The organism is Prosthecobacter algae, assembly GCF_039542385.1.
Lineage (GTDB): Bacteria > Verrucomicrobiota > Verrucomicrobiia > Verrucomicrobiales > Verrucomicrobiaceae > Prosthecobacter > Prosthecobacter algae.
Genome location: NZ_BAABIA010000014.1, coordinates 1 through 57,671 on the forward strand (window position 1 = coordinate 1; position 57,671 = coordinate 57,671).

Consider the following 57,671-nt stretch of genomic DNA (forward strand, 5'->3'; position numbering starts at 1 on the left):
CCCACGCCCTGGCGGGCGCAGCTACACCCCGTAGCTGCCCGCGCCAGCGGGTGGGCCTCGCCGCAGCCGCAAAGCGTCTTGCCACCCCCGTAGCTGCCCGCGCCAGCGGGTGGCCCTCGCCGCAGCCGCGAAGCGTCCTGGACTGCGCCAGTCCTCTGGCGCTTTCGAAAGCTCACCCGCCCTCGCCCACCCCCTTACCACACATCTTGTTAATCCTGAAATCTTGTGAATCCTGTCCAAAAAGGCCCCCATTCCACCCCCGATCCCCCGTCCGCCCCAAACACCCCCAAACCACGGGACTTGGCAAGTCCCGCTCCTTGGGCTGGCCATCGCGACTCCAGAGCTTGTCGAAAGCTCACTCGCCTTCGCAGCCCCCAATCCCCACGCCCTGGCGGGCGCAGCTACACCTCCCTCCAGCCTAACCAAAAACACTCTCACGCCCCTCACACAAACAGCCGCGCGGGCTGGTACTCACGCACCGCCTCATACGCGTGGCCCAGCTCCAGCAGCCGCACCTCCGACCACGCGGGGCCGATGAAGGACAGGCCCACGGGCAGCCCCTCCGCCAGCCCCATGGGCACCGTCAGGTGCGGGTAGCCCGCCACGGCGGCCTGGGTGCTGAAGACGCGCACATTCGCATCCCCCAGTTCCAGGTCGATGCGCCCCGCCGGATCATTTGTCGGGCAGATCAGCGCATCCACCCCATGCTGCTTCAGCGCGGCGTCCAGCCCCTCTGGCCCGGCCAGCCGGGTGGCCAGCGCCCGCAGCTCCTCCGCCTTGGCCAAGTGCTCCGGCGTGTGGCGCGTTTCCGCCTCGATGAAGAACTCCTGGTTAAAATGCGCCATCTCCTGGTCGCGATACTCTTCGTTATACGCGATCAGCTCCGCCAGCGACTTCACCCGCCCGCCTCGGTCGGCGAGGTAGGCATTCAGGTCCTGGCGGAACTCCGTCAGCATGGCCACCCACGCAGCGGAGGAGGCCTCCCGATGCAGCGGGATTTCCACGTCCCGCACCAGCACCGCCCCGGCCTCCTCCAGCCGCCGCAGCGTGTGGTCAAAAAGCTGCCGCACCTCCCGGTGGCGACCGCTCAGCGAGGTCAGCACGCCCAGCCGCCGCCCCTTCAGCCCGTCCGGCCCCAGGGTAAAGCTGTAGTCCTTCGCCACCTGCGCCTGCGCCGTGGCCGCATCCCGCGCATCCGCCCCGGCCAGCACATTCAGCAGCAGCGCCGCATCCCGCACCGTCTGCGTCATCGGCCCCGCCGTATCCTGCCAATGGGTGACCGGGATGATGCCCGCGCGGCTGATGAGTCCCAGCGTGGGCTTCAGCCCCACGATGCCGCAGGCCGAGGCCGGGCTGACGATGGACCCATTCGTCTCCGTGCCCACCGCCGCCGCGCACAGCCCCGCCGCCACCGCTACGGCGGAGCCACTGCTGGATCCACTGGCCGTGTGCGCTAGGTCGTGCGGATTCAGCGTCAGCCCGCCACGCGCGCTCCAGCCGCTGGTGGAGCTGGGCGAGCGGATATTCGCCCACTCGCTGAGATTCGTTTTGCCTAAAAGGACCGCCCCGGCCTCGCGCAGCCGTTTCACCACCGTCGCATCCTGGGCCGGTTTTGGCGCGCCCAGCAGCGCCAGCGAGCCCGCCGTCGTTTCCATCGCATCGGCGGTTTCGATGTTGTCCTTGATCAGGATGGGGATGCCCCGCAGCGGCCCGGGCCCGCTAGGGCGGCGCACGTCCGGGTTCACCTCCAGGATGGATCGCAGCTCCGGCCCCGCACGGTCCAGCGCCTGGATCCGGCCCAGATAATAGTCCAGCACCCGATCCTCGCTCACCCGCCCCTCGCGCAGCCGGGTGGCCAGCTCCGCCATCGTCACGCCCTCCGTCGGCAGGATGTCCTCCTCGCGGCGGCAACCGGCCAGGACAGTGAGGGCAGAGCCGATGAATAAACGTCTTTTCATGATGGGGGATGGCCAGCTTGGCAAAAAAGCCCCCTGGGGGTCAAGCCCCGCCTTTGGGTCCGCTCAAAGCCCGCCGCTCACTTCAGCAAACCGATCTTGCAGCCCTGCGCCTCCGGCTGCGGCGTGGCCACCGGCCTGCCGGAAAGCACCGCCTCCAGGGCATCCCGCAGGTCCTTCGTGCTGGCAGCGCGCTGGCGCTTCGTGGGGGCCAGGTAGAGGTCATTGATGCGGCCTTTATACAGCACCGCGCCCGCCGGGGACAGCAGCACGGCCTCAGGCGTCACCGCCGCGCCCACCTGCCGGGCAAGCTTCTGCTCCTTGTCCACCAGCACCGTCGCCTTCACCGCCGACATATCCGCATGCTGCAGCGCCACCTCCACGGTGATCTCCGCATCCGAATGCACCAGCGCCACCGCCACGCGGTCCGCATACTCCGCCGCGATCGCATTGATCTCCGGCATGAAAGGCCGCGTGGTGGAGCAAAACGGCGACACAAAAAACACCAGCACCGCCTTCTTTTCCCTCGCCGCCAGCGGCGCGTGCATCTTCCCATCCGTCCCCTGCAACTCCAGCACCGGCTCAGCGGCAGGGAGACTGGAGGCAAAGGCGAGGCACAGCAAAAGGGGCAGGAGTTTCATAGGCAGAGAGGGTCAAGACGGGGCAAACCAGTCAAATGTGTCAAGGGAGGTCAAGCTGTCAAAAAAACCAGCCTCCACTTATTCCCCGCCCCCTCCTGTTAATCCTGTCCATCTTGTCAATCCTGTAAAAAACAGCCCCCTCCACACCCTCCCGCCCCCACCTCCATCTCGTCCCCCATATCCCTCCCCCTTCCTGTTAATCCTTCCCGCGACTGCGGGACTGTAATCCTGTCCAAAAACTCCCCCTTCCCCTCCTGCGGCCCCGTTTCCCCTTGTCCCCGCCCTTCCCCCCTTCCAAACCCGCCAGTTGACGCCCCCCCTCTCCTGCACTATGCACCTTTTATCCGGCGCGCTTCCTGCTGCGGCGGGTATTTGCAAATCCCACTCTCATACAACAATGGTCAAAATCGGCATCAATGGTTTCGGGCGCATCGGCCGCCTCGTGTTTCGCGCAATCTGTGATCAGGGCCTCCTGGGCAAGGAGATCGAAGTCGTCGCCGTCAACGACCTCGTGCCTGCAGACAACCTCGCCTACCTCGTGAAGTACGACTCCACACAGGGCAAGGCCAAGGAAGAAGTTTCCTCCAAAAAGAGCAGCCCCGAGCTGGCTGAAGACGACATCCTCGTGGTCGATGGCCATGAGATCAAGTGCCTCGCCGTGCGTGCAGGTCCTTCCGCCCTGCCTTGGAAAGAACTCGGCGTGGACATCGTCATCGAATCCACCGGCCTCTTCACCGAGCGCAGCAAAGCCCAGGGTCACATCGACGCCGGCGCCAAAAAAGTCATCATCTCTGCCCCAGGCAAGGAAGAAGACATCACCATCGTCATGGGCGTGAACCATGAGAAGTATGATGCCTCCAAGCACCACGTCATCTCCAATGCTTCCTGCACCACCAACTGCTTGGCCCCGGTCGTGCACGTGCTGCTGAAAGAAGGTTTCGGCGTCGCCGAAGGCCTGATGACCACCATCCACAGCTACACCGCCACCCAGAAGACCGTCGACGGCCCCAGCGCCAAGGATTGGAAAGGTGGCCGTTCCGCCGCCATCAACATCATCCCAAGCAGCACGGGCGCAGCCAAGGCCGTCGGCCTGGCCATCCCAGAAGTGAAGGGCAAGCTGACCGGCATGTCCTTCCGCGTGCCGACCCCAACCGTCTCCGTCGTGGACCTCACCGTTAAGACCGAGAAGGAAACCAGCTACGCCGAGATCTCCGCCGCCATGAAGAAGGCCAGCGAGACCTACCTCAAGGGCATCCTGGGCTGGACCAAGGACGAAGTGGTGAGCACCGACTTCATCCACGACCAGAGCAGCTCCGTCTTTGACGCCGGTTCCGGCATCGAGCTGAACAGCAAGTTCTTCAAGCTCGTGAGCTGGTACGACAATGAGTGGGGTTACTCCAACCGAGTCGTCGACCTCGTGAAATACATCGTGAGCAAAGGCCTGTAATCGCCAAGAAAACAGCACCCCTTTTCAAACCCTTCCACGGGCCGGCTCGCAAGAGTCCGGCCCGTTTTTTTTGGCGAGAGGACCATGGGCATTCAAACTCTGGATCGCCCTACCCCTCAGCTCCCGCCAGCCCTGCTGGTGTGTAGCCTTTAGGCGACTCCCTGACCTGCCGCACCCTCTCCAGATCGCCTAAAGGCTAAACACCAGCAGACCACTCAAACCACCCCACTCCTCGTAACCCCCTCAAAAATCCTGTTAATCCTGCCATCTTGTTAATCCTGTAAAAAACAGCATCCCCGCCACCCAGCGCCCCCACCACCATCTCGTCCCCCATATCCCTCCCCCTCCTGTCAATTCTGCAAATCCTGCAATCCTGTCCAAAAAACACCCCTTCCCCCCTCCCGTCCCTCCCCGTCCCTCCCCGTCCATCAACCATCCACTCTCATCCATCACCCCCTCATCCCATGAACTCCTCCCCACGCCCTAACAAACACCGCGACCAAAACGAACTCCGCAGCTTCCGCCTCGTCTGCCAGCCCCTCCTGCTGCCGCCTCCCATATCATAGTTTGTTAGTCCGCCCCCGTCGCGCGTCCGGTCAATCGCGCACCGACCATGTCCCAGTACCTCTCCCAGCTTCGCAGTCTCCCCCGGCCTTTTTGGATCCTTGCCGGGGCCACGTTTGTCAACCGGTTCGGCCTCTTCGTCTGGCCCTTCCTCACCATCTTCATCACGCGCAATGGCAATACGGCCACGCAGGCGGGCCTCGCCGTCGCCAGCTACTCCGCCGGGGCCATGGGGGCCGCCGCCCTCGGGGGCTGGCTGGCCGATAGGCTGGGGCGCAATGTCACCCTCGCCCTCTCCGCCTACGGCAGCGCCGCCTGCATGCTGGCCATGTCCCAGGCCACGGACTGGCGCGTGCTCGCCGTCATCGCCTTTGCCACCGGGCTCATGGGCGAGGCCGGGCACCCTGCGGGCAATGCCCTCATCCAGGACCTCGTCCCGCCGCACCAGCGCGTGCTCGCCTTCGCCGTGAACCGCTTTGCCGTGAACCTAGGCTGGTCCTTCGGCCCCGCCGTCGCCGGACTGCTGGCGGAGGGATCCTTCTTCTGGCTCTTCGTCGTGGATGCCAGCACCTCCGCCCTCTTCGGCCTCATCGCCTGGACCTGCCTGCCGCGTGGCAACCGCACCCACGCCCACCTCGCCGGCTGGGGCCCCGCGCTCGCCTCCATCCGGAAAAACCGGCCCTTCCTCGCCCTCTTCGCCGCCTGCCTCTGCGTCGCCTGGATCTTCCGCCAGACCTCCACCAGCTTCCCCCTGCACTTTGAGCGCAGCGGCCTGCCCATGTCCTGGTGCGGTCTCGTGCTGGCCATGAATGGCGTCATGATCTGCGTGCTGGAGATCCCCCTCGCCGCCGCCACCCGGCCCTGGCCCGTGCGCATGATGCTCGCGCTCGGCTACCTCCTCATGGCCGGCAGCTTCCTCATCCTCACCATCGGCGGCAGCCTGGCCATCTTCATCTTCACCATGGTCGTCTTCACCGTCGGGGAAATGTTCGCCTTCTCCCGCCAGCAGGCCTATGCCGCCAGCCTGGCCCCGGATGACATGCGCGGCCGTTACTCCGGCTTCCTCAGCTTCGCCTGGTCCATCGGCGGCATCATCACCTCCGTCGCTTCCCTGCACCTGTATGAGACCGCCCCCGCCCTGCTCTGGTCCGTCACCGCCGCCCTCGGCCTCCTCGCCTCCCTCCTCATTTTAAGGGTGGGGCGGTGAGGGGGATCAGAGACACCCGGCCTCAAAAAGTAGCCCGCTCATAGTAGCCCGCTCAGTCCCTGAGCGGTAAGCAGCCGCGAAGCCCCCAAGCCCTCCTTTCCAGCCTCACCACTCCGATGGAACCCCATGCATCCATCTTCATTCACGCGGCAGTCCATCACCCTTCGCAACGGCTGTCCGCACAGGGACTGTGCGGGCTACTTTTTCACCCCCGCTCATAGTAGCCCGCTCAGTCCCTGAGCGGTAAGCAGCCGCGAAGCCCCCAAGCCCTCCTTTCCAGCCTCACCACTCCGATGGAACCCCATGCATCCATCTTCATTCACGCGGCAGTCCATCACCCTTCGCAACGGCTGTCCGCACAGGGACTGTGCGGGCTACTTTTTCACCCCCGCTCATAGTAGCCCGCTCAGTCCCTGAGCGGTAAGCAGCCGCGAAGCCCCCAAGCCCTCCTTTCCAGCCTCACCACTCCGATGGAACCCCGTGCATCCATCTTCATTCACGCGGCAGTCCATCACCCTTCGCAACGGCTGTCCGCACAGGGACTGTGCGGGCTACTTTTTCACCCCCGCTCATGGTAGCCCGCTCAGTCCCTGAGCGGTAAGCAGCCGCGAAGCCCCCAAGCCCTCCTTTCCAGCCTCACCGCTCCGATGGAACCCTGTGCATCCATCTTCATTCACGCGGCAGTCCATCACCCTTCCCATTCATTCCACCCTTCCCGTGCCGACAGAGCTTGAGAATGAATCTGCACTCTGCAGGCTCCAACACCGCCCCCCCAAAGACTTGGCTATTCGCACAATGAAAGCGGGTTAGGGACTCGCTAAATGAGGTTGGGGCGCTGACTGAATTGGCGATTGATGGGGGCTTTGAGGTTGCTTTCTGCACAGGGACTGTGCAGGCTACTTTGCGGCCCCTCAAGTTTATTGCCATTTGTGGCAGCTTGGCTAAGTCGCACCTGTCTCATGGCCTTTCAGTTCTTCAATCCGGCTTCCAGACTTTCCGTTTCACATGGAAACCTTCCTCATTGGGGCCAGGAAGGTGCAACTTATTTCATCACCTGGCGAATGGCAGATTCCGTCCCATCCACCATTTGGAAACGCTGGTGTGTGGAACGCGATGACTGGTTGGTCCGGCATAACATCGACATCCAATCTTCAACATGGCGAACTCAGATAGAAGATCTGCCGGAGACCAGTCGTAGAGACTTCAAACGCTTCACCCGCAGCATCGAAAAGGAGCTAGATGCAGGCCATGGTAGCTGTCTTTTACGCCAGCAAGAAATGGCGAAGATTGTAGCTGAAGCCCTGCATTTTTTCGATACTTCCCGTTATATTCTGGGAGATTTTGTCATTATGCCTAACCATGTGCATGTCCTTGTAGGTGGCATGGGCAGAGATACCATGCTGAAGCAGGTCGAATCATGGAAAAGATGGACCGCCGCGCAGATCAACAAAAGCCTGGGGAGAACAGGAAGGTTTTGGCAGGTCGAAAGCTTTGACCATCTGGTTCGGAGTGAACTCTCATTTCAAAAATTGCGGCAGTACATTGCGGCTAATCCTGGGTCAGCCAGGTTAAAGCCGGGTGAGTATCTGCTATGGCAAAGAGAGCCTGCGTCACCCAATGAGGCCCAAAAGTAGCCCGCTCAGTCCCTGTGCGGATAGCAATCTCGCAGCCCCAAGTTACCCCCATTTTCAAGACCTTCACGCTCTATTGCAGGCAGCAGCCGAGTGTAGTGACGCATCCATCTTCACTCACGCGACTGTCTGTGACGATTCGGCACGGCTACCCGCACAGAGACTGTGCGGGCTACTCCGGCATCCCCCCTTTCCGTCCCATCCAGGTGCATTCCGGTCACATTCCCGTGTGCATCCGTTGCTAGGCACCTACCATAGGCCACGTACACCTTCCCTCACATGACCCTGGGCCTTTTCATCCCCTGCTACATCGACCAGCTTTACCCTCAGGTCGGCCAGGCCACGTACACGCTGCTCACCCGTCTCGGTCATCAGGTGGAGGTGCCGGAAAAACCCGCCTGCTGCGGCCAGCCCATGTCAAACTCCGGCTTCGCCAAAGCCGGCGCGGGCTGCCTCACCGACTTCGCCCGCGAATACGCCCGCTTTGACCACATCGTCTCTCCTTCCGGCAGTTGCGTGCTGCATTTGAAGGAGAGCCTGGAGGCCCAGCACTCCCCCATGGCCCACCGCGTTTATGAGCTGTGCGAGTTCCTCCACGACATCGCCAAGGTGGATTCCCTGCCCGCCCGCTTTCCCCATCGTGTGGGCCTGCACCAGAGCTGCCATGGCCTGCGCGGCCTGGGCCTCGGCAGCCCCAGCGAGTGCAGGGTCCCCGCCTTTTCCAAACCCGCCCGCCTGCTGCAAATGGTCGCCGGTTTGGAACTCGTCCCGCTGGACCGCTGCGATGAATGCTGCGGCTTTGGCGGCACCTTCTCCGTCTTTGAAAGCGACGTCTCCGTGAGCATGGGCCGCGACCGCATCCAAGATCACATCAGCCACGGGGCCGAGTTCATCACCAGTGCCGATATGTCCTGCCTCATGCACCTCGGCGGCCTCCTCTCCCGCCAAGCCCCGCAGGTGAAGGTGCGGCACATTGCCGAGATCCTCGCTGGGACAGCAGAGTCAGAAGCTGAGCCATCGCTGAACGATGGTTGAGCGATGGTTTGCAATGGTTTGCCATGGTTTGCCCTAGCTCAAAATCTCCTCCCTAACCACCGCTCAACCACCGCTCAACAACTGCCCAGCCACCGCTTAACCATGGCTCAACCTCTCACTCACTCCGCCGCCGCTCACGAGTTCCAGCGCGATCCCGCCCGCGCCGCGTGGCATGACCAGACGCTCTGGATGGTCCGCACCAAGCGCGACCGCATGGCCGCCCGCGTACCCGAGTGGGAGCAGCTCCGCGAGGCCGCCTCGCAGATCAAAGAGCACACGCTATCCAAGCTGGCCGACTACCTGGAGCAGTTCGCAGATAACGCCGCCGCCAATGGCATCCACGTCCACTGGGCCGCCGATGGCGACGAGCACAACCGCATCGTCCACGGCATCCTGCAGCGGCACGGCGCACGCAAGCTGGTGAAAAGCAAGTCCATGCTCACCGAGGAATGCCACCTCAACCCCCACCTGGAAAAGCAAGGCATCGAAGTCATCGATACCGACCTCGGCGAGCGCATCGTCCAGCTTCAGGAGATGCCGCCCAGCCACATCGTCATGCCCGCCATCCACCTGAAGCGGGCTGAGGTGGGCGAGGTCTTTCACGAGCACCTCGGCACCCCCGCCGGGCTGGATGACCCGCAGCAGCTTACCGAGGCCGCACGCCAGCATTTGCGCAATCATTTCCTCACCGCCGATGCCGCCCTCACCGGGGTCAATTTCGCCGTGGCCGAGACCGGCGGCTTCGTCGTCTGCACCAATGAAGGCAATGCCGACATGGGGGCCCACCTCGCCCCCGTCCACATCGCCTGCATGGGCATTGAAAAGATCATCCCCCGGCAGGCCCACCTCGGAGTCTTCCTGCGCCTGCTCGCCCGCAGCGCCACCGGCCAGCCCAGCACCGTCTTCAGCTCCCATTTTTTAAAACCGCGCCCCGGCCAGGAGATGCACATCATCATTGTGGACAATGGCCGCAGCCGCCAGCTCGCCCGTAGCGACTACCGCAAATCCCTCGCCTGCATCCGCTGCGCCGCCTGTTTTAATACCTGCCCCGTTTACCGTCGCAGCGGCGGCTACAGCTACAGCTACTTCATCTCCGGCCCCATCGGCAGCATCCTCGCGCCCAATGTGGACAAAGCCGCCCACGCCAGCATGCCCTTCGCCTCCACCCTTTGCGGTTCCTGCACCGCCGTGTGCCCCGTGAAGATCGACATCCACGCCCAGCTCCTGAAATGGCGGCAGGACATCACCGCCGCAGGCCATGCCCCCTGGTGGAAAAAAGCCGCCATGCACACCACCGCCTTCGTCGTCCGCCGCCCCGCCCTCTTCCGCCTCGGCGGCTGGTTCATGCGCCGCACCACTCCGCTGCTGAATCTCCTCCGCCTCGATCCCTGGACCCAATCCCGCGACCTCCCCCCCGCCCCCACCCAGACCTTCCGCCAATGGCATAACCAACAGTCCAACAAAAAGTAGAGCACGCATGGAAAGTGCTCAGTGCGAGGTCAAAGGTCAAAGCGTCAAGAATCTCACTCCATCAACCATCACCCATCCATCCTCAAATCATGAGCCACGGTTCCCGGAGGGAACCTGGAACGTAGCCGGTGGTGAAGGTGGCGCAGCCACCGGGAACCACCGGACCCCCGACCCAACCAATAATGCAACACCACCCAAGCGTCCCGCAGGGACGCCGGAAACCTCCGTCCGCCCCACCACTCCCCTTCCATCAACCATCAACCCTCACCCCCCATGAGCCGCGCCACCATCCTCGCCGCCGTCCGTCAAGCCCAGGGCAGCCCCACGCCCTCGCCCGAGGCCCCCGTGGCCGCCCTCCGTGCCTTGCCGAATGAGGCCTCCCTGACGGACTTCATCGCCACGCTGGACCTCATCGGCGCGCGTGTCATCCGCGGCCACAGCTTCACCGAGGCCGCCACTTGGCTGCGCGAAAACGTCCCCGCCACCGCCGCCCTCGCCTCCCACGTCCCGCAGCTCCCCGGCACCGTGGATCTCACCGCCGTCACCGATCCCCACGCGCTCGATGGCATCCACACCGCCATCCTCCACGCCCGCTTTGGCGTCTGTGAAAACGGCGCCGTCTGGCTGGATGAAACCGAGCTCGGCCCCCACCGCGTCCTCCCCTTCATTGCCGAGCACCTCTTCATCGTCCTCCACGCCGCCGATCTCGTCCCCACCCTGCACCACGCCTACGAGCGCATCGCCACCATCGGCAGCGGCTTCGGCCTCTTCCTCGCTGGTCCATCCAAGACCGCCGACATCGAACAATGCCTCGTCATCGGTGCCCACGGCGCACGCGGCGCCACCATCTTCATCCTCGATTAAACCGCCCACACCGCATCCGCGAAGCGTCCTGGACTGCGCCAGTCCCCTGGCGCTTTCGAAAAGCTCACCCGCCCCCATCCCTCCAGCCATCACCTTCCCCTCAGCTCCCGCCAGCTCTGCTGGTGTCTAGCCTTTAGGCGACTCAATGACCTGCCGAACCCTCTCCAGATCGCCTCAAGCCTAAACACCAACAGACCCCAACAAACCAGCCCCGCCACTCGTAAAACCTTCCCAAAAAATCCTGTTAATCCTGCCATCCTGTTAATCCTGTAAAAAAGCCCCCTTCCACCACTCCGTCCCCACCTCCATCTCGTCCCCCCAAATCCTCTCCTCTTCCTGTCAATCCTGCAAATCCGGCAATCCTGTCTAAAAAAAGCTCCCCCACTTTGCCGCCCGCACCCTTGCCACACTTCCTGTTAATCCTGTAAAAAGCCCCCTTCCACCACTCCGTCCCGTCCGCTCTCACCACCCCCGTGCCCGCCTCGCCCCCATCCCTCATCGAGACCACCTGCGACGGCCCCAAGACCGCCCGCTGGGTGCTGGAGGCCGCCGATTGCCGCGCCCTCGCCACCCACCGCATCGCCCGGCTCGGCATGGATGAAGCCGTGCCACCCTATGAGCGCGTGCGCCTTTCCCCCAGCGGCAGCTTCCTCATGGTCTGCCTCAGCGGCAGCGGCCGTGTCCTCCTGGATGGTCGCTGGCACCGTGTCGGCCCCGGCACCGCCTGCATGGCCCCGCCGCGCGTGCCCAATGCCTTTCACGCCCTGCCGGGCAAGCCCTGGCACTTCCTCTGGGTACGCTATGACGAGCCACCCTTTGTCACACCTTTGGTTAGCGCCGCTTCCCCCGTGAAGGTCAAGGTGGATGCCGCCCAGCTCCACCGCATCTGGGCCGGCCTGCGTGGCGAGTGGGAAAGCACCCGCGATGTGAAGGCCCTGCATCACTGGACCGAGCTCCTCCAGCACCACGCCCGCCGCCTCGCCGAACCCTGGCGTCGCGATGAACGCCTGCGCCGTCTCTGGCAGGACGTAGAAACCCGCCTAGCCGAGGACTGGACGCTCGCCTCCCTGGCCCACGCCGCCCACGTCAGTGAAGAGCACTTCCGCCGCCTCTGCTGGAAGGAACTGGGCCGCAGCCCCATGGCCCACCTCACCTCCCTCCGCATCCAGGCCGCCCAGGAGATGCTCAGCAACACCCAGGACAAGCAAGAGGTCATCGCCCAGCAGATCGGCTACCGCAGCCCCATCGCCTTCTCCCGCGCCTTCCGCCGCTGGGCCGGCTGCCTCCCCTCCGACTACCGCGCTCGGGTCTGATCTCAAACATCACTCACTCTCTTCCAGCGCCTTCGCCTCCTCATCACCACGGCCCTCATCGCCAGGACGGCGAGGGTCCACCTTCAGCGCGATGAGGCCAAACGTCACCGCCCAGGCCCCGCCCAGCGTCCAGCCCGCCAGCACATCCGTGGGCCAGTGCACGCCCAGATACACCCGGCTGCAACCCACCAGCAGCGCAATGATCACCGATAGCGACACAATGTACAGCCGCACCTTCCGGCTGGGCTGCGTGCGCGCCAGCATCACGCCCAGCGTCAGATACACCACCGCCGCCATCATCGCATGGCCACTGGGAAAGCTGGCGCTCGTCACCAGCACCCCATGCGGCACCAGGTCCGGGCGCGGGCGGCCAAACAAACTTTTCAACCACGCCGAGGCCTGCATCCCGCCCGTGATGGCCACCAGCGTCAGCAGCGACAACCGCACCCGGCCATACAGCAGCATCAGCCCCATAGAGACCACCGTCAGCCCCGTCAGGATCGTGAATCCCCCCAGCGCCGTCAGGTCCCGCCCCATCTCCTCCATCCACGGCGGCCCCAGCGGATCCGCCGGATTCCCCGCCTCCCGCATCGCCAGCAGGATCTTCTCATCGTAGCTGTGCGACTCCTTTTGCTGCACCTCCTCCGCGATCTCGATAAAGCCCAGCAGCCCGCAGGCAATGATCAGCAGCGCCGCCGGGATCAGCGGCTCCTTGCGCCACTGGCGCACCTGATTCAGAAAAAGTTCAAACGAACGCGCAATCATAAAGAGACTCCCTCACACCTACTTCGCATCCGGCCAAAATCCCCGTGAATTTAGACCCTCCCGTCACCCATTTTTCGGCCCTCCCCCGCCCTCCGGATGCCTCACCAGACAGAGCTTTGGCAAAAAGAGGGGCGCTGCCTGCGTCCCGCACGCGGGATGACCTGGACGAAGGCTCTCGCACCTTCGAGCTTCCTCAACGCCCCCAAGGAGCGGGACTTGCCAAGTCCCGGCCGCTGAACCCTCGCCCTCCTACTCCCCACGCCCTGGCGGGCCCAGCTACCCCCGTAGCTGCCTGCGTCCCGCACGCGGGATGACCGGTTCCGAAGCGTCCTGGACTGCGCCAGTCCTCTGGCGCTTTCGAAAAGCTCACCCGCCCCCGTTCGCCATGGAGCGCGGGCGTCTCGCCTGCCGTTTCACGCGTCCTCGCGGGAAACCGTTCTCACACTCCGCAGACCCAATTCCAGGCACCTAGCAGCAGCCACCCCGGTCCACGGTCTTCGGCGGGACGCCGAACACTGCAGGCGAGACGCCCGCGCTCCACAAAAAGCTGCGCCCCCTCACACTCATCCATCATCCATCATCCATCATCCATCACCCATCAACCATCAACCATCCCCCCCACCCCCTGTGCATTTCGGTCACCTCCTTGTGGACGCCCTCGTAGGAATCTGGTGAAATGCCCGCGTTATATCGTTCCCACCACCATGCGCCGCTTTGCCCTCCTCTGCCTGCTGCTCACCACAGCCCTGCCCCTCTGGGCACAGCCCGTCTCCCTCTTCGATGGCAAATCGCTCACCGGCTGGGATTTCGACCCCGCCGTCTGGCGCATCGAGGACCGCCTCATGACCGGCGGTTCCCTCACTGAAAAGGTCACGCAGAACTACTTCATCTGCACCAACAAGAGCTACCAGAACTTCGATCTCAAACTGAAGATCAAAGTCAGCGGCGATCCCGCCACCGGCATGCTGAATAGCGGCATTCAAATCCGCAGCCTGCGCGTCCCCGGCGGCCATCACATGAGCGGTTACCAGGTGGACTGTGGCAAGGGCTGGTTCGGCAAAATCTACGACGAATTCCGCCGCAACAAAGTCATCGCCGAGCCCCTTGATGCCGCCGCTTTGGACAAGGCCGTGGACGTCTATGGCTGGAACGAATACCGCATCCTCGCCGAAGGCCCGCGCATCCAGGTCTGGATCAATGGCGTCGCCGCGATCGACTACACCGAGACCGACAAAAACGTCGCGCTCGATGGCCGGCTCGGCCCCCAGGTGCACAGCGGCGGTGCCTGCCTCGTGCAGGTGAAGGACATCACGATTGAAGAACTCCCCGCCACCCCTGGTGCGCCCACCTGGCAGTCCCTTGGTGGCGTCGAGGCCGCACGCAAACTCGTCGCCCCACCTGCCAAAACCAAAGCTGAGGCTCCCGTCAAAGGCAAACGCGACATCAGCTACAACAACGTCCAGGCCACTGCCAAAACCGCTGCCGAACAGCAAAAGCTCTTCCATCTGCCCGAAGGTTACGACATCGAACTCGTCGTCCAGGAAAGCGATGGCATCGGCAAATTCGTCAGTGTGTATTTTGATCAGCGCGGCCGTTTGTGGACTCAGACCGCCTTTGAGTATCCCGTGGATGCCAATGAAAACCCCGCCGCTGCCGAGGCCATCTACAACAGCCCCGGCAAGGACAAGGTCCTCATCTATTCCCGCGAGGCCCTCAATGCCCCGCTGCCTCCCGGCGGCCTAACCAATCCTGTGGTCTATACCGAAGGCCTCGCCATCCCACTTGGCATCCTACCCTGGGGCAATGGCGACACCTGCTACATCCAGCACGGGCATGATCTGAAGCTCTTCAAAGACACCGATGGCGACAGCCGGGCCGATACCCACGAAGTCCTCCTCACCGGCTTCGGCGTGCAGGACAGCCACCTCTTCCCCCATCAGTTCACCCGCGCCCCCGGCGGCTGGATCTGGATGGCCCAGGGCCTCTTTAACAACAGCCAGGTGCACAAGCCCGGCAGCAAAGACCTCGTCGATTATCCGAAGTGCGGCATGGCCCGCATGCGGCCCGATGGCAGCGACTTTGAAGTCACCAGCGTTGGGCCTAACAACATTTGGGGACTCGTCATCACCGGCGAGGGCGAGACCTTCATCCAGGAGGCCAACGACTATGGCTACCCCATCATGCCTTTCCACGAATACGCCTACTACCCCGGCGGCATGGAGGCCCTGAAAAAAAGCTACCAGCCCGATTTCCCCCCGCAGGCGGATTTCCGCATGGGCGGCACCGGCCTCAGCGGCCTCGCCCTCATTGAAAACGGCCCCCTCGTGGATGCCCAGGCCGCCCACACGATGGCCGTCGCCAACCCCATCACCTCCAAGGTCCAAACCCTCGCCATGCACCGCGACGGCGCCTACTGGAAGCTCGATCAAAAGCCCGACCTCATCACCTGCGACGACCCCTTCTTCCGCCCCGTGGCCCTCACCAACGGCCCCGACGGCTGCATCTACATCGTGGACTGGTATAACAAAATCATCTCCCACAACGAAGTCCCCCGCGCCCACCCCGACCGTGACAAAACCCGAGGCCGCATCTGGCGCGTGAAGCCGAAGAAAACCAACTCTCCCGAGTCCGCCCCCATCCCCGACTTCACCCAGCTCAGCACCGAAGACCTCATCGCCCTCCTCGGCACCAAGCCCACCGCCAAAGCCCACCTTGCGTGGCAGACGCTGGCAGATCGGCTCCCCGGCACAGACGATCATTTCCGCCTAACTGAATTTGCTGCAAAACCCAAACATCGGTCTTCATCCTCATTGCCCATCCTTTGGGCGGTCAGTGATACGCTCGGGAAAGAGCCGCCCGTGCGGGGCGACCTCGTTGCCATCATGACTGCCGCACGCTCCAAAGACGCCAAAGTTCGCCGGGAAGGACTCCGCCTTCTCCAGAGCGTCCTCACTCATTTTGCCGCCCGCCAGGACCCCACTGAATCTTATCTGATCCACGAGATGCTGACGCTCTTGCAAGGACTCAAAGCGGAAGATGGAACGGTCTGGCCCGCAGTGTCCGAAGCCCCTGAATTTGAGATCCGCACAGCCGCCATCCAGTGTGTGGCGCAGGCCCTCCAAGGAAGCCCGAAAGAAGAGGTCCAGCACCTCGCCATCAAAATCCTCCTCTCCTTTGCCAAGCCCTCCCTCACCAGCGGCCCCACCATCCAGTCCTCGCGCGGTGCCAAACAAATCCCCGTCCGTGAAGCCTACGACCGCGAGTTCGAACGCTTCCTCGTTCGCATGTTCTTGGAGCGGCATCCGGAGGCCGTCGCCAAGTTCCTCGATTCCGAATCCGCCGCTGCACTCCCCGTCGAGGCCCGCGTCCTCGCCGCCCTGGCCCTGGATCCCAAAACCAGCGCCACCCGCGTCGCCAAACTCCTGCCCCAGCTCGACCGCGCCCCGAATGACGAAGAGCTCCTCCGCCTCGCCCAGTTCCCCGAAGAACCCGGCGTGGGCGCAGCCCTGAAGGCCCTGCTCTCCCTGCCCACATCGGGGGCCGTCGTCGCGGAAAAACTCCTGGCCAAACGCACCTTGCTGGATGCAGCCCGCGTCGCCCCCATCCTCCAAGAGACCGCCCTGAGCATGCTGAAGAGCGACGACTTGCCCACCCGCAAACAGGCCCTTGTGCTGTGCAGCGGCTTTCAAATTCCCGCCGAGGAAAACGTCATCGAGCCCCTCTACCAGCGGCAGCAGCAGGTCTTTGAAGGCCAGCCCGTCCCCCAGGATGAAAGTGGCGAACTCGCCCTCCGCCTCGCCGCCTTGGCCGCCATCCGTTCGCCCGAGACCCAGCTCTTCTACGTCCTCGCCGAATCCGATCCCGACGCCACCCTTCGCGATGCCGCGCTGGATGCCCTCATCGCCGCCAGCACCAATTCCGTGCAGAGCGCCTGCGAACGCCTCTTCAAGCTCTACCCCAAGCTCACCCCGGCCCAGCGCAAGCGCACGCTCAACGCCCTCTCCGGCCAGGCCGAAGGCGGAGCCAAAAGCCTGCTCACGGCCATCCTCGACAAAACCATCCCCCAGGCCGATCTCGACGGCCCCGTGCTCGAACGCCTCGCCACCGTCCTGGGCGAAGATCCCGCCCTCGCCCAGCTACAGCAGCAGCTCGGCGGTGTCTTTGGCGAGGTGCTTTTGCTCGATGGCCAGGACAGCGCCTGGGTGGATTCCAAGCTCACTCTTGAAGGCCCCTTCACCGTCGAGACCTGGGTCCGCCTAACCGAAGGTATCGGAAATCAGGACAGCATCCTCGGCTCGCCCAAACAGATCGACCTCAACTTCTTCGGCTCCAAATTCCGTGTCTGGCTCGGCGATGGCATCGGCGATGTCGTCGCCGCGCAGAAACCCATGACGCCCGATCTCTGGACCCACGTGGCCGTCACCCGCGATGCCGGCGGCGTCTTCCGCCTCTATCAAAACGGCGAGCTGGAAGCCACCAGCAGCAAAAAATCCACCGCCCCCTTTAAAGACTGCCGCATCGGCTGGAGCGGCCCCAACCAGGGCACCCACGGCGCGCTCAGCGAATTCCGCGTGTGGAAACAGGCCCGTACCGAGGCCCAGATCCGCGCCCACTTCGATCGCATCCTGCCCCCCACCACCGAAGGCCTGCACTTCACCGCCGCTCGCGATCTGAAGCCCGCCACGCCCAAGCTCTACGGCAAAGGCGCACGCATCGCCAAGACCCTCGACACCCCGCCGCTGCTCACCCAGGCCCAGGCCCAGAAGCTGGATGCCCAGTTCACCCGCTACACCGCCCTCGCCGCCCAGGGCCAGGCACCGCAGGGCCAGCCCCTCGCCGCCCTCTGCCTCGCCTGCCACCAGATCGGCAGCACCGGCGGCCAGATCGGCCCCAACCTCAGCGGAGCCGGGGCCATGGGCCTCGAGGCCGTGCTGCGCAACATCCTCACCCCCAATGCCGCCATGGAGCCCGGCTACCGCATCTTCCGCCTGGAGATGATGAATGGCGACCTCCTGGATGCCTTCTACGTCAGCGAAGACGCCCAGGCCTACGTCGTCCGCCAGCCCGGCATGACCGACCGCCGCGTGCCCAAAAAAGACGTCCGCACCACCCGCTACATCCGCCGCAGCCTCATGCCCGAAGGTCTCCTCGATGCCCTCAACGACCAACAAGCCGCCGACCTCCTCGCCTACCTCATGACCCTCAAAGGGTAAGCGATCAGCTCACCCGCCGCCGAGCTTTCACAACGCCACTCAAGGAGCGGGACTTGCCAAGTCCCGCCATCTCACGCCCCAACTCCATCCTTGCTCAGCCTTCGCTATTTCCCTCAGCCTATCAGACCGCCTGACTCTTGTTTTGATCCATCCTCCATCCCAAGTTAAATCGACAGAACTTCAAAAACTCCGCAAGTGCCAGCATCTCCTGATTCGACATTTGAATAAGCTAGCCGGAAGTAACGCGGCGAACAAAAGCTTAACCAATGAAGATATTATTTAGGATCATGCTATCATTTATATCGTTCTGCCTATGTGTCGATCCTGTTTTATCGCATTACTCAGAACAGGATTAAATAATGTGTGCATAGAAGGCTTTACTCCTAGATTTATATTCTTGGGCACACGGATCTCTGCTAGCTCTTCTTTGGAAAATGCTAAAGAATTAGGTTTTGAGTCCATTCCCTCAGCACCAAACGAATTCTTTGTACCCTTGGCAGCTCCAGCCGCAGCGGCTGCACCGACTTCACAGAACAGAGCAAAAAATTGCGCTGGTCTACTATTCACTTGTGAAGCGGCTGCGCCCATAGTCCTAAAGCCATACTCAATCGATTTGGCAATACCCTGATTGTCTTGATTGGTTGAAGGCGGCATAATAAAATAGATTGAATTAATCGAATCAAGTTACTCCAAACTTAGACCGCCTCAGCCACACGGTCACGCAGATGGTGCGCATGATTGATGAAGGTATTGAGAAGCTTGCTGAGAGTCTCCCCATCGCTGGCCTGAAATGGCCGCCATTCGAAATGGAAAACGGCGATGGCGCTGTCCGGGATGAGCGCCAGCCAGCCTCCCAGAGTATCAGCCCCATAGGCATTGATCTCCAGCAGCTTCCGCATCTGTTCAGGGCTGGGGGGACCCTCAGATTCCGCAATCATCGCCGTGAGCAGCAAACTGTTGCTGTTGTCATGCAGGGTCAAGGTCATGGGCATTCCCTCCGTACTTTCCATCACGCAGAGCCCCTGGTCGTTCACCTCCAGGGCCTGACCCGAAAGCCCATTCACTTCGCTGATCAGACGGCGCATCACCTCCAGCGGCTCAGCCGGAGTTTTTTCACCCGTCGAAGCCCCCTTGGCAGAGGAGCGCATGAGATCGCGAACAGAGCGCGGTGAGGAGGCTGCTTTACTCATAATGGCAGATGCCATTTAAAATATTCTTACTAGAAATCAAATAGATTATACCTTCATAAACAAGCATAAAACATCCATAAAAAATGAGCTGACTTAAGCTTAATGCTCGTACGGCCCCACGCATCATGGCAGGGAGTTTGCCTCGTCGCGGATTTGACTTGTCTGCCAGCCGCCTGATAGCTGTGAAAAATCTCATGCAGCCCACCCCCGCTGAACCCACCGCCAAACCTGCCGCGCCTCCCGATCTGGAAATCAAGGACGCCCAGCTCATTTTCAACCAGGTGTGGAAGCAGCTCGAGGATGACTACGGCCGCGAAAACCTGCGCTTCCCAAAGGAGCTCATCCTCCTCGGCGGGGCCCCCGGTGCGGGCAAAGGCACCAACACCAACTTCATCCGCAAGCTGCGCGGCATCACCGCCGAGCCCATCGTCGTCAGCGCCCTTCTCGACAGCCCTGAATCCCAAAAGCTGAAGTCCCAGGGTGGCATGGTGGGCGACCGTGAAGTCGTCGGCATCCTCTTCCGCAAACTCCTCGAACCCGAGCAGCAAAACGGGGCTATCCTCGATGGCTTCCCCCGCACCAAAGTGCAGGTGGAGTGCCTGAAGCTCCTCTTTGATGAAATGATGCGCCTGCGCCGGGACTTCTCCGCCACGCCCGATGCCTTCCATTTCAAACAGCCCATCTTCCACATCATGGTGCTCTTTGTGGATGAGGCCGAAAGCATCGCCCGCCAGCTCAAACGCGGCCAGGAAGTCCTCGCCCACAATGAGGAAGTCCGCCGCTCCGGCCTGGGCGAACTCTGGGAAGAACGCGCCACCGACTTCGATCCCACCCTCGCCCGCAATCGCTACAAGGTCTTCAAAGAGAAGACGTACGATGCGCTCGTCTCCCTGAAGGAAATCTTCCACTACCACTTCATCAATGCCCAGGCCTCGCTGGACCTCGTGCAGGAAAACATCGTGCGCGAGCTGGAGTATCAAAGCTCCCTGGAGCTGGATCCCCGCACCTTCGACCTCCTGCGCAAGCTGCCGCTGGCCAGCGAAATCATCCGCCATGCCCGGCAAGACCTCGTCCGCCGCCTGGACAGCTACAAGGTGGAAAAGGCCGACCTCATGCAGGCCGTCGTGGATTTCATCGAGGGCAAAATGATGCCCATCATCGTCCGCCACGCCATCTCTGGCCGCGCCGATATCAACTCGGAAAACACCCTTTTCCACGACCCCGAAGCCCTGGCCATCCTCATCGACATCTTCTCCGAGCGCGGCTTCCACGCCACTGCCGATCTCCACCTCATCGAGATCCCCGAACGCTTCGACCTGCAGACCGGCGAGATCCACTGCCGGAAGAAAAAAGTCTTCCGCTTCAACATCCGCTTCAAAGGCTCCGAGATCCGCCGCGGCTAACCACCTTTGCAATAACCCACCGCCTGCCCCTGGCAGCGCGCATAGAAAAGTAGCCCGCACAGTCCCTGTGCGGACACCAGCGCCGACGGCTCACAGACAAGCGAGCGAGCAAAGATCCATTCGCAGAACTCCCATAGCCCTGCCCCGACGGGAGAATCTGGAAAGATGGCGGCCCGGGGCTTCGAGGTTGCTATCCGCACAGGGACTGTGCGGGCTACCTATCGGCCAAACCTCATCGGCAGATGCACCAAGCATCGAAAATCCGTTGTGTGATTCACCCAGCCTACATTCAGCAGCCGTCCCGATTTTCAGCCGCCTAACAAAAAGCATTCTCATTCACCAAACTGCTCTTAGTCTTGCGACTTCACACAAAGTAGCCCGTATAGAAAAGTAGCCCGCACAGTCCCTGTGCGGAAAGCAGCGCCGAAAGCTCACCGACAATCGAGCGTGCAAAGATCCATTCGCCGAACTCCCATAGCCCTGCCCCGACGGTAGAATCTCGAAAGAGGGCGGCCCGGGGCTTCGAGGCTGCTATCCGCACAGGGACTGTGCGGGCTACTTATCGGCCAAACCTCATCGGCAGATGCACCAAGCATCGAAAATCCGTTGTGTGATTCACCCAGCCTACATTCAGCAGCCCTCCCGCTTTTCAGCCGCCTAACAAAAAGCATTCTCATTCACCAAACTGCTCTTGGTCTTGCGACTTCACACAAAGTAGCCCGTATAGAAAAGTAGCCCGCACAGTCCCTGTGCGGACAGCAGCGTCGAAAGCTCACAGACAATCGAGCGAGCAAAGATCCATTCGCCGCCTCCCATAGCCCTGCCCCGACGGTAGAATCTCGAAAGAGGGCGGCCCGGGGCTTCGAGGCTGCTATCCGCACCGGGGACTGTGCGGGCTACTTGTCGGCCAATCCTCATCGGCGGATGCGCCAAAGTACTCCAGAGCTTTAGCTCGCCAAGCCCCCGCCTCAGATCCGACTCCTGATTCCGTCAATCCCCGCATCCCACTAAGGCCCCGCCACCGGCAGCAGCATCACCGCCCCGCCCTGCCCCATGCCATTGATGGGCTTGGTCGGGGCACTCAGGAAGTAGCCGAAGGTGCCCTGGTAATCTCCAGCTTTTTGCAGAGTCGTGGCCTTGTAGGCGGGCAGCTTGCCATCTGTATGCAGGAAGCTGCCGCTGATCTCACCCGTGGCAGGCACCAGCTTCATGGAAAAATTCTTGGTCTTCAGCGGCAGCGGAGTGACGACGTTTTTCGGGCTGATGTTGACCGGGAACATCAGCGGGGCAGCCAGCAGCCCATCCATGAAGGTGAGCGTGGCATTGCCGATGCTGTTGGTTAGATCAATGGGACCCAGCTCCGGGATGACGCTGGTATTTTCACTCGCGGCGGGCACGCTGTACCGGGCCCCCACCATGTCCAGATTGATGCCGCCGGGCCAGCCGTCCGGGTACCACTGCATTTTGTTAGGCAGTTGCGCAGGGCGGTTCCACAGATAGTTCACCCCAAAGGTGTCATAACCAGGATTGCTCACCGGCACGAGGGTCACCGGGCCCGCGAGATGGCCTTTGTTGGCATAGAGGGAGACAAAGAGCGGGGCCTGATGGTAGGCCGAAAGGGCCGCGCTGGCGATGAAGGGCGTGTTGTCCGCCAGGGTCCCGGCAAACTTCACGCTGCCGCTGGAACTAAGGATCATCGAGCCGATGCCCGTTCCCGGCGGATAGTCCGCCGCCGTCAGCGCGCCCTGCGGCACGGCGGGAAAGGTGAGATTGAACCGCTGGCTGGCACCGCTGACGAGGGCGGTGGGGACTTTGCTCTTCGCGCTGTAGTGAGCGCGGTCGGCCACGAAGTTGGATACGGCCAGGGTGGCGGCCCCCTGCTTTTGCGTCAGCACGCCGGTCATGCGTGCCGGATTGCGGCTGGCCAATCCAAACGTCAGTTCCAAGTCCGCCTTGCCCTTGCGCAGGATTTTCAGCGTGTCGCTACTTGCAGCACCCGTGCCAAAGCGAACGGCTCCGCCATGGGTCATGAGGGCCTTGAAGGGCAGGCTTGCGCCATCCACTTTCAGCGTGCCACTCATCGCCCCAGTGCTGCTGAGTGTGAGGGTGAATAGGCCGGTATTGGCATTGCCCGGCAGCGTGCCTGCCGGGGCGGGAGACACAGTCGAGGGCAGGATCAACCCACTGTACGTGCCCGTGATTTCAGGCGTGAAAAAGTTCTTGGTGAACTGGGCCGTCACCGTCAGGCCCGGCTGCATGATGAAGGTGTAGGAAGGGAGATGCGAATTGAATTCCGACCATCCCGTGCCGGCCTTATTCACGGACCAATGAGAAAATGCATAACCAGGAAGTGCCTTGGCCGTGAGCTTGATCGGCAGGCCCACGTAATAGGTATTCGCCACGGCCTTGTCCACGGAGGCAGGCAGGGCCACAGCTCCCCTAACCAAATTTGTGTTCGTCTCGGCATCGAAAGTAGCCGGGATATTCACCGTCAGCACACTGGTGACGCGGTAGGTGAAGCTGCGCTTCGTCAGGGCGGATACCTTCCCTCTTTCATCCACCGACCTAACCACAAGTTGGTTCACACCAGGAATGGCAGTCACGCCCAGGGAGAAGGTAGGGTTGATGCCCGGCACGGTGGGCAGCAGGGCCGCATCCACAAATGCCCCCCCATTGATCTGCACCTGCACGGCCTGGATGCCCTTGTCATCCTTGGCGCTGCCGGTCACCGCGATCTGCGGCCCCTGCGCGGCGGTGAAAATGGCGTTGGCTTTCGGCGTTGTCAGCACCAGCGAGGGCACACTGGCATCCACCGTGTCCAGGATGCGCACCGTCGTGCTACTCTGCGCCCCCAGGGCACCGCCGCCGGTGACATTGGAAAGTGTGAGAAGGAAATTTTCATGCGGCTCCTTCAAGGAAGGATCGGGGAAAATGGGAATCTGGATGTTGGCCACGGCCTGGCCGGGGGCAAAAGTAAGAGTGTCACTGACAGGGATGAAATCAGCGGAGGAGGCCAAGCCTGGATCGGTGCCTAGCAGGGTGGTCAGATAGTCCACGGTGAGAGTGCCGATGCTGCCGCCCGTGCGATAGACGGGGATGGAGGCGAGGCCGGCGTCTTCACTCACCCGCACCACCGGCCCAGCAAAGGCGAGAGTCCCCGGTGCATCCGCCGCACCCGCTTCCACCGCGCCGATGTCCACCCTGGCCCCTTGCAGGCGCGGCTGGCCACGCTGGTCCACATTGAGGGGGAAGAGAGGTGCCGTGGTGGCACCGTTTTCAGGATCGCGTGCCGGGCTACCGGGCAGCGGCGGCAGGGTCTGCGTGGCACCACCGTAGTCGCCCAGGGGGGCCAGCATGGGGTCCAGCGGCTCAGCCGTGGTGCCGGTGAGATCTGTGTCCTGCCAAGTGACTCCGCCACCGTCTGCTTGGCCGATCAAATTGTTACCCAGGCTGGTGAGCGTGCCGCTACCAATCACGGTGACTTCCGGGGAGGTGCCTGCGGGGCTGTTTCCCGCGATGATGCAGCCATCCAGCGTGATGGACGAGGCTGCACCAGAAAAGCCCAGCGCCGTCACGGCTCCACCACTGGCTGTGGTGGTATTTCCCGCGAGGGTGCATCGGTTCAGCCGCATCTGGCTGCTGCTGCCAGCCGCATCAGCCAAAGAGACCACCGCACCGTCGGATGCCATGGAGTTTTGGTGGATGGTGCATTGATTCAGCGTGGTGGTAGCTGTGCCTTGGCTGCCGCAAAGGGCAAACACCGCTCCACCACCGCCGCTGACTTGGTTCGCCTGGAAGGTGCAAGACTCCAGCGTGACCTCAGACCGCCCCCCATTCGCCCAATGATGAACGGCCCCGCCGGCATTGGCTTGGTTGCCGGTGAAGAGGCTGCGCCTCACTGTGCTCTGGCAGGAACCGCCGCCCTGCGCATAATGGCTGATGGCACCGCCGCGGCCAGGGCATAAGTTTGTTAGAAACACGCTGTCCTCCACGGTGAGTCGTGGATTCATTGACGGGCCAAAGGACAGGAGGACGATGGCGCCTCCATTGTCAGCTTGGTTGCCTGAAAAAACACAGCGGTTGATTGCGAGCGAACCATCATTCACGGCCACGGCTCCGCCATCAAAGTTCGTGATGTTTGACGTCAGTCTGCAGTCGCTAAGGGAGAGGCTGCCATCGCTGGCGATGGCTGCTCCATTAGCCCCGCTCACATTAGCCCCGGTCAAATTCAGATGGGAGAGCCCCAGGGACCGTTGTGACGGCAGATAAAAGATGGGTCTGCCGACCTGCGGGGTCAGCGTCACCGGCGCAGCCAGGCCGCTGGCGCTGATAATGACGGAACGCAGCGGCACCAGCACCCCACTGGCACCCAGCGTCAGCCCGGAAAGGTTCGGGTCAAAGCCGATGATGGCTCCTTCCGGCGCATCGCGCAGGGCCTCGCGCAGGGAGACATCATTCGCGCCTGCGGGTACATCGAGTTCATCCTCCGCCACATCCACGCGCACGATCACGGACTCTGCTGCGCCGATGTCCGGCAGGGCGCTGCCATTGAAGTCGCCATCCACACTTCGTGTTAGGCCACGCTGGTCGGTGATGGAAGTCATTCCCACCGCGCGGTCCAGCGCCGGGCTGCCAGGCATGGGTGGGCAGGTGGGCGTGCGACCACCATAGAGGCCCACGGAAGCGACGAGGGCATTCAGCGGACTGGCGGCGCTGCCCACGTAGTCGCCATTCGTGTTCGGCAATCCTGCGGGAACAGGCGTACCAGTGGCGGGTTCCACGCCGATGACATTGGCTCCCGTGCGGGTGAAGGTGCTGTTTTCCACCACCAAGTCCGGGCTGGCGGGCGCGCGGTTGCCTGCGATGATGCAGTTGTCCACCGTCGCGCCGTCGCGACAATTTTCCACGACCACACCGCCGCCGCGCAAGGACGCTGCTTCGTTGCCAGTGAAAGTGGATTGGCTGATTTTTATCTGGACGCCGGCGTCATACAGGCCGCCGCCGCGCGACCCGGCGCGATTGCCGGAGAAGGTACATTGGATGACCTGCTGCTGGAGAAAGCCGCTCTCATAGCACACCGCACCACCGCGGAAGGTGGCGGTGTTGTCCGTGAAGGTGCAACCCTGCATGACGACGTTGCCGCCTGCGGTGCCCATGGACACCGCACCGCCGTTGCCAGTGACACTGTTGCCAGTGAACCAGCAGTTTTCCAGGCTGAGACGGGCACCATTGAGAATGGCCCCGCCATTGCCAGTGACCTTGCCGCCTTTCAGAGTAAGTCCACGCAGGCGAACCTCGGCCGCGCCGTTGGCGAACTGGAATATCCGGCTGGCACCTGCGGCATCGAGGGTGAAACCAGCGGCGAGATGACCAGCATCCAGGTATAGGGAGTTGCCGTTATTGCCCATCTGCCCCAGGGAGGGGTTCAAGGTCAGCGTCTGGCCATTGAGGGCGTCACCGATGCGGATGATGGAGCCGCTGGCCGCATCCCGCAGGGCCTCACGCAGGGAGACATTGGCCCCGGCAGGAGTGTCCAGTTCATCCGCAGCGGTCGTGACCAGAACCGCGGGGGCTTCCACAGCCCCCATGTCCGGCTGTGCGCCGCCGGTGAAGTTGCCATCCACCACACGCGGCTGGCGGTTGCGGTCCAGGATGACCGTGGTGGCCCCAGCGGCATCCAGCACCGGGCTGCCTGGCAGAGGAAAGAAGGTGTTGGTCGCCAGATTGACCTGCGGCGACAAAGGGCTGGCAGCGGTGCCTGTGAGGTCGGAGCCGGCCCAGGTGACACCGCCCGCATCACCGATGCCGATGAGGTTGGTGCCATTGCTCGTAAAGGTGCCGGAGGCGCGCTGCACATCGGGTCCGGTGGGGGCGGTATTGCCCGCGACGATGGTGGAAGTGAGCGTGGTGATCGCCGCACCCATGCCCTGATTGTTATACAAACCGCCGCCGCTGCTGGCTGCGGTGTTGTTCATCACCGTGCAGTGCAGGGCGGCGAGGGTGGCGGGGCCGTTGCCACTGGAGTTAGCAAGCGCACCGCCATGCCGGAGGGAGGCATTGCTAAAGATGAGGCAGTTTTCCAGTTCCACCGTGGCCGCGCCACCACCAGCGGTGCTGTTGTAGATGGCTCCACCTTGGGTACTGGCTTGGTTACCACTCAATGTGCAGCGTTTCAGCGTCAGCCGACTCGGGGTGGCGGCCATGCCGTTGGCGATGGCACCGCCCTGGCTGGCTCCATTCAGGCTGAGCGTGCAGTCCGCCAGTGATAGCGTGCCCTGGTTCAGGATAGCCCCGCCCTTGCCATTCTCCACCGCGCCCAAACCAGCGCTGAAGCCGATGGCAATGCCATCGCTGTTTAACGCGGGTGCCCCCTGAAAGTCCACCCGTGAAAGGTGGAAGCAGACACCCGGCAGGACATGGATGGCACGGCTTTCTGGGTGGCCCACCTGAATGCGCAAAGCGCTGCTGCCAGCCAGGATCAGTGATTTGTCCACCATCAGCTCACCGCTGCTAAGGAACTGACGCGAGCCTACGAAGTCTGTCGAAGTCAGCACGGCCCCCACAGGAGCATCCCGCACCGCCTCGCGCAGAGTGACCTGGGCACCGGAGGGAGTGTCAAGCTGGTCCCCAGGGGCGTTTATGCTCACGACGAAGGACTCCGCCGCGCCGCTGTCTGCCACGGCGTTGTTATCCAAGTTGCCATCCGCCGGGCAAACAAACCCGCGCTGGTCCGTGGTGGCGGTGGAGGCGCTGGCGCGGTCGATGGCCGGACTGTTGGGCAGAGGCGGCATGGTGTCCGTGAGACCACCATAGCGGCCCAGTTCGGCGAGGTTGAGCTGGCTGGCGGTGACATTGCGGATGTCCGTGGGCTGATTGTAGTTCGCAAAAAAACCATCCAGGCCCAGCACGTTGCCGCCGCCGCTGCTGGGGGTGATTTGCCCTAGGTCTGGCGAAGAACCGGAGAGTCGTAAATCCTGCCCGAGATTTCCAGCCAGGATGGTCGAGTTTAAAGTTAGACTGTCACCTGCCTGAATGAAGATAGCGATGCCGCCGTTGCTGTTGTTGGAGGTATTTCCAGAGAGGGTGCAGTGCGTGAGGGTCAGCTTGGTGCCATTGCGGGCAGATAACGCACCGCCATTACCGCCGTTGGCATGGTTCCGAGTCAGCGTGCAATGATCAAGGATCATCGGGGAGCCAAAAGCAGAAATAGCGCCGCCATCACTCGAAGATGTGTTGTCATAAAACGTGCAGCGGGTCATCTGAACGAGGTAAACATTGGCATCTACAGCCCCGCCCTCCGCCACCGCCGAGTTATGATGAAAAGTGCAGTCTATGAGACTGAGGGGGGCGAGGCATTGGATGGCCCCACCATAGCCGGAGTTGGTCGTCCCGACCCCACCGCCGCCCACGAAGGTGAGGTTTCTGATCGTGGTTTTGGTTAGCGCATCGATCTCGAAGTGCCGATTGGCACCTGAGCCTGCATCCAGGGTGAGCCCGGCTGGCAGAGTGGATGCATCCAGCGTGATTGCTTTGTTCAATTCCATCTGCGCTTTGACCGAATCAAAGACCAGTGTCTGGCCGGAGAGAGCCGGGGCAAAGGTGATGATGGTGCCCGCAGGTGCCTCCCGGATGGCTTCACGCAGGGACAGGCTGGCTCCGGGCGGGGTGTCCAGTTCATCCGCAAGCGTATTGACCACCAGTGTGGGCGCATCCCCCGCTTCCACCGCGCCGATGTCGGCCACAAAAACAAAGTCGCCATTGCCATCCCGAGGCCGCGAAAGGCCGCGCTGATCCAGCGCGGAGATGATGCCTGTGGCTCGATCCAAGACAGGGCTTCCCACCAATGGCAGGCGGGTCTGCGTGGGGCCGCCATTATCCGCCAGAGGCCCGAGCAACGCATCCAAGGGGGCAGCCGCCGTGCCCACGTAGTCGCCATTGACATTGGGCAGACCTGCCGGGAAGTCTGCGCTGGCACCGGCATGGTTGCCGATGAGGTTGGCCCCCGTGCGTGTCAGCGTCGCCCCCTGGAAGTCCAGGTCCGCTCCAGGACTCAGGCTGCCATTGCCCGCGACCATCGTATTGTGCAGGCTGAGGCTGCTGCCATTGATCAGGTACAGACCGCCGCCGGAGCCCTCCGGGCTAAGGTTTCCGGCCACCGTGCAATGCGTGAGCGAGACACTCCCCCCGAAGACGGAGAGGCCACCGCCGGTGGCCGGACCTGTATTTCCATGCAGGGTGGATTGGCTCAGTGTCGTCATCCCAGCATCCATCCGGATCGCACCGCCATGGGCACCGGCGAGGTTGCCAGCCATGGTGGAATCCGTGATCGCCAGGGTGCCTGCCGTCATCTGGATGGCCCCGCCAGAACCTGCGGCATTATTTTCTGATAGCATGCACTGGTGCAGGGTCAGGGCGCTGTTGGTGGAGATGGCACCGCCGCTCCCCAGTGACTTCAGCCCCGTGAGGGAACAGCGCGTGAGGTGCAGCGCCCCTTCATTGAAAATACCGCCTCCATTCAGAGGCACGTTAGCCGCCCCACCTGTGAAGTGGACCTGAAACAAACTCGCCGTGACACCTGGGGCAACGGTGAGCAGCCGATGACTGCCGGAGCCCAGCGTGATGCCAAAACCCGCAGTCAGGCTGGACGCATCCACCACCAGCGAGCGGGTGAAGGAAAGGGCGCCCAGGATGGGGTCCAGCGTCACACCCGCCAGGCCTGGGGCAAAGGTGATGATGGCCCCGCTGGGCGCATCCCGCAGGGCCTCACGCAGGGAGACATCGCCCACACCCGCTGGCACCTCCAGTTCATCCTCCGCCACATCCACATGAAAGACGACAGTCTCCACCGCGCCGATGTCTGCCAACTCGCTGCCATTGCCATCCCCATCCCGCAGCCGAGGCTGCCCCCGCTGATCCGTGAGGAAGGCAGGCGTGGGCGCAGCATCCAGAGCGGGGCTGCCCAGCAGTGGTGGGCAGGTCTGCGTGACGCCGCCGTAGTGGCCCAGCGGGGCCAGCCGTGCATCCAGGATTGCATCAAGGTTGCCCGTCAGATCTGTGCCTAACCAATTCACGAAGCTGTTCGTGGTGGTGCCGATGAGGTTCGTTCCCAGGCTGGTCATCGTGCCTGAAATCCGCCGCACATCCCGGGTCGTAGGAGCCGTATTTCCAGCAATGATGCAAGAGACGAGGGAGGTGGTGGAGACGCCCGGTGCTGTTTGTTCCTGTGCAAGCCCGCCGCCTTGAAAAGCGGCCGTGTTTCGGGTGAGGGTGCAATGGGTCAGCATCAAACTCGCAGTCCCGGTCGCGGTGGCCACGTTGTGCACCCCGCCTCCGTGCAATTGGGCGGAATTGTGAGCGAGAGTGCACTGCTTCACCGTCATGTTCGCCGTGCCGTTGCTGGCGACGTTGTAAACGCCACCCGCATTGCCCGTGGCGGTGTTGTTGGTGACCGTGCAGTCCTCCATGGAAGCCGTGGCCGTGCTGCCATTGATCACCACATTGGCCACCCCGCCGCCATGCCCGCCGACCACGGTGTTCCCAGAGATCACACAGCGCTGCAGGATCAGCGACGAGGGCTGGGTGGAGTAACCAGAGGCGAGCGCCCCACCGATCACCCCGCTATTGCCGGTGAATTGGCAGTCCATGACCGTCAGTGCACCCGCATTCAGCACCGCGCCGCCGCGCCCGGTATTCGCCGTGCCCACACCCCCACCACCCGTGAAGGTGAGGTTTTTAAAAGTCACCCCTTGGCCCGCCGGAATGTAAAAGAGACGGCTGCTGCCATTGCCCTGAAGGATCACACCACCCGTCAGGGCCGAGGCATCCAGCGTGATGTTTTTGTTCAGGATGATCTCACTGGCAGGCATCTGCAAGACCTGCCCGGCCAGGCTGGGATGGAACACCACAAAGGAGCCCGGGACGGCAGCGGCAAAGGTCTCCGCCAAGGAGCCTGCGCCGGAACTCGCCGTGCTGGTGACGGTGAAGGTGCCCGTCATCGACTGAGTCAAGACAGGCGAAACACTGCTGTTGTAGCGGCTGCTGCCGCCGTAGCTAGCGGTGATGTAATGGGCACCCTCCGCCAGAGCGCTGCTGCTGTAGGTGGCCACGCCGCTGCCATTGATTGCGACGGTGCTGAGGGTGGTGCTGCCGTCTTGAAAAACGACTGATCCCGTGGGTGTGCCCCCGCCTGATAGAGCGGCCACGGTGGCAGTGAAAGTGACCGATGCACCCGGCAGCGCCGGATTGAGGCTGGAGGCCAGAGTGACGCTGGTATTCCCTTTGCTGACCACCTGCGCCAGCACGGGCGATACCTTGCCATGCAGCGTGGCACTGCCACCGTAGGTCGCGGTGATGTTATGGCTGCCCTCACTCAGGACGCTGCTGCCGTAGGTGGCCACGCCGCTGCCATTGAGCGCCACGGTATCCAGCGTGGTGCTGCCATCTTTAAACACCACCGACCCTGTGGCCGTGCTCCCGCCTGAGACAGGGGTGACGGAGGCCGTGAAGTTGACCGGGTCCCCCGGCAGCACCGGATTCGCGCTGCTGCTCAGGACGAGATTGGTCTGGATCGCGACTTTTTTGAGGGCCACCGCATACAGGTGAAGCGTGCGGTTAAAGGCATTGTCCACCTGGATCACAAAAGGCCGGTCCCCGGTGGTGGCAGTGAAGGTGCAGTCAATCCGCAGGCCCTTGTTACCGCCTAACATATTTTGATTCACGCTCAGTTCATCCGCCCCGGAGATGAACTTGACCCGCCGCTCCTCCACCCCGTCGCCATCCCAGCCGACCGTGTAAAAGGACATGACATAGGTGTGCCCGGTGTTGAGGCTCTGACTGCGCACCGTGACTGTCTCCGTGGGCACACCGCCATAGACAAAACGGGTGGCCAAACGTGCGCTGGCCGTGCCCCCCAGGGCAGTCAGTTCATTCGAGTCTGAAAAACCGATGACGTCCGTGAAACCGCTCAAGGCCAGTTGATTCGCCACGGATGCTCCAGGGGTCGTGAGCACGGGCACGGCGACGCCATTGACGGTCGCATCCCCCACATCACCAAACCGATAGGCCCACAGCGTCTCCCCATTGACGATGCCCGTGCTGGCATCGCCCGTCCAAGCCTGCGTGGTCCAGCTATCCGCCCGGACCGCAGAAGCCGAAATCAAAACAACCAACGCGAGGGAGAAAGAAGCGAAGACGGCTTTCATACTGGGTCAAAGTTTGCGATGCGCAGCGCCTTTGTCCGACAAGCCGGAGATAGACTTTGTAGGATGCTTCCTAAGTCCCCGTTGTCGAGTGCTAAAGCAAACACCTCCCCCGCCCCGTCTCGCACGTTGCCGTCTTGACCTGCTTGACCTGCTTGACCTGCTTGACCTGCTTGACCTGCTTGACCGCCCTGACCGCCTTGACCTCCCTCCCCCTCAATCGGGCAAGTCCAGTTCCGGCAACTTCAACCGCACCTCGCCAGATAGCACTTCATCACTCTCCGCCCCACGCAGCGCAGGCATCTGGAAGGTACCATAGCCGATCACCCGTGAGCCGTCCGTTGCCGGTGGCTGGCGCAGCATTCCGGTGAAGGGCACCTTGCGGGTTTCCCCATCATCCACCAGGTCAAAGCTGCCCGTGAAAGCACCCGTGGCCGCATTCAGCGTCACCTTCCAGCGTGTGCGATTGGCAGGCACCGTCACCGGGGCCACCACGCCCACGGTCCCATTCGCTGCCAGCCGCAGCGTCAGAGGAAGATCCGCGTTTGACTCACTGCCTGTGGCACTGTGCAGCACCTCGAATTCAGGGTTGTCCAGATTCAGTCCCAGGCGCTCAGCCAGCGTAATCGCCGTTGGTTTTTTCACCGGCGGCAGCCAGGGGTCCAGCACCACCCGCAGCGCCGTGGGGCCAAAGCCCGCGCGATAGCCAGCATCTTCGCCAGCCGACTTCACCCACGTCAGGTTCTGCGCATCCGTGTACTCCACCACCCGGCGCAGCGCGATGTTTCCATGAGGCTTCAGCTTCAGCAATCCGGCCACGTAGCTGCCCGTGCGCCCGGCCTTGTAGGGCCGCACAAACAGGCGGTGCCCCGTGTTCGCCGTGCCATCCGCAGGCAGCGCCGCGGTGAACTTGGCACCATCGGCCAGCACCGTCACCAGCTTCAGTCCGCCCTTCGCATCCACCGTCGCCACAGCATGGCCCACGCCCGCAGGCTCGCCCGGCAGCACTTCATCGGCCTGGGGCAGAGTCAGCGTGTAGGCCCCGGCATGAGCGGCCTTTTGCCCTGGCTTCGGCACCCACAGTTTTTCCACATTCGCAGAGGCCCCCAGTGGCCCGCCAAAGAGCTCCACCTCCGCCGTGCCCGGTCCCTCAATCGGCAGGGCAAAGGCGATGTCGTAGTAGTTCACCCCCTGGATTTTCAGGAAGCTGGCCTCCAGCATCTCGGTCTCCTCATTCACCGTCAGGCTGCCCTTCAGCAGCACCGCCGCAGCCTCACCCGCCAGGTGCAGCTTGCCCGTGAAAGTTTGATTCGTCGCCGCCACGGTGAGTTCCAGCTTGCCCACAGGCAGGGCCGGACTTCCCCCGGTCAAAAGCGTCTCATAACTTCCGGCAAAGGAGTGGTAAACCAGTGTCCCAGGCCGGATCGTCAGCGCATAGTTCAGCGACTCTGCCCCGATCACCGTCAGGCTGTAGCGGCCGCTGGGGCTGTTGCTCTTGTGGGTGCTGATGTACCGCGAAGGCTGCTTCGACAAGGCGGTGAAACGCGTGTCCGCTCCCCGCAAACCGGAAAGCTGATAACTCCGCCCGCTGGTCGCCATGCCATAGACCTCCATCTGATTATCCACCATGAGGATCAGCGGCGCTTTGGCGATGACCAGCTTGCCGCTCTTTTTCACCGCCGTCGCGCCAGTGCCGATCACGGCCTCCACCGCATACGTCCCGGCATTCACCGGTGGCTCAGTGCCCAGCGTCTCACCGATCTTGTAGGTGATCACAGGCACACCCGTGCCGCCCACCGTGCCGATGGCCTTGGGCGTTCCGTCATAGGTTTGCAGCAGGTTGATCAGCGTCAGCGCCGCAGGGTCGGCCACCACTGTCAGCGTCCGCACCACAGGCACCGCTGCCCGCACACTGGCATTGCCCGCCTGCGTGGCGCGCACCTTCACCACCCCGGTGCCGGTGAAGCTCAGTTGGCCGCCCGCCAGGGTCGCCGGGCCAGAGTCCACCGCCAGGGTGACAGGCAGGTCAGAACTCGCCGCTGCCAGCAGTTCCAGCACCTCGCTTTGATACGCTTTCGTCGGCAGCGTAAAGGCGATCTTTTGAGCCACCGGAACGACCGCATCTTCCGTGACTCGGAACCGGCGGATCACTGGCGTGGCCGCATTCCAGTTCGCATCCCCGGCCTGCGTGGCCTGGATCTCCACCAGCCCAGGCTGCCCGCTCAGCGTCAGCACATTCCCGCTCACGCTCGCCGGGCCGGACAGCACCGTAAAGCTCACGGGCAGGTTGGAGGCCGTCCAGGTGGACAAAACCACCGGCCCACTGTCTTTCGGACGATCTAGCATTTGCCCCCAGAGGATCGGCTGCTCACCCTTGGCCACCGTCAGGTTATAAATCACGGGTTCTGCCGGCGCATACTCCGCCGATCCCGGCTGCGAAACCTGGATGACGATCTCCCCCGCAGCCGTCACCGTGATCTGGTCGCCGGAAACAGTGGCTGGTCCGCTGAGGATCTCATAGCTGGCAGGCAGGCCGGAGCTGAAATCCGCATGGATGGTGCCCACCCGCGGCTGCCCATTCCACTTGCCGTCATACCCATTCCCAAAGGTGAAGCGTCTCCAAACTTGAGAATAGTTAGGCACATAAGCCTGAATGCCCGCCACCGTCCGGTTCACCCCACCGTTTAAAATCGCAAAAGTGCGCAGGCCCACTTGGCCCGGCACAATGAAGCTGCCCCCCACATAGACGCGACCAAAGGCATCCACTTCCAGGGTGCGAAAAGTCCCATTCTGCAGCAGCGGCACCGTCCCCCGCAGCAGCAGCCCGTCTGCACCCGCATACACATACACAGGGTCCACATCTTCGGCCTGCGGCACCTCGGCAAGGTCATGGACAAACTTGGACGTCACGCCCGGCGTGATCTGCTTTCCCGTCTCCCCATCAAAGATTCCCTGCTGCCCCACGATCACATGCCCATCGCGGGTGATGTGCAGCGCTTGGATCGTATTGATCGTCCCGCCATCATAGGTGTGCCGGAAGGTCTTGATCCTTTGCCCCGTCGGCTGCACCAGCACCAGCCGGGTGGCCTTCTCTCCGGCACCGCGCTCCCAGTTGGTCATCGTCCCGCCGATGTAGAGCTTGCCGTCGCTGCGCAGTTTCATCACCTCGACCGGGCCATCCGCACGCGAGACAAAGCTGCTGTCGCGGGAGCCATCAGACTCCAGCCGGGCCGCATAGCGCACCGCCGCCACATTCACCCCGCCGATCTGGGTGAAGCTGCCGCCGATGAAGACCGAGCCATCCCCCACCGGGGCCAGGGTAGTGACGGTGTTGTTAGGCCCGGCCACCGTATCGAAGGACTCATCGAAGGTGAAGTCCGATAAAAATCGGCACACCCGCAGGCGCGGAAAATAAACATCCGACCCTTCCGGGGTCACCCGGGTAAAGCTGCCAGCCAGAAAGATGAACCCCATATCATCCACCGCGATGGCGGACACCCCATTATCCAGTAGCGGCCGGAAATCTGGATCCACCGTCCCATCTGCCAGGATACGGCAAATGTATTTTTGTCCTGTGGTCTCACCATTCACCGTCACAGAGGTAAAATCTCCCCCGACCAAGTAGGTCCCATCGGCCAGCAGTTCGATGTCATTCACTGCCCCGTTAAAACTCGGCTGTGGCACCAGCGCGAGATTCGCGGGGATGTTTCGCACCGTCACCAGCGCCGTGCTGCTGGTGACCTCACCATGGATATTGGTCACCTTCACATAATACTCGCCCGCGTGGATGGTACCCATCGGGTAGATGCGCAGCGTCGCCGAATTGGCCCCGCTGATCCTGTCGTCATCCGTCAGCGGTTCACCCCGGTGATACCATTCGTAGAGCAGGCCAATCGGCTCACTCGCCGCCACCTGCAGGCTGAAGTCAGCCCCCACATCCACCGTCTGGCTCACTGGCTCCATCGTGAGGTCCGGGGAGCCGATGAGATAAAGCGACGCGGGCTTGCTGGTGAGGCTGCCCCCAGGGCTGCTGGCCACCAGGGTGTAGTCCCCGGCATCCTCCGCCGCCATGTTACGGACTGTCAGCACAGGGGTCGTGCAGCCGCTCAGCCACGGCCCATCTTCCAGCGCCACACCGTCCTTATGCCAGCGCAGCGTGTAGCCATTGTTGGCCGTCACCGCAGCTTGCAGTTTCACATCTGCCGCCGGCATGACATCCTGGCTCTGTGGCTGAAAGGTAAAGGCCAACGAAGACGCCATCCCTTGCAGAACAGCCAGCGACTGCAACGCCGCTTCATTGAGATGGGTGAATGAACCCGTCACCCACAGCCGCCCACGGGCATCTTGCTTCAGGTCAGTTACCTCATTGTTAAAACCAATGCCGGATGCAAAGGTGCTGTCTGGAAGGCCCGAAGGCTTCGTGCGATACAACACTCCCGCTCCAGCGATCACCAGCTTGCCATCCGGCTGCACCCAGAGGGCCATGCCGTTGTAGGTGTCCAGGCCTGTCTCTCGATAAAAAGAGCGCGTGTACCCAGGCTCAAAGCCACCCGCCTTTCCCCACCGGCGAAGAAGGTAATTAAAATTAGACGGCTGCATCGCCGTATCGATGCTGAAGAGACGGTCTTCGGCATCGATCGCCAGGCCGGATGATTCACCCGCCAGCGGCGTGTAGCTGTTGTCCTTCACTCCCGACCGCAGATACCGCACGCTGTTAGTAAACTGCGAGCCATTGCTGAGGCCGAACTTTCCGACCACCACCACCCGGCCATTTTGCTGGCGCACCATCCCGCGCACACTGAGGTCCTGCTGCCCCTCAAAAGTCGCATCCCTGGCCCCACTGGGCAGCAAGCGGCCGAGTCCACTGTCAGTCACTCCTCGGACGTAGCTGTTACCCGCCGCATCAGAACTGATGGCCGTACTTGCGTCTGAGGACAAATTCGCCGGGCCCACAAAGCCCGTATCCAAAGTCAGGTCGGCATTCAACTGCGCGATGCCCGCCTTTGGCACTCCCCCCAATCGGCTAAAAATCCCCTGCACCAGGATCTTGCCATCGGCCTTGAGATGAAGGTTGTAAACAAGCCCATTGAAGGCTCCGGCAGGCAAGGCAGTCACCCGCCCATCCACCTGTATCACCACCAAATTTTGTCCCGTGACCTGTGTGCCACCTGTGCCTGAGGCATGGTTAGACGCCAGCAACACCCGCCCATCCGGCAGCGGCAGAACGGCCTGGGTAGGGCCAGTCACCGTCACTCCCGCATTCGCATCCAGCGCAGAGTCGTTCTGGTTCACCGTCACCACGGCTGGCACCGTGCTGGCGGCACCCGCTTCATCCGTCACGGTGAGCTGGTAGCTGCCACTGTCCGCCCCATTCGCGTGGGCGATCACCAGGCTGGCCGTCGTCGCGCCGGAGTAGCGGCCCCCATTGATGATCTCCACGCCATCACGTTCCCAGACGTAGGCCGCCCCAGGCTCCGCCGTCACATTCGCCGTCAGCGCCACCGTGCTGCCAAAGACCGGCGTGGACGATGCAGGACTGGCGACAATCACCGCCGCCGAAGACATCAAAGGACCTCCCCACAGGGAACACAGCAGCACCGACGCACACAACCAACGCGAAACAGGGGGGAAAGCAGGCATGAAAAGAAGCCTCCTAATTACCACCCCCAGACTAAAAGATCCAATGAAAAAATCGCATCCCTCCCCCCACCAATCCCCCATGCCCCACCAAGCAACTACCCGTGCATTTCGCCCCAAAATCCCCACACCCCCTTGACCACCCCTTGACCACCCCTTGACCTCCCCCCCCACACCCCCTTGACCACCCCTTGACCACCCCTTGACCTCCCCAACCACCCTTTGCCCTCGACGCCGCTCGATTCAGCGATACGGAAAGAGTGTCCATGTCCCCCTCCCGACTCGATTTCCAGCTCGAAGCCCAGGCCACCGGCTCCCGTGCCCGTGCCGCCACCTTTCGCACCCTGCACAGCACGGTGCGCACGCCCCTGTTCATGCCCGTGGGCACCCAGGCCACCGTGAAGGCCCAGCTTCCCGAAACGCTGCACGAGTCCGGCTCGCAAATCTTGCTGGCCAATACCTACCACCTCCTCCTGCGGCCAGGGCCCGAGGTGTTTAAAAAGATGGGAGGCATCCACCAGTTCATGCAGTGGCCCGGCTCAGTCCTCACCGATTCCGGCGGCTACCAGATCTTCTCCCTGCCCCACTCCCGCTCCATGACGGAAGCCGGGGCCGTTTTCCAAAGCTACGTGGACGGCCAGCGCATCCTCCTCAGCCCAGAGCTCAGCATCCAGACACAGATGGCCATCGGCAGCGACATCATGATGGTGCTGGACCAGTGCATCCCCTCCACCGCCGATGAAAAAGCCGCGCGCAAAGCCCTGCAAGTCACCCAGCGCTGGGCCGCCCGCAGCCTCGCCGCCCGCGAAGATTCCCCCCAGTCCATGTTTGCCATCGTCCAGGGCGCACTCTACCCGCACCTGCGCCGCGAAAGCGCCGAGGGCCTGATGCAGATGCCCTTCGACGGCTTCGCCATCGGCGGCCTGGCCGTGGGCGAGGAAAAGGCCGAACGCGAAGACACCTGCGAGCTCACCGCCTGCCTGCTGCCTGCCGACCGCCCCCGCTACCTCATGGGCGTGGGCACCCCGCTGGATGTGCTGGAGGCCGTGCATCGCGGCGTGGACATGTTTGACTGCATCATCCCCACCCAGGTGGCCAAACGCGGCTCCGTCTTCACCTCCCGTGGCGTCATCCAGCTCCGCCGCACCGTGTACAAATTTTCCGACGACCGCCTGGACCCCGACTGCACCTGCCCCGTCTGCGCCAAATACACCCGCGCCTACCTGCATCACCTCACCAAAACGCAGGAGCCCCTGGGCTGGCAGCTCATGGGCCAGCATAACATTCACTTCTACCACCAGCTCATGCGCGAGATCCGCCAGAGCATCCTGGAAGACCGCTTCCTCCAGCTCTACCACGAAAAGCGCCAGATCCTCCAGGTTGAGGACATCGACCACCCCGTCACCACCGTCAAACCACCCGTCATCAGCCCAGACCACGCCCAGCGTGTGGGCGACTACGAACTCAGCGTCACCCCGGGCGAGCCCGCCCGCATCTTCCACATCACCACCGGCCAGACTATCTCCACCGATGCTGCCGCGCCGCTATGGAATGAAGAAGTGCCCCTGGCCCAGCACCTGCGCCTGCCCGCCGATGTGCCTGCGGAGGAGGCCACCCCGCTCATCCTCTGGGACATCGGCCTCGGTGCCGGGGCCGCCGCCATCGCCGCCATCCTCACCTACGAAGCCGAGGCTGAAAAAGGCCCCCTGCGCCCCCTCCACATCGTCAGCCTAACCAACGATCTGTCCGCCCTGCGCCTCGCCCTCAGTCATAAGCGCCACTTCCCCTACCTCCGCCACGGCGCGGCAGACACCCTGCTGCATCGCGGCACCTGGACCTCCCGTTACAAACCCGGCCTCACCTGGACCCTCCTCCAAGGCCCCCTCGACGAAACGCTCCCCAACGCCCCCACCCCGCCCGAACTCACCCTCCACCAGCCCCTCCCCGGCATGGAGCTCCCGCAAGGTGTGCCCGAGAGGTGAACTTCCTTCCTCTGATAAGTTAAACGAATACTCGCTACCTAATCCAACAATCGTCAATGATGTTGCTGCAGATGAAAAATTTAGCCCTCGATCAACTTTGCGCGGGATTATTAATATTCGCAGCGGGTATCTATTTCGGAAGTGTGGTTTTTTCTGCGATAAAACATGGCGAAATTGAAGTAAAGGCCCGCCCTTACAAGAAAAGTGAAAACCCATTGATATTCGCAGTATATACTGCGCTTGCCTTTCTGTGTTGTTCAATTTGTATTGTCGCACTGGCAGTCAAAGCAATCATGATATTAGTGTGAAGCAGAAGCATTATTCAAAAAGCAGCAGCATGCCCGAATAGTCCAAAGGCAATGCCTGCCCCCTGCATGGCCGCACGCACAGCACCCCACACCAATCGCCCGCCGCCCCTCCCCGACATGGAGCTTCCCCAGCCCCCCCAAGGAGCGGGACTTGCCAAGTCCCGGCCTTTGAACCTGCGCATGCCCTCAAGCCTCGCCTCCAGAAGAGTGGCAAAAGGGGTCAGGTGAAAGATGAAGCCATCGAACTCGGCATCAGCAAATCCTGATCCAACACCTTGTTAGACCTAGCTCCACCCCAGCACGGCGTATGTCTTGAAGACCCGCCATACACAACACTTACAGTGTAGGCTCATAAAGTTCGAGGTGCAACCATCGAACTCCGCTAAGGTAAATGCGTGAACCTTTGGAGATATCAAATATCACCTCCCTCTCACCCCTAAAAACAGAATTTTCCCCAAACTGAAGTGCTAACTCATCAATTTGTAGAGCAACGTTAGAATATCCAATATGGATATCTAAGCACTCAGGCATTTTCCAATATTTTGTATATTCACATAGTTCACCCTTTTCGCCTCGCATGCACAATGCACATTGATCAATGAAAAACGCTCCCTCTTTCTCAACACCGTCCAATCCAATGATATGAACACCCAAGTCTTGCATTTAATGTGTAACCTTTCCTCCTTGTAAAATTTTCCAATGTGAACCACCTGACAACTGCACGTCCCATTCAAAAATTTCCCCCGACACAGATGCCAGGCATAGGGTGTTTTACAAACATCTACCTCGTCGTTAAAAATCAACCATGAAAACCTCTCCATCCCCTCATTCTGAAGCGCCTGATGTGGCGGCTGGCAAATTTCTGCGGTAAGCATGCGCCTGCCTTGCTTGAATCTGTGGTGGCCAGACGGGTGGGCATGGACAAGGCTTATGATGGGGATGCGTTGCGCGAGCTCATGGAAAGTCAGGGAATGAAAACCTGCATCTCGCCACGTACCCACCGGGTGGAGAACTTCTTTGAGAAGATCAAAAGGATGCGACGCATCGCCACGCGCTATGACAAAACAGACGTCTCTTTCATGGCTTTTGTCCTGCTTGGCATCTGCACCTTATCCCCCAGAAACCAATCCTAAAACACTCCCTAACAATAAGGTTGTAATTTCAACCGGATAAGAAGCTACCTGACACCGACCGCTGCATTTAAAGCCGGAATCCATCCAAGCACGGATTGCCAGGCAGCAAGGTCATCTTTTTACCTTTTTATCATCAGCAATCGGCGAAGCACATTTCAGTAGCATAACAATGGTCACGGCTCACCTCGTTGTCATCGCCTTCATCTTCACCACCTCGAGATCTTTACCCTTGACCTTGCGGATGGGCAGGAGTTCTTCATGGTTCCAGCGATCATCAGGTGCGCCGCTGATGAACCAGTCACCACCATTGTCGGCGAGGATCATGCCGTGGATTTTGAGACCTTCTAGAATCACTTTTGCGGCTCCGGTGAACTTCGAGGTGTCAAAGTTGGCCTTCAATCGCACGCGCATGCCCATTGGCGGTAGGTTCTCGTCTTTGTGCGTGCTGGCGAAGTGCGTGGCAGGCGGCACATAAGCACGGCGGCTTTTTTTCACCGTGAAACGCAGCGCATGCGTGAGCTTCTTCGTGCCGCAGATTTCATCGTAGCGGGCGAGGCCCGGCAAAATGGGCAATCCGGCCGCATCGGCGCTCGTCCAGCCTGCAGGGCGGGGTTTGGGTTTCTTCAAATCAAACACGCTGCCGCTGTAGGCATTCCAGGCCTTGCCGCCATCGATGGGAAAGGCACGGTAGATCTCGTAGAGCTTCCAGTTGTCTTTATCGAGCACGAGCACATGGCGGTCGCCATCGCTTTGGGGGCCACCTTCGATCCACGCCTCCGGCGGGATCGGATAAGGGCCGGGATCGCTCTCGTCTTTGGCTTCATTGAAGTGCACCGGCACCTTCGGTTGCTCACCACCGACGACGAAATACGGTATGCCCCCTGGCTGCCCCTTCCACACCAGGCCAAAGTCTTCGTGCAAACTCGTCTCCGCGCCGATAGACGCGATGATGGCATCGCTCAAAGGATCGACTTCATCTTTGGAAACACCGCGATTCCATTCGTCATCCCCTGGCATGATCAAAGCGCCCTTGAGATCGGCATTCTGGCCGACCTTGATTTGCGGATGCTGGGCAAAGGCACCCACCGTGCAAGCGAGGATGAAGAAGGCTGTCGTTTTCATAATGAGTTAGGTGGACATCGAAGCGCTGATGCTTTTGGACGCAAAAGGATTCCATACGGAGAGGGCGGGACATCTCACTCATCAGTCGGTTCAGATCCTGTCACGGATAGAGCGCACGATGGAGTCGCTGAGGAAGCATCCGCGCGAGATATCACGGGACTTGGCAAGTCCCGCTCCTTGGGCTGCCCATCATGACGACAGAGCTTTTCGGAAACTCATTCGCCTCCATCCGCCCCCAATCCCCACGCCCTGGCGGGCGCAGCTACACCCGAAGCCCCCCGTAGCTGCCCGCGCCAGCGGGTGGCCCGCCTCGAAAGCTCTCACTCCCCTCGAGCTTCCCTAAACGCCACGCCCTGGCGGGCGCAGCTACACCCGAAGCCACCCCTTGTAGCTGCCCGCGCCAGCGGGTGGCGCGCCTCGAAAGCTCTCACTCCATCAAGCTTCCCCAAACCCCACGCCCTGGCGGGCGCGGCTACACCCGAAGCCCCCCGTAGCTGCCCGCGCCAGCGGGTGGCCCGCCTCGAAAGCTCTCACTCACCTCGAGCTTCCTCGCCCCCCAATCCCCACGCCCTGGCGGGCACGGCTACACCCGAAGCCTCCCCTTGTAGCTGCCCGCGCCAGCGGGTGGCCCGCCTCGAAAGCTCTCACTCCATCAAGCTTCCCCAAACCCCCACCCCCTGGCGGGCGCGGCTACACCCGAAGCCTCCCCTTGTAGCTGCCCGCGCCAGCGGGTGGCCCGCCTCGAAAGCTCTCACTCACCTCGACCCTCCCCAAACCCCACGCCCTGGCGGCCGCAGCTACACTGCCGCGAAGCGTCATGGACTGCGCCAGTCCTCTGGCGCTTTCGTAAAGCTCACTCGCCTCCGTCCGCCATGGAGCGCAGGCGTCCCGCCTGCCGTTTCACGCGTCTCGCGGGAAACCGTTCTCCCACCCCGCAGCCCATGCCTGGCACCCCGCAGCAGCCACCTCGGTTCACGGTCTTCGGCGGGACGCCGAACACAGCACGCGAGACGCGTGCGCTCCATCCCACTCCCCAGCGGGCGCAGCCACTCCTGCGCCCGTCGTCATCTCCCCCATCACTCCTCGATGCGGGCCTTCCACTCGTCGGAGTTGCCTTTCAGTTCGGGGGCGTACATGGCCTCGATCTTTGTGGGCAGGGCGCTGAAGCGGCCAGGGATTTCGGCCTTCACGCGGTAGCTCAGGTTGTGCGTGCCTTTGGGCAACCGCTCGGCAAAGAAGGCCACCTTCTCATCGCGGAATTCCTGGTACGCAGGCAGGCCCTCATAGGTCCACCCGCTCTGCACCTTCACGGGCTCAAAACCGGCGGGTTTCAGGTCCTCGATCAGCACATACTCGTAGTCGTTTTTGCTCTCCACCGACAGCTCCACCTCGATGAGGTCCCCGCTCTTCACCGGGCTGTCGCTGGCGATTTCCTCGCGGCGATACTTCAGCCCCGTCTGCGTCACCACTTGGCCGCGCCCGCCTGCCACCTTCTGCTCCGGCTTCTCCTCGATCAGTTTGTAAAACTTGCGCCGCGCCTTCACCTCCAGCCCAGCGGCGGGGATGTTGTCCTCCTGGGAAAACACCGTCAGGTAGGCATTCACATACAGCGGGGATTCGCCCAGTTTGCGGATCTCCAGCGTGTGCTCGCCCGTGGTCAGGGCCTCGCCCTCCAGCACCAGGCTGCCATCGAAGGTGAACAGCGTCTCCTTTGTGATCTCCACCTTCTTCACGGACTTCCCGTCCAGCAGCAGCTCCACTGTCTGCTGCGGGCTGGTTTCGCCGCTGGCCTTCGCATAGATGGCCAGGGCCTCGATGACCGCCGCCGTATCCTTGGTGCTGTTCCAGTAGGTGCCGTTGCGGCGATTGTTCAGCAGGTACTTGGCGATTCGCGGGGCCGTTTCATCCTTCGGATTCGCCGCCACCAGCAGGCGCAGGAAGACCGCCTGAGTTTCGATCTGGTCCTCATACCAATACCACCACCAGCCGCCCTGCGGCAGGTCCAGGTAGGCCGTCTGGTTCTCCTCATCCTGCTTCAGAAACTGCTTCAAATTGCGCAGGCACATGTCGCGGCGTTCATCCTCCTCCACCGCATCACAGGTTAGGCCCAGCAGGGCCACGCTGTAGCGGGAGAGCTTCTCGCGCTGTTCATAAAGCTGGTCGCGCATCGCCTTGTTGCCCGCTTTGTACTCCACCAGCACGCTGTGGATCAGCGCATCCAGGTTATCCGGGTAGCCTTTGCGATCCTTGTGCTTCACCGGCAGATTCAGCCGGCGCAGCTCCTCCGCCTCATGGCGTGCCAACCATTCCACCCCCTGGCGGATCAGGCCGTCATTCAGGTCAAAGCCGGTGCGCTCCGCCGACTTCAGGCCGTGCATCACCACCGCCGTGATGTGGGGGGAGGACTCGCGCCCGCCCGGGAACCAGCCCCAGCCGCCGTCGCCATTGCGCATGGCCTCCAGGCGGGCCAGGCCCGTCTTCGCCATCTTCTTCACCTCGTCCTCGTCAAAGACAGGCTCTAGGTTAGACCGCCCCTTCCACTGCTTCGCGCGCTCCTCCGGTTTGCCGATCTGCTGGGCATTCAGGTTCGTGCGTTTTTCCTTCACCGCCTTCAGGTCCACGCCCAGGTCCTTCAGCACGCCCAGGGTGATCACCGTGGGGACAAAGCGGTTCAGCGTCTGCTCCGTGCAGCCATAGGGATAAGCCACCAGATACGGCAGCGCATCCACCAGGGCCATCGCCAGCGTGGGGGAGTAGCGCACCTCCAGGCGGGACTGCTCCGGCTTGCGCTCCGCAGGCACCTTCAGCGTCAGCTTGCCACTGGCCTCATCCGGGCGCAGGGCCAGGCTCCAGGAGTCCGTCTTCAGCAGGCCGTGGGTGTAGGCCGGGAAGGTCATCTCCATGGCGTCGCTATCCTTCTGCGCCAGCGCCTTCACGCGGATCTTCGCCTCGCCTTCGCCGGTGACTTTCACCCGCCAGTCAAAGCGCTTTTCGCCATGCGCGCCGATGTCCGCCGCCGCCTGAGTGGCCTGCCCTTTCTCCAGGAATTCCAGCACGCCGCCCTCCAGTTCCAGCACTGCCTTCACGCTCTGCGCCACGTCCATCTCATTGTGGACGTTGGCCGAGATCACCACCTCATCCTTTTCCACAAAGAAGCGCGGGGCCTGCAGCCTCACCATCAGGTTCTTCCGCGTGATGACCTCCACCGCCGCCTCCCCCACCTGCGTGGACGGGCCCATGACCCAGGAGCGCAGCTTCCACGTCGTGAGATTGTCCGGCAGCGTGAAGTTAAACTCGCCCGCGCCCTGTGCATCCGTGGTGAAGTCCGCGATCCACACCGCACTGTCCGCCAGATTGCTACGGATCATCGGCTGCGGGCCTTCTTCAGCGCCAGCAGCACCGCCTGCGGCAACGCTATCTGCAGACATTTCGAGGGCCATCACCGCAGGCGCAGGGGCTGCCATCGGTGCCACGTCCATCGGCGCACCGGGCGCTGCCATCGCGAGACCTTCTTTAAACTCCCTGCCCATCCGCCTCTTGGCCATGCCACTTGTCTCAAACGCGCCCGCGCCCCCAGACGCAAAGGGATCGCTCTCATTGTAATGGAACTCACCATCCGCCACGCTGCCGCCAAAGATCCCCAGCGGACTCATCCAGCCCCCAAGGCCTGTCTCCAGCGCGTGCAGGGAGTCCGTCACCTCCGGGTAATGGCTGCGTTTCCAGCCCCAGAAAAAGGGACGGATGTCTTGCTGATTGCTGCCGCCGGAGATGTACTCCAGCGCCTTGTCATAGGCCGTCAGCACCACCTTGCCCACAAAGGGTTTTCCGTCCTGGTCCTTCACCCGCACCTTCACCTTCGAGCCCTGGCCCGGGAGATACGTCGCGCTGTCCGGCGTCAGCTCCACCGTGGCGATGCGCTTCTTCGGCGGCACGATGATCTGGCGTGTCACTTGGTGTACCCGCGCCGCGCTCACGGTATAGGCCTCCAGGAAAATATTCGGCTGGTCCGCCTCCGTCAGGGTGAAACGGTGCGTCGTGCTCTTGCCCTCCAGCTTGATCCACACTGGGTCTGGATACCTCCCATCTTGGGTCCGCAAAAACAGCGCCACCGTGCTGCCAGCGCGGTTCGTGTTCAGCGTGATCTCCACCTCTTCCCCAGGGGCGTATTCATCCTTTTGGGTGACGAGTTCCAGGTCATCAAAGCGGAAGTCTTTGCCCTCCTCAAAGCCCTCGCCGCGGGCCGTGGTGAAGCTGATGCCCTCGATCTCATGCCCCGCCTTGTCCTTCAGCTTGACCGAGACGCGATACTGCCCGCCCCGCGCCAGGGTAAAGCGCGCCTTCACCGTCGGCTCGCCCTCCTTCAGCGCCACCTCGGCTGTGTACACAGCCTCCTCCGTCGGCTGGCCATCCTTGCCATACGTGATCCGATAAACGGTTAGGCCGCCTGTGGCCTGCACCTCGCGGCCATCCAGCGTGCGCGCATTCACCGTCGCCTCCGCCGCCTCGCCCGTCTGGTAGTAGCCCTGGTTCAGCGAGACATAGACCTCAAACGGACGCCGCGCCGCCAATACGCTGCCCGTGCCAAAGATCGTGCGGCGGCTCTGGTCCGTCACCTCCGCCTCGATGGCATAGCTGTGGTCCTCCTGGCCATGCAGTTCCTTCGCCAGCGCCGTATCCACCTTGATGGTGAAGGTGCCATCCGCATTCAGTGGGGATTCACCCTCGGCCACCAGCTCCGGCGGGTCCGATTGCCAGCGCACCCACGGGTAGCGCGGGATGCAGAAGCACCAGCGGTCCGCCCCCGGATACCAGTCATAATAACTCGCGCGCCAGCCATACCCCGCGCCGAAAAGCCAGTCCCACGGGCCGATGGGAAACCAGCGCTCCGTGTGCGCGCTGCGCTGCACCTTGTACTTCACCTTCCCCTCCTTCACAGGGCCGCCAAAGTAGTAGTCCGCCTTCACCTTCACCTCAAAGCTGTCGCCCAGCGCCACCGGTGTGGTGGGGGCATCCACCTTCACTTCAAACTCCGGCTTCTTGTACTCCTCCACGCGAAAGCTGTGATTCCCCACATGCTCCAGCACACCGCCTTTCCGCTGCGCCTCCACGGCCATGCCGTAGCTGCCCAGGGTGGCTTCATCCCCGAGCTCCAACACATCATTGATGGCCCCGGATTCATCGGCCTTGTAGGTCTTTTCCGTCACCTTTTCACCACGGGGATCGGTGATCGTCACCTTCATCACCGCATCGGCAAAGGCATGGCTGTCCAGCTTCGGATCATAGCCCACCTGTCGTGCCCAGGCCTTCCACTTCACCTCCTGGCCCGGACGATAGACCGGGCGGTCCGTGATGGTGTAAAGGCGGGTCTGCGCATTGAACCAATCCTGCCCATGGTTAAGATTCAGATACTCAAATCCCAGATACGCCAGCCTGCCATCCTTGTCTTTGGCCTGGACCAGCCATCGGTATCGATTGATTTGGTCTTCCTGCAACTTCACTTGGCCCTGCGCATCCGAGGTGATCTGAAGGTCTTTGAAGCTGTATCTTAAATTGGGTCTGTTATTCCCTCGGCGATCCACCCACTCCTGCCCGTAGCCAAAGAACTTCACGGTCGCTCCCTCCACGGGTGCGCCCGTGGCGGCATCCGCCACAAAGTAATGGCCCACTCCCACCTGCTTTGTGTGCACGATCACCAGCCCCTCCAGCCACAGCAGCGCCCGCGTCTGGTGCCCGCCTTCAAAGCGGCCCTCCACCAGCCAGGCCCCGGCCTCCTTCAGCGGCGTGGGCACCGTCACCCGGCGATCCCAGTGGTTCTCACGCGGCTCCAGCTTCTGCTCCCAGGCCACCGGATCTCCGATCAAATACTTCTTCCCGTTGCCTTCCTCCAGCAGGCGCTGGCCGATGCTCTGGATATTCGCCCGCTGCCAGTCAAACTCTGTGGGCGAGCTGCGCAGGTACGCCTCCGTATCCGCCAGCAGCTTCGCCACATTCACCCGGCGGGCGGAAAAGGAAACCTGCGTCGCATTGCGAAACGTCAGCAACAGCTTCGCCTCACTGCCCGCAGCCTGCGGGAGCTGCGGATCCAGCCGACCCTGGTGGTCTGTGATCTCCTGGAGGCTTGTCGTCAGCATCTGAGTCCAGGTGAATTCGGGGGTGACAGAAGTGTCATCGCCAGCCACATCCGGCAGGAGATTGAACGAACTCCGGTTACGCTTCTTATTCAGCAGCTTTTGCTCTTTCTCTGTCAGCTTCGGCAGCACCGCGATGCCATTCTTCAGGGCCTCCACCGCTTTCGGGTACTGTCGGCGGTCGGTCCATTCATCCGCCAATTCCTTCCAGATTTCCGCCCTTTTCATGGCACTTTCCTCGGGATCATTCGCCCGGGCTTTCAGCAGTTCCATGAAGTTCCACTCCGGCGGCAGCGTGATGCGCTTCGGCCCCGTGGCCAGCCGCACCACCGTTTCATCATCCTTCAGCGTGTGCAGCGCCGCGATGCCCTCGCGCGTCGCCCCTTCCTTTTCATCCGCTTCAAAACGCAGCCCCAGCCCCTCCAATGTGCGCACCGAGAACCACCCCTTGGCCATCCCAGCGAAGTTCCGCAGCGAATCCTTCTTCTGCCCAGGGTGCAGTTTTCCCATCTCCTGCCAAAGCCACAAAATGCGCTCGCCATCGTTCCTGGCCGCAGCCCAGGACTCCGCCGCCTTGAAGTAAACAGGATCGCCCTTTTCATCCACCGGATAGCCCGTGGCCGGAGCATCCAGCCCGCTCTGCTCATCATAGTCCGGCAGCGGCCCCTGGATATCGGTCAGGTTCAGCAGGCTCCAGACCGCGCGCGATTGATAGAGACGCCTGCCACTGTATCGTTCGCTGGGTGCCAGCCCCGAGGCGAGCAGGCTCATCACCGCGATCTTCTCCGACACCGTCGCCTCCGCAGGCTGCGCCTTCCACGCCGCCTCCAGAAGTTGCAGCGCACGATGGCGGTCGCGCAACTCCGTGCCCACAAAGTTCCCCCCTCGAGCATAGCGGTAGGCCTCACGCTGGAACTTCCCATCAACGATCAGCCCGCTGTGCTCCAACCGCCCAAAATCCACCGCGGCCTGCATCAGCAGCCTCCAGTTTTTCGGGTGCGTCTTCACCGCCATCTCCAGCAGCTCCTCCTGCTCCGCCAGCACAGTCGGGCTGTTCAGCCTGGCCAGAGCCTCAAACGTGGCGGACAGCAGCTCCGCCCTCGCATCCGCAGCCTTCAGCCCCGTCTTCCCCAGGTCCGCCGCCTCCCGGTGATTGCCCTCGGCGGACAAAGCCTTCACCTTCGCCAGGATCGCCTGGGCATCTTGGGCAGGGCTGGGGGTGGGCATGAGAAGGAAGACGAGGGGGAGCCAGAGAAAATGTTTCATACCGCAGTGTGGGTTTTACCAAAGCGCATGACGAGAGACAAGCCCACCTCTTGGGGTGTTCAGGTTCTTTTTGTCAAATTTCCGCCCCCGAGGGGGAGCGCGGACAGCGACACCGCGAAGCGTCCTGCACTGCGCCAGTCCTCTGGCGCTTTCGTAAAGCTCACCCACTCCCGTTCGCCATGGAGCGCGGGCGTCCGGCCTACCACTCCGCTCCCGCTAGCTCTGCTGGTGTCTAGCCTTCAGGCGATCTTGGAAAAGGTCCGGCAGGTCATTGAATCGCCTAAAGGCTAGACACCCACAGACCGAACACACCCGAACACCTTGCCACACTTCCTGTTAATCCTGCCATCTTGCTAATCCTGTAAAAAAGCGCGCCCCACTCCTCCAGGCCCCCGTCCGCCCCCAAACCCCACGGCACTTGGCAAGTCCCGCTCCTTGGGGATGATCATCCCACCTCGCCCCCAAACAAAAGCCCCCTGGACTCTTGCGAATCCAGGGGGCTGAGAGAGCGGCTTTCCCGCGAAGTTTTAGAGGCCAGCAGGCACCATGGCCTGGCTGCTGGTCCCGTCGGTGAAGATGATGAGGACCACGATGTTGCCATCGCCATCGATCACCAACTGTTCCCAGCGGCGGTCGGTCGTGCTGGTGGTGTCAGAGCCGGGGAAGTCGATGGTAGAGACCGTCTTCATGCCATGCAGGGTGGTGCCCAGAGGGTCACCGCTGCGCAGCACCAGTTCCAGTTCACCGCCGTTCGGCTCCTGGCGCCACAGGCCCTTGTCATTCACACCGGCCACGATGCCAGGTCCGGTCACCTTGCCCAGGAAGATCATCTGCTCCTGCCCGCCCACCATGGGGATTTCCAGGCTGGAGAAGGTGGCACCCGTGATGCCTGGTGCGGCATCGCCCACTTTGACGACCATGCGCATCGTGCCGGAGACATCGGTGAACAGGGCATGCACATCGGTCGGGGCTTTGCTCACGCCGTCACCGTTCACATCCAGCCAGGTCTTCCAGGCACCGCGGTTCAGGTTGGTCAGCCAGCCACCCCAGGTGTTGCCCACCTTGGAGCCCACAGGCATGCCAGCGATGCCGCTGTCGCCGCTGCGCAGCACGCAGGTGTAGCTACCCGTCGCCGCACTGCCGCGCCAGATGCCATCGCCTTTCTGGCCACTGGTGTTGTCACCGTTCTTGTTGAGCAAACCACGGAAGCTGATGACGCTGCCAGAGCCCATCGTTGGGCGCTGGATGCGAGAGAAGGTCGCCCCACCCGTGCCAGGTGCCACGTCGCCTGTGAAGACAGCCCGCACTGGAGCGCCCAGATTGTTCACGGCGTGGTACCAGATGCCTTCCTTGTTCGTCTTCGTCACAGCGGCAAAGACAGCGTTGCCTGTGCCATCCATACGGGCAGGATCTGAGAAGGCGCCCATCAGGTTGCCAAAGTTTTCCGAGGTGCCAGGAGCCGGTGAATTCTCACGGGCCACGATCTGCATGGAGACGGTGCCCAGCGTGCGGTCCACCCGGTTGCGCACGATCGCCGTCGTCGTGCTCGCCCCGCCAAAGGTCACGGAATACATCGCATCGCCCTTGTCGGCAGCCGTTTTGGCCGTGGCATACACACCAGCGCAGAAGGTCTTGATAAAGACGCCCGGCAGGCCAGGAACAGGATCCCCTTCACGGGCCAGAAGACGCATGGAGGAACCGCCGATCTCGCTCCACACACCTGTGTCGTTGGCGGAGGTGACCCCACCGGTGCCGATGCGCATGGAGGCCAGCAGCGTCACTTCACCATCTTCATTGATGCCTGGCACGATCGGCAGGTAGTCAAACGTGGTGCCTGCCGCATCCGGCACGGTTTCACCCGTGCGGGCCACCATCCACACATTGCCCGTGGTGCCAGCCTTCCAGACACCCTGGGAATTGTTCACCGTCACAGCCGGTGAGCCAGAACCCACGATGAGGGAACCAGGGAACACTACGGTCCCATTTTCAGCCACGTAGCCACCACGACGCAGGATGTCATACAGACCGATCTCAGACACACCATCGCTGCCCTTCACCGGGTTTTCCGTCACGATGTCCTTGCCGGCATCCTTAGCCACCGGAATGACGGTGAGACGGGCTCTTGCCTGGATGTTGATGAGGAAGGGATTTTCATTCGGGTCATTGCTGGCGATCTGTAGAACCCCCGAGCGCACCCCGCCCAGATAGCCGGTCGGCGTAAAGGTGACCGCGAAGGTGGTAAAGCTGGCACCAGCCACCGTGGTGCTGCCCAGGGCAGTCACGGTGAAGTCCGCAGGATTCGTCCCCGCCTTGGTGATGACCAGGTTTTCCAGATTGGCCTCCCCAGTATTGCGCACCGTGAAGGTGATCGGCGTGCCGCTCTGGCCAGCCAGCACCACTTCAGGAATCACCACCGTCGAGCTGCCAGAGGTCAGCACCGTGCCGGAAGGATACTCCACGGAGATGTCCGCAGGGAGCTGATCCACATTGAAAGGACCGGCAGCGTTGTTCGCTTCGTTCGCCTCGATCACGGCCTGCGTGGAGTCCAGGTACACCCAGGCGGTGGTCGCACCACCCAGATTCACTCCGGTGATGTTCACCGTCGTGGTGGTTCCAGAAGGCAGATTCACCAGGTAAGGGGTGCCGATGGCACCGCCGCCCGCATAGGGATTGCCGTTGTAGATACGCAGCACCACGTTGTTAAAGGACTGGCCTGAGCCCGGATCATTGCTGACCTGGATGCTGAAGTCTGCTGAGGTGCGGGGCACAACGTTGGAAAGCGTCACCGTGCCGAGGCTGATGTCCGCATCGGCCGCCTGGATGTCCACCACAGCCGTGTTATTGCTGGTCTTGCCATTCGCCGTCACTCGCAGGCCCAGACTGCCGACGTAAGGTGTGTTATAGGTCACCGTCACCGTCACGCCCGTGGCGTCTCCGTAGATGCCGTCGCCGTTCAAGTCCCAGCTATAGTTCACGATAGGGTCGCCATCTGGGTCATAGGAATTGGAACCGTCCAGCGTGATCGGCTGGCCCACCTTGCCCGCGTAACCCTGGAAGCCGCCCAGAGGCAGTGCCACGGCCACCGGGGCCACGTCCGTCGCCACCACCGTCACCTGCACGGTGGAGGTCTTGATCAGCGCCGGGTCATTGTTGTCCTTCACCCGCAGCGTCACCGTGTAGGTGCCGGTGGTGGCGTAGCCAGGATTGGTCACCTGGGATCCGGTCGCATCCGGCGTGGTCCAGTTCAGGCCATCCGCTGCATTCCAGTCCCAGAGGTATTCCACGATGGCGCGGTCAGGATCCAAGTGATAGGAACCGGCGGCGCTGAGGGTGAAGGAGCGGAAGCCAACCTTGTTGCTCTGCTCGCCCACTTCGCCGATCACCGGCACCGGCGGTGCCTGCGTGACGGAGGCGGAAAGGATGAGCACGCCGTGCGCGGTGCTCAGGTCATTGTAGCTCGTGCTGCTCGGCCAGTCCTGGCTGATCCAGCGTCCATCCGGCTGCTGACCAAACATGTCATTTGCCGTCCGGAAGCTGGGCGACAGGGTGGCAGGCAACTGTGTGGCATCGCCCAGCAGCCAGCCCGTCATTTCCTTCTTCCAGTCGCGGGAAGTTCCGCTCACGGTCACATTCGTGATGCCCTGCAGGGTCAGGCCTTTTTTAATGCCGTACATGGCATACCAGTTACCTGCCCAACCAGCACCCACGATGCCGCTGTTGCCACCATCGCGATTGGCATCCCAATACGTCTGTAGGAAGCCCATGGCGCGGTCCACATTGTCATTCCCGGTAAAGCGGTTGGCAAAGGCCATGGCAGCGAGCAAACCGCCTGTTTTAGCGGTGTTAAGCCACGAGCTATTCGAGCCATAACCCACACCACCATTGGCATTCTGCACGACTTGGAAGCCGTACACAGCATTGTCCAGGTACCAGGTGGGCGGCGTGATCTTCAACCGGTCCAGCCCGGCTTTGTAGCAAAGGATCGGCCACTGCTGGGCTGAACCGTCGTATCCACTTTGGGAGGCGGATGTCACCGAATATACATAAGACCCGCGCACGGTACTGTCGCCCATGCACCACTTGAAGGTGTCCAGCAGGTCGATCACCAAGTCGTAGTAGCTCATGTTGATGAACGGACCGCTGGGGATGATGGCCGCCTGGGCCGCCGTCGGATTGCGGTAGGCAAAGATCACGGCCATGCCTGCCAAGGAGTTCACATACGTGCCATGGCCACCATTCCAGAGGTAGGCGCCTTTGCCGTCATTGTCATCATCCACATCCCGCACGGCGATGCCATCGCTGTGGTCTGAGATGTTTTGCAGGGCACCGTAGTTGGTGCCAGCGCCCACACCGATGAGGAAGTTCAGACCACGACGGACGGTGTCTGTATAAACCCACTCCACCGAGTCATTGCCAGGAAGGTGCCCCTGCTCTTCAAAGGCCAGCACGCTAGCCCCGGTGGTGCCAAACCCGTAGTCCGAATTCGACTGATACCAGTAAATGCGGTCCGTGTTCAGCTCCAGAGCGCTGTTGTAAAGGTACACCAGGGCTTTTTCGATGGCGATGTTCGAGCGCTCGTCCAGATCTACGGAGGGCAGCACGCGCACCACGGAGGAACGCGAGGCACTGGCCCCGGTAGAGTCCGTCACCGTCAGCGTCACCGTCTTGGAACCCGCCGTGGTAAAGGTATGCGGCGCAGTAATGTATTTCACGTTGCTCACCGCCCCAGAGGTGTCGGTCGTGCCGTCGCCATAGCTCATGCGATAGGTGAAGGGCGCTGTGCCACCCCACACGCGTCCCCAGACGTTGATCGAGGTATTGATCAGGGCATTCGCATAGGTCGGGTTCTGCGTGTAGCTGGGCATCATGGCCACCTTCAGCAAGGCCTGGCCGCTGGAGGTCGTCGTGTTCAGGCTGTTGGTTGCCACCACACGCCAGTAATACACACTGTTTGGATTCAGGCCGGAGATCGGCACGCTCACGTTCACGGGGGATGTCCCGCTGCCGATGCTCTGCAGGGCGGTCGTCACCAGGCCCGCATCAAAGGCGGCACTGGTGGAATACTGGAAGCTCACCGTCGTCACCGCACCACCGGGATTCACCTGCGCCGTCAGCGTCGCCGCTGTGGAGCTCTGGCTCACCGCCAGGCGATTGCTGATCACCGGCGCGCTCTGTGCCCGTGCCGTCAGCGGCACACTGAAAGGATTCTCATCGGGATCGTTCGAGGCGATCACCAACTGCGCATTTGCCAGCGAGGCCGTGGCCGACTGAAAGCGCACCGTGAAGTTGGTCGTGGCACCAGCGGCCAGGACGACCGCAGGGGCAGACTGAAGGCTGAACTGGGCCGCGCCCGCGCCGGTGAAGCTCACCGCGATCCCCGTCATCCCACCCGCGCCATCGTTGCGCACGGTAAACACACGGTCAATCGTGCTTCCGATCACCATGTTGCCAAAATTCACAGCCGTAGCCTGGTCATCCGCCAGCGCTGGGTCTGTGACTGCGGCACCATTAAAAAGCGACACATCTGCCACCATCAAGGAACCACCTGCGATCTGCCCGCCATTGGTGTTGAAGTTCCCATCTGCATCCCCGGCATCGCGCGCATCCTGAATCCAGAAAACGGAGGACAGCAGGGTGTTTGCCACATTCAATACATAGCCTACCGCATCGTATACAGCCAGGCGGCCCAGTTTCACCGTGTAACCATCACCCGCAGTCGCGGCCGTGGAAGTCAGCGTCACGGAGTAGTCACCTGCCAGCAGCAGTTGCTCGGCAAAGGTGAAGACTTCTTCCGTTTCGGCCGAGGCATCCACCTGCGCTGCCGTCAGGCTAGTCTGGGCGATCACGGCGTTGCCACCCGTGTTTCCGCCGAGACCGGAGTACAAAGTGAAGGTCACCCCTTCTGTTGTGCCTACACTCTTGCCAAGGCGGAAGTGTGATTTATCTAGGCGGATTAGAGATCCTGCTGCTGCCGCGATACGAAAATTCCAAGTTAAGCCACTGGCAGCGCTGACGGTGCTTGTGGTAACCCCGTTTTCTGTCCCCAAGACGATAGTTGGGGTTGCTTGAATATCACCTTTCAAGAAAGAGAAAAATACCACCAAGACTGGCAATAATTTCCATAATAATGAAGTCTGTTTTTTGAGCATATTGCAACGATTTTTGGGTGAGCCGACTTTTTCTGCCTACAAATTAAAGCAAATCACACGATCAAAACTTGATCAACCAATTTGTACATAAGATACAAAATATCCATAACGACTGCTTTAATGTAACGAAAACGGCTCAACTTCCCCAAGGACTACACGATTTTATTCCCATGGGACCACTTGGTGATAAGTCTAACCCCTAAGTTATTTAGATTTTTGGCAGAATTTGGTATCCAGTTACCACTTTTTGTTCTTTTTGGCCTCGAAATTCAAAATATCCCCTCCGCGTAGGAATGGACGAAATCTATCCACCCAGGCACTCACAAACCACTCGTACACATGCTGATTTCCACATGCCTAGTCCCAAAGAGGATGTGAGCACGGGTGATGCCTGTTTTTTGACGAGGTGCGGCCTCCCTCTTGCAGGGCCCTTTGTGCCCGTCTTGGCGCTTCCGCCCAAAGAGCTTTATCTGCGGCCCCAGCACACCCGAGCAGGACTCCTGATGGAAACTGTTTTGTCACTTGCTTGTGCGTGCTAGAGATCGTCTAAATGCTGGCTTCATCATGCCCCTCGGCTGCGGTGCCGCCGCAGCCCTTTCGCAGCTTCTCTGTCATGCCTTCTTCCCCCTTCATTCGTGTGGACCGTTTCTCTTTTTGGTACGGGGCCAAACAAGTGCTGCACAACATCTGCCTGGACATCCCGGAAAACGAGATCACGGCCTTCATCGGTCCTTCCGGCTGCGGCAAGACCACCCTCCTGCGCAACATCAACCGCATGAATGACTTGGTGGACGGCATCAAGCATGAAGGCGACATCTTCATTGATGGCCAGAGCCTCTATGATCCCACCGTGGAAGTGATCTCCTTGCGCAAGCGCGTGGGCATGGTCTTCCAGAAGTACAATCCCTTCCCCAAGAGCATCTACGAAAACGTCATCTTCTCCCTCCGCGTCGCCGGGCGGAATGGCAAAAGCGAACTCGATGAGGTGGTGGAGCAGAGCCTGCGTGGTGCCGCCCTGTGGGATGAGGTGAAGGACAAGCTGCATGAGAGCGCCTTTGGCCTTTCCGGCGGTCAGCAGCAGCGCCTCTGCATTGCCCGCGCCATCGCCAATCGCCCGCAGATTTTGCTGATGGATGAGCCCTGCGCCGCGCTGGATCCCGTGGCCACGCTGAAGATCGAGGAACTCATGATCGGCCTCAAAAAGGAGTTCACCATCGTCATCGTCACTCATAATATGGAGCAGGCCCGCCGCTGTGCCGACCGCACCGCCTTCTTCTACCTGGGCAAGCTCATCGAATTCCGCCCCACGCTGAATCTCTTCAACACCCCGCAGGACCCGCAGACCGAGGCCTACGTGCGCGGCAAGTTCAGTTGAAAAGACTGCTCTCCCTTGCCGCAGAGCGACACGCGAACAGGCCCTTTGATCCCAGGCCCGCACAGACCAGTTGCACATGCCCGCAGATGCGCGGTCATTGCACCCGCCACCACCTGCCCACCAGGGCCGGATTTCTGCTGAACATGTCTGCCATCCTCAACCAGGCCTTTCACTGCCCCTCCGTCCCGCCGGAGATCATGGACCGTCTGTGGGAGGCTGGCTGGCGTCACTTTGGCCCCAGCTTTTACCGTTACAGCCTCAGCGTGGATGATGGCGGTGTACGTACCATCACCCCACTGCGGCTGGACCTGGAAAACTTCACCCTCAGCAAAAGCCAGCGCCGCGTGCTGCGCAAAAATGAGGACCTGCGCCACGAGTTCGCCCCCGCCACCCTTTCCATGCAGGCCCGCATGATGTTCCAGCGCCACAAGGCCCGCTTCAAGGACAACATCCCAGACGATCTCGACACCTTCCTTTCCGAGACTCCCGCCACCGTCCCCTGCACCTGCCAGGAGTGCCGCGTGTATGCGGGGGATGAGCTCATCGCCATCAGTTACCTAGACATTGGCCAGGAGGCCACCTCCGCTGTCTATGGCCTCTTCGAGCCAGACCACTCCCCGCGCAGCCTGGGCACCTACACGCTGCTCAAAGAGATCCAGCACAGCCAGTCCCTCG

24 protein-coding genes (1 of these 24 running past the window's edge) are annotated in these 57,671 nt (G+C 61.9%); 14 read left to right on the forward strand and 10 right to left on the reverse strand.

Features of this window, described 5'->3' with window-relative positions:
- Positions 1-443 precede the first annotated feature (443 nt).
- The gene (locus ABEB25_RS23350) at positions 444-1,958 is read right to left on the reverse strand and encodes an amidase (RefSeq protein WP_345738873.1); all 1,515 of its coding nucleotides are present in this window, start codon (positions 1,956-1,958) and stop codon (positions 444-446) included.
- A gap of 77 nt (positions 1,959-2,035) precedes the next feature.
- On the reverse strand, positions 2,036-2,596 hold the full coding sequence (locus ABEB25_RS23355; RefSeq protein ID WP_345738874.1) for a redoxin family protein: 561 nt from the start codon (positions 2,594-2,596) through the stop codon (positions 2,036-2,038).
- Positions 2,597-2,993: 397 nt separating this feature from the next.
- On the opposite strand from ABEB25_RS23355, the gene gap reads away from it, so the two are divergent.
- From gap to ABEB25_RS23390, 7 genes are all read left to right on the forward strand, one after another.
- Positions 2,994-4,043 (forward strand): type I glyceraldehyde-3-phosphate dehydrogenase, encoded by a 1,050-nt coding sequence (gap, locus tag ABEB25_RS23360; protein ID WP_184207277.1) that lies wholly within the window; start codon positions 2,994-2,996, stop codon positions 4,041-4,043.
- 613 nt (positions 4,044-4,656) lie between these two features.
- Positions 4,657-5,814 (forward strand): MFS transporter, encoded by a 1,158-nt coding sequence (locus ABEB25_RS23365; RefSeq protein WP_345738875.1) that lies wholly within the window; start codon positions 4,657-4,659, stop codon positions 5,812-5,814.
- Positions 5,815-6,773: 959 nt separating this feature from the next.
- The gene (locus ABEB25_RS23370; protein WP_345738876.1) at positions 6,774-7,448 is read left to right on the forward strand and encodes a transposase; all 675 of its coding nucleotides are present in this window, start codon (positions 6,774-6,776) and stop codon (positions 7,446-7,448) included.
- 276 nt (positions 7,449-7,724) lie between these two features.
- Positions 7,725-8,480, forward strand: coding sequence for a (Fe-S)-binding protein (locus tag ABEB25_RS23375; protein WP_345738877.1), 756 nt, complete (start codon positions 7,725-7,727; stop codon positions 8,478-8,480).
- A 102-nt stretch (positions 8,481-8,582) separates the two neighbouring features.
- Positions 8,583-9,950 carry a lactate utilization protein B gene (locus ABEB25_RS23380; protein ID WP_345738878.1) on the forward strand — a complete coding sequence of 456 codons (1,368 nt, stop codon included), beginning with the start codon at positions 8,583-8,585 and terminating at the stop codon, positions 9,948-9,950.
- Between the two features lie 273 nt (positions 9,951-10,223).
- Positions 10,224-10,814, forward strand: a complete 591-nt coding sequence (locus ABEB25_RS23385) for a LutC/YkgG family protein (RefSeq protein WP_345738879.1) — start codon at positions 10,224-10,226, stop codon at positions 10,812-10,814.
- 473 nt (positions 10,815-11,287) lie between these two features.
- Positions 11,288-12,127, forward strand: a complete 840-nt coding sequence (locus ABEB25_RS23390; protein WP_345738880.1) for a helix-turn-helix transcriptional regulator — start codon at positions 11,288-11,290, stop codon at positions 12,125-12,127.
- A 9-nt stretch (positions 12,128-12,136) separates the two neighbouring features.
- Here ABEB25_RS23390 and ABEB25_RS23395 read toward each other — a convergent pair whose 3' ends face one another.
- The gene (locus ABEB25_RS23395) at positions 12,137-12,892 is read right to left on the reverse strand and encodes a phosphatase PAP2 family protein (RefSeq protein ID WP_345738881.1); all 756 of its coding nucleotides are present in this window, start codon (positions 12,890-12,892) and stop codon (positions 12,137-12,139) included.
- A 704-nt stretch (positions 12,893-13,596) separates the two neighbouring features.
- On the opposite strand from ABEB25_RS23395, the gene ABEB25_RS23400 reads away from it, so the two are divergent.
- Positions 13,597-18,105: a DUF7133 domain-containing protein gene (locus ABEB25_RS23400; RefSeq protein ID WP_345738882.1), complete on the forward strand. Its 4,509-nt coding sequence runs from the start codon at positions 13,597-13,599 to the stop codon at positions 18,103-18,105.
- A gap of 297 nt (positions 18,106-18,402) precedes the next feature.
- Here ABEB25_RS23400 and ABEB25_RS23405 read toward each other — a convergent pair whose 3' ends face one another.
- Both ABEB25_RS23405 and ABEB25_RS23410 read right to left on the reverse strand, forming a co-directional pair.
- Entirely contained in the window at positions 18,403-18,759 is a 357-nt protein-coding gene (locus ABEB25_RS23405; protein ID WP_345738883.1) for a hypothetical protein, read from the reverse strand.
- A 41-nt stretch (positions 18,760-18,800) separates the two neighbouring features.
- A complete protein-coding gene (locus ABEB25_RS23410; protein WP_345738884.1) occupies positions 18,801-19,253 on the reverse strand; it encodes a type III secretion system chaperone in 453 nt (150 codons plus the stop codon).
- A gap of 236 nt (positions 19,254-19,489) precedes the next feature.
- Here ABEB25_RS23410 and ABEB25_RS23415 point away from each other — a divergent pair, with 236 nt between their 5' ends.
- On the forward strand, positions 19,490-20,698 hold the full coding sequence (locus tag ABEB25_RS23415) for a nucleoside monophosphate kinase (protein ID WP_345738885.1): 1,209 nt from the start codon (positions 19,490-19,492) through the stop codon (positions 20,696-20,698).
- Between the two features lie 1,007 nt (positions 20,699-21,705).
- Here ABEB25_RS23415 and ABEB25_RS23420 read toward each other — a convergent pair.
- Positions 21,706-31,899, reverse strand: coding sequence for a choice-of-anchor Q domain-containing protein (locus tag ABEB25_RS23420; protein ID WP_345738886.1), 10,194 nt, complete (start codon positions 31,897-31,899; stop codon positions 21,706-21,708).
- 213 nt (positions 31,900-32,112) lie between these two features.
- Positions 32,113-37,536, reverse strand: coding sequence for an MBG domain-containing protein (locus tag ABEB25_RS23425; RefSeq protein ID WP_345738887.1), 5,424 nt, complete (start codon positions 37,534-37,536; stop codon positions 32,113-32,115).
- A gap of 263 nt (positions 37,537-37,799) precedes the next feature.
- On the opposite strand from ABEB25_RS23425, the gene tgt reads away from it, so the two are divergent.
- The 3 genes from tgt (at position 37,800) to ABEB25_RS23440 (ending at position 40,956) form a co-directional block, all read left to right on the forward strand.
- A complete protein-coding gene (gene tgt / locus ABEB25_RS23430; RefSeq protein ID WP_345738888.1) occupies positions 37,800-39,515 on the forward strand; it encodes a tRNA guanosine(34) transglycosylase Tgt in 1,716 nt (571 codons plus the stop codon).
- Positions 39,516-39,586: 71 nt separating this feature from the next.
- The gene (locus ABEB25_RS23435) at positions 39,587-39,823 is read left to right on the forward strand and encodes a hypothetical protein (protein ID WP_345738889.1); all 237 of its coding nucleotides are present in this window, start codon (positions 39,587-39,589) and stop codon (positions 39,821-39,823) included.
- An 842-nt stretch (positions 39,824-40,665) separates the two neighbouring features.
- Positions 40,666-40,956, forward strand: a complete 291-nt coding sequence (locus ABEB25_RS23440) for a hypothetical protein (RefSeq protein WP_345738890.1) — start codon at positions 40,666-40,668, stop codon at positions 40,954-40,956.
- 180 nt (positions 40,957-41,136) lie between these two features.
- On the opposite strand, the gene ABEB25_RS23445 is transcribed toward ABEB25_RS23440, so the two are convergent.
- The 3 genes from ABEB25_RS23445 to ABEB25_RS23455 form a co-directional block, all read right to left on the reverse strand.
- Positions 41,137-42,078, reverse strand: coding sequence for a hypothetical protein (locus ABEB25_RS23445; RefSeq protein ID WP_345738891.1), 942 nt, complete (start codon positions 42,076-42,078; stop codon positions 41,137-41,139).
- A gap of 1,076 nt (positions 42,079-43,154) precedes the next feature.
- A complete protein-coding gene (locus ABEB25_RS23450) occupies positions 43,155-49,472 on the reverse strand; it encodes an alpha-2-macroglobulin family protein (protein ID WP_345738892.1) in 6,318 nt (2,105 codons plus the stop codon).
- A 527-nt stretch (positions 49,473-49,999) separates the two neighbouring features.
- Positions 50,000-55,369: a choice-of-anchor tandem repeat NxxGxxAF-containing protein gene (locus ABEB25_RS23455; protein WP_345738893.1), complete on the reverse strand. Its 5,370-nt coding sequence runs from the start codon at positions 55,367-55,369 to the stop codon at positions 50,000-50,002.
- A gap of 865 nt (positions 55,370-56,234) precedes the next feature.
- On the opposite strand from ABEB25_RS23455, the gene pstB reads away from it, so the two are divergent.
- Both pstB and ABEB25_RS23465 read left to right on the forward strand, forming a co-directional pair.
- Positions 56,235-56,996, forward strand: a complete 762-nt coding sequence (gene pstB / locus ABEB25_RS23460; protein ID WP_345738894.1) for a phosphate ABC transporter ATP-binding protein PstB — start codon at positions 56,235-56,237, stop codon at positions 56,994-56,996.
- A 143-nt stretch (positions 56,997-57,139) separates the two neighbouring features.
- Positions 57,140-57,671 carry the 5' portion of a GNAT family N-acetyltransferase gene (locus ABEB25_RS23465; protein WP_345738895.1) on the forward strand. 140 nt of this gene lie beyond the right edge of the window, so 532 of the gene's 672 nt are visible here — the first part of the coding sequence; the start codon lies at positions 57,140-57,142; the stop codon falls past the right edge of the window.

Bases quoted from the DNA above. Each gene is read 5' to 3' on its own strand.
- ABEB25_RS23350 (WP_345738873.1), bottom strand. From the start codon at position 1,958: ATGAAAAGACGTTTATTCATCGGCTCTGCCCTCACTGTCCTGGCCGGT.
- ABEB25_RS23355 (WP_345738874.1), bottom strand. From the start codon at position 2,596: ATGAAACTCCTGCCCCTTTTGCTGTGCCTCGCCTTTGCCTCCAGTCTC.
- gap (WP_184207277.1), top strand. From the start codon at position 2,994: ATGGTCAAAATCGGCATCAATGGTTTCGGGCGCATCGGCCGCCTCGTG.
- ABEB25_RS23365 (WP_345738875.1), top strand. From the start codon at position 4,657: ATGTCCCAGTACCTCTCCCAGCTTCGCAGTCTCCCCCGGCCTTTTTGG.
- ABEB25_RS23370 (WP_345738876.1), top strand. From the start codon at position 6,774: ATGGCCTTTCAGTTCTTCAATCCGGCTTCCAGACTTTCCGTTTCACAT.
- ABEB25_RS23375 (WP_345738877.1), top strand. From the start codon at position 7,725: ATGACCCTGGGCCTTTTCATCCCCTGCTACATCGACCAGCTTTACCCT.
- ABEB25_RS23380 (WP_345738878.1), top strand. From the start codon at position 8,583: ATGGCTCAACCTCTCACTCACTCCGCCGCCGCTCACGAGTTCCAGCGC.
- ABEB25_RS23385 (WP_345738879.1), top strand. From the start codon at position 10,224: ATGAGCCGCGCCACCATCCTCGCCGCCGTCCGTCAAGCCCAGGGCAGC.
- ABEB25_RS23395 (WP_345738881.1), bottom strand. From the start codon at position 12,892: ATGATTGCGCGTTCGTTTGAACTTTTTCTGAATCAGGTGCGCCAGTGG.
- ABEB25_RS23400 (WP_345738882.1), top strand. From the start codon at position 13,597: ATGCGCCGCTTTGCCCTCCTCTGCCTGCTGCTCACCACAGCCCTGCCC.
- ABEB25_RS23405 (WP_345738883.1), bottom strand. From the start codon at position 18,759: ATGCCGCCTTCAACCAATCAAGACAATCAGGGTATTGCCAAATCGATT.
- ABEB25_RS23410 (WP_345738884.1), bottom strand. From the start codon at position 19,253: ATGCGCTCCTCTGCCAAGGGGGCTTCGACGGGTGAAAAAACTCCGGCT.
- ABEB25_RS23415 (WP_345738885.1), top strand. From the start codon at position 19,490: ATGCAGCCCACCCCCGCTGAACCCACCGCCAAACCTGCCGCGCCTCCC.
- ABEB25_RS23420 (WP_345738886.1), bottom strand. From the start codon at position 31,899: ATGAAAGCCGTCTTCGCTTCTTTCTCCCTCGCGTTGGTTGTTTTGATT.
- ABEB25_RS23425 (WP_345738887.1), bottom strand. From the start codon at position 37,536: ATGCCTGCTTTCCCCCCTGTTTCGCGTTGGTTGTGTGCGTCGGTGCTG.
- tgt (WP_345738888.1), top strand. From the start codon at position 37,800: ATGTCCCCCTCCCGACTCGATTTCCAGCTCGAAGCCCAGGCCACCGGC.
- ABEB25_RS23435 (WP_345738889.1), top strand. From the start codon at position 39,587: ATGAAAAATTTAGCCCTCGATCAACTTTGCGCGGGATTATTAATATTC.
- ABEB25_RS23440 (WP_345738890.1), top strand. From the start codon at position 40,666: ATGTGGCGGCTGGCAAATTTCTGCGGTAAGCATGCGCCTGCCTTGCTT.
- ABEB25_RS23445 (WP_345738891.1), bottom strand. From the start codon at position 42,078: ATGAAAACGACAGCCTTCTTCATCCTCGCTTGCACGGTGGGTGCCTTT.
- ABEB25_RS23450 (WP_345738892.1), bottom strand. From the start codon at position 49,472: ATGAAACATTTTCTCTGGCTCCCCCTCGTCTTCCTTCTCATGCCCACC.
- pstB (WP_345738894.1), top strand. From the start codon at position 56,235: ATGCCTTCTTCCCCCTTCATTCGTGTGGACCGTTTCTCTTTTTGGTAC.